Here is a 56,881-nt window from a genome sequence, read left to right as displayed (position 1 = left end):
CACCGTACCGGCCAACGAAACTGGCGCTTGCGTACTGGTCCTTGATGTTCTGCAGGGTCTTCCAGATCGCCTTCGCAGCTTCCGAATGCCACGCCAGCAGCGCTTGCTCGTCCTGCGCGTGGCGGGCGATGAAATTCAGCAGGGTTCTTTTGGCAACGATTCGCATAAACATAACCGTAGTCCCGAATTGGGACCAACCCGATACATCGGCCGCGCTGGTCGGCACGATGCTCGCCGTTCTGATCCTCGCCGACCGCTTCCGGTCGCTGCTCGCGGTGCGCGCGCGGGCTTTTCTGACGTCGGCGCGTGCGATGCGGATCGCGAACCGTCTAACACCCCACTATCCTGCGCCCGCCACCGGGCACAGACCGGTGCCCGTTACACCCCACCAACGCCCGCACCAGCGCCCAGTCATCGTCATCGCAGAAATCGAGCAGCATCGCGCCGCACGGCCCGGGCTGCTCGCGCAACCGTTCGGCGAGCCGCGCGTGTATCCCCACCACCCTGCCGTCGCCGTGCGCAACCACTGACGGATTCGCGCCCATCCCCGTGCCGCTGGAGAAATTGATCGCCCAGCGGCCGCTTTGCGGCGACGGCATCGCGCTCAGCAGCGCATCGATCACCCGCCACTTGTACGCAATTGACCCGGCCACCGGCACCCGGTATTCATCCTGGATCACGAACGCCGCGTCGGGATGATCGATCGAAAACGTCGCGTTATCGGGCCAGGCGGTCAAATCGATACCGAGCGGCCGGCTGCTGCGAAACCGCCGAAACAACACCACCGCGCCGCGCACGTCGCCGAGCGCCGGCAGCGCGCCGCCCGCATGCCAGCGCAGCCGCGGATACCGCCCGCAATGCGCATCGAACGTCGCATCGAAGCTGCGCGTGCACATGTGCGCGGGCCACTCGTCCTTCACCGACATCACGATGCATTCGCGCGGATGCGCATCGAGAAAGCGCGTACAGTCTGCAAGCACGTCGTCGAACGTCATCCCGAGCGGGACCCCGCCGTGATGGATGTCGAACCTATCGCGCCGGTGCCGGCAGCGGATATCGAGCAGCCGCACGCCATGCTCGAGCTGCGCGGCGAGCGGCGCACGCTGGGTGCGCACGAGCGTATCGTCGACGGTATACGCACAGGTGTCATGGCTGCCCGGTAGGGTCAGCGTATGCAGCGGCCGCGTGTCGTCGAGCGCCGACATCCAGTCGGCCAGCGGCGTGTGTGCTTCGTGTCGCGAAGGAATCATGAGTCGATGACGGACAAGGAAAGAAAAACGTGGGTGACCGCGTCGGATGTCGCGGCGCGGGCCGGCGTGTCGCGCTCCGCGGTGTCGCGCGCATTCTCGCCGACGGCGAGCATCGCACCTGAAACGCGCGAACGCGTGATGGTGGCCGCGCGTGCGCTGGGCTATCAGGTCAACCTGATCGCGCGCGACATGATCACGCAGCGCAGCAGCATGATCGGCGTCGTGACGGCAGGCTTCGAGAATCCGTTCCGCGCGCGGCTGCTGTCGGACCTGATGGCCGCGCTCGGGCAGCGCGCGTTCACGCCGCTCGTGACCAATGCGGAAGATCCGCGCCAGGTCCGGCAATCGCTCGAACGGCTGCTGAGCTACCGGATCGCGGGGCTCGTGATGACGTCCGCGTCGCCGCCGCTGTCGGTCGCGCGGCAGTATCTGGAACACCGGATTCCCGTCGTGATGATCAACCGCGCGGCGAACCTGCCGGGCGCGGATGTCGTGGTCAGCGACAACGCGGCCGCCGCGGCCCACGCCGCGCAGCGGCTCGTGCGGGCGGGCGCGCGCCGGCTCGCGTTCGTCGGGCCGCGCACGGCGAGCTACAGCGCACGCTCGCGCGCGCAAGCGTTCGCGCAAGTGCTGAAGCAAGGCGACGCATTCGATGCGACGCTCGTGCGCGTGCTGGACACGCAATCCGACACCCATGCATGCGGGCTTGCCGCCGCACGGCAACTGTTCGCGTCCGGCGAGCGCCCGGACGGCGTGTTCTGCTCGTCCGACCTGCTCGCGCTCGGCGTGATCGACGCCGCGCGCAACGCCTTCGGCTTGCGCGTGCCCGACGACCTGCGCGTGATCGGCTTCGACGACATTCCCGCCGCCGAATACGACGCGTACCGGCTCACGACGCTGCGCCAGGACACGCAGGGCCTCGCGCACGCGGCCGTCGACATGCTCGCCGAGCGGATCCAGACTTTCGACGGCGCGTCGCGCACGCGCGTGGTGCCGGTTACGCAGGTGGTGCGGCATAGCTGCGCATGACGCGCCGCGTCACTTCAGTCCGCCTGCGAACCCGCGCAACAGGTAGCGCTGCACGTAGCCGGCCACCGCGAGCGTCGGCAGCGATGCCAGCAGCCCCGCGCTCATCAGGTCGCCCCAGTCGATGCCGTTCTCCGTCACGTAGCCGGCAATCGCGAGCGGCAGCGTGAAGCGGCTCGGCGTCGACACGAACAGCAGCGCGATCAGGAACTCGTTCCATGCGGCGATGAACACGAAGATCGCGGTTGCGATCAGCCCCGGCGCGCACAGCGGCAGCACGATCTGCACGAGCCGCCGAGCGAGCCCCGCGCCGTCGATGCACGCGGCCTCCTCGTATTCGACCGGCACGTCGCGCACGAACGCAAGCAACATCCAGATCGCCATCGGCAACGCGTAGATCTGATAGGCGAGCATCAGGCCGAACGTCGAATCGAGCAGATGCAGCCGCTTCGCGAGCGCGAACAGCGGCACCGCGATCGTGATCGGCGGCATCAACTTCAATGCCAGCACGAGCATCAGGAACACCAGGTCGAGCCGTGCCGGAAAGCGCAGCCGCACGAGCGCATACGCGGCCGGAAACGCGAGCGCCAGCGCCAGCAGCGTCGTGCCGAACCCGACCAGCAGCGAATTGGCGAGCGGCGCGCCGATGCCGTTCGACCACACCGACGCGAAATGCTCGAATGTCGGCGCGGCCGGCCAGAGCCGCAGCGGATGATCGAGGCGTTCGAGCGTCGGCATGAAGGCCGCGCCGGCCATCCACAGGCACGGCAGCAGCAACAGCGCAAGCGCGACGAAGCGCAGCGCCCACGGCGCCGTGCGACCGAATGCGGCACCCGTCATGCGCGCCGCTTGCGAACCGTCTGCCATACGTATCCCGAGACCAGCAGCGCGGACGCCGCGAGCATCAGCACCGACGCGGCACTCGCCGGCCCGACGTTGAAGAAGCGGAAGCCCGTGTCGTAGATGTAGGTCGACAGGGTCTGCGTCGCGTTGCCGGGGCCGCCGCCCGTCAGCGCATAGACCTTGTCGAACAGCTTGAAGGTGTCGATCGAGCGCAGCAGCATCGCAAGGCCGATCTGGGGCGCCGCGAGCGGCAGCGTGATGTCGCGCAGGCACTGCCACTCGCTCGCGCCGTCGGTGCGCGCGGCTTCGTACAGCTCCTGCGGGATCGACTGCAACCCGGCGAGCACGATCAGGAACGCCATCGGCGTCCACTGCCACACGTCGACGAGCGCGAGCGACCACAGCGCGAGATGCGGATCGGACAGCCAGCGCACGCCTTCGATGCCGAAGGTCGCCAGCAGCGCGTTCAGGAAGCCGTCGAAGTTCAGCCAGTTGCGCCAGATCGCCGAGCACACGAGCGTGGACAGCATCATCGGCAGTATCGCGAGCGGCAGCGCGATGCGCCGCCCCGGGAACGCGCGCACGAACAGCAGCGCGAGGCCGAAGCCGAGCGCGACCTCGACGAGCGACGCGACGATCGTGAAGCGCAGCGTGTTGCCGAAGCCGGCCGTGAACGCGTCGTCGCCGAGCACCGCGCGATAGTTCGCGAGCCCGGCAAACGCACGATGACCGGCCGCATAGTCGACCTGGCAGAACGAATCGATCAGCACCTGCGCGACCGGATACAGCGCGAGCGCGGCCAGCACCAGCAGCGCGGGGCCGAGCAACGCGACGAACGGCAGGCTGCGGCCGAGCGATTTCATGCGCGGATTCCGGACGATGCGTGACGGCGAGCCGTCACTTGCCGGCCGTGGCCATCGCCTGCGCGATCTTCTGCTGCGCCTGACGCAGCGCGGCGTCGGGTGCGGCCTGCCCGGTCAGCGCGAGCTGCAGCTGGTCGCCGAGAATGCTTTCGATCTGCTGCCAGTCCTTCACGCGCGGCCGCGCACGGCCGGCCTCGAGCGCCTTCAGTTGATCGGGATACCAGCGATACAGGCGGACCAGCGCAGGATCGGCAAACACGCTGCGGCGCGTCGGCGGAATGCCGATGGCGGCCAGGCGCGTTTGCGTATCGCGCGCGGTCAGGTACGCGAGGAAGTCCTGCGCGAGCTTCGCGTGCGGCGCGTCCTTCGGGATGCCCATCTGCCAGATGCCGAGCATCGGCGCCGGGCCGGCGGTCTGCCCGGGCGGCGGCTGCAGCGCGATCTGCCCGACCACGCGCGACTGCTTCGGATCGTCGAGCGCAGGAATCCACGCAGGCCACACCTCGATCGATTGCGCGGCCGTGCCGCGCTGCAGCGCATCGCGCACTTCGGCCGCGCCGTACACGTCGACGTCCTTCGGCGCGAACGCCTTCAGCGCCAGGAAAGTCTTCAGCGCGGCCTGCGACTCGCGCGAGTCGATCGTCACATTGCCGGCATGGTCGAACACGTCGCCGCCGTATGCCCACAGGATCGGCAGGAAGCCGGTCACGATCGGGTTGCCCTTCGTGCCGCGGAACACCACGCCCGACATGCCCTTGTCCGCCCCGCCGACGGTCTGCGCGATCTTCAGCACGTCGTCCCAGTTGCGCGGCGGCTGCAGCTTGTATTTCGCGAGCAGGTCCTTGCGGTACGCGAACATCTCGACGTTGCCGACGATCGGCAGCGCGTACAGCGCGCCCGCCGCGTTGCGGCCGAGCGCGACCGTGGACGGCACGAGATCGGCGTCCGCCAGCGACGCCGGCAGCGGCTTCAGCCAGCCGTTGCCGATGAATTCGGGCGCCCACGTGTCGTCCATCATCACGAGGTCGTAGGCGCCGGTGCCTTCGCGCATCGACAGCTTCAGCTTCTGGTACAGGTTCGCGTTCGGCAGCTTGAGCAGCTCGATGTCGGTGCCAGGGTGCAGCTTGTTGAAACCGGCAACGGCGTCGGCAAGCCCCTTGCCGTAGATGTCGTCGCGGCCAGCGATGACGAGATCCGCCGCGAAGGCGTGCGAGGCGGCGAAGGACAGCGCAACGGCGGCGGACAGCGCGCGCAGGCGGCTCAGCAGGGTCATGAGGTCTCTCTCGATCGACGTATGTAGCGGGACGGCCATGCGTTGCACACGTGTGCAACGCCGGCGACACTTCGGGTCGCCTGAAGCGTCGCCATTGTTCACGTAGACCGTGAAGGTATTGTGGCAAGCGACAAGCCGGATGCCACAAGGCACGCGTCCCTTGCGCCCGGTACCGCACCGGGCGCAACGATCCGGTTCCTGATGAAAATGGCGGAAAGACCGTCCCCAATCCTTCGCGCCATTGCTTGCCATATTCAGTTTCTATCCATCAGCCCGTTCAGTTAAGCATACGGACGATTTTTTTCAAGCATGGCTTTCCATCAATTGACCGGGGCCGGCCCTTGCGCATGGGGCGCCGACGGCGACCCGCGACCGGCGTGCCGCCGCCCCGCCGTTCCCGGTCAGAAATTCACACGAATGCCGGCCATCACCGCGAGCTGCCGGCTCGAATTGCTGTTCGCAAGCACCGGAATCTGCGCGTAGTTCGCCGCGTTGCCGTCCGCATCGGTGCCGAGCCCCGTGCCGCTCGCGATCTGGCCGATCGCGACCGCATACAGCGCGGTGCGCTTCGACAGGCTGTAGTTCGTGCCGATGTTCACCTGGTGGAAACGCGTCGTACCGCGTCCGTCGGTGTGCGCGGCGTTGAAGATGTACGCGACGCCGCCCTGCAGCGCCGGCGTGAACATGTACGTGACGTTCAGCTCGCCGATGTCGAACGTGAATGCCTGCGTGCGCGGCTGCGCGTCGGTCGAGAAGTAGCGGCTGTCGCCGAGACGCGTGTGCGTATAGGTCAGCGCGACCGTCGCCGCGCCGAGCGTCACCGAGCCGCCCGCGCCGAACGCGCGCATCGAGCCGGCGTCCTGCAGCAGGCAGTACATCGCGCCGGGGTTGCTGCACGCGAAGTCGCCGATATAGCCGCTCGCGCCGCCGAGCGCCGCGTCGAGCGGCTGGTGCAGGTCGAGATAGCCGACCGAGAACGCGACCGGCGCGCGGTTGTAGGTCGCCGCGACCGAATAGCCGCGCTTCGCGGAAAAGTCGCCCGCCTGCCCGCCGAAGCTGAACGTGCCGCCGACCGTCAGGCCGTTGAAGTCGGCGCTGGTGAACTTCACCGCGTTGTTGAAATTGAAGGCGGCGTTCAGGTTGTCGACATCGCCGAGATGCGAGCCGTACGGCGTCGCCCAGTTGTTGCTCGACGCATATGCGCCGAGCATGTCGGTGTACGAGTCGTATTGCCGGCCGAGGCCGAGCGTGCCGATCGTGTCCTTGCGCAGCCCGACCCACGCCTGCCGGCTGAACGCGGTGCCGCCCTGCAGCGCCTGTCCGTTCGCGGACAGGAACTGCTGCTCGAGCGAGAACACCGCGCTGAGCCCGCCGCCGAGCGGCTCGTCACCCTGGAAGCCGAATCGCGACGGCACGAGGTTGCCGCCGCCCATCTGCCAGGCATGCCCGCCGCTCGTGCTGCCGTCGGCGCGCGTGAACTGCTGGTTCGTCGAATAGATGATGCCGGTGTCCACCGTGCCGTACAGCGTGACGCTGCCGGAGGTCTGTGCGTGTGCGTGCATGCAACCCAGCGTAGCCGCCGCAGCAGCCAGTCGTCGTCCGATCTTCATGTCCCGCCCTCTGTTTTCATCGATTCGCACTGCAAACCGATGGCGTTGTCGATATGGGTGACAGGACTCTATCCAGCGAAAATTCGGGACCTCTATCCCAAATCAGCAAATGGTGAAGCAGACGGGTCGCGACGGCGCTCGACGACGCCGTCGCGAGGTTCGTACGTCACTCGGGCCGCAAGGTTTGCGACGGCAACTCGCCGAACAGGTCGCGATACTCGCGAGCGAAATAGCCGAGATGCGTGAACCCCCAGCTCGCGGCGGCCTCGCCGACGCCGAGCTGCTGCGCGGACGTCGTGCGCAGCAGGCGCCGCACCGCGTTCAGCCGGATGGTGCGCAGATAGCCGACGGGCGTGACGTCGGCGACGCGCTGGAAGCTCGTCTGCAGCGTGCGGCGACTGCAGCGCAGCGCGCGGCACAGCTCGAGCACGGTGACGGGCTCCTCGGGCCGCTCGCGCAGATGCTTCTCGCAGCGGCTGACGATATCGCTGTAGGTGGCATGCGTGATGTCGCGCCGCTCGACGCCGATGCCCTGGTCGAGCGCATCGAGGAACATGCCGAGCATCGCGTCGCGGAACATCTTGCGGGTGGCCGCATAGTCGAGGCAGGCCGGGTTGCGTTGCGCGTCGTCGATCAGCGCCGACAGCCGCGCGCCGAGCGCGACGCCCTGCGCGTCGGACAGCCGTGTGACATGGCGCAGCTTGCGCGCGCCGGCGACGCCGAACTCCGCTTCGCACAGCTCGTCGATCATGTCGGATGCAGCGCTGATCCCGACGAGCCCCATCCCTTCCGGCGTATGGAATTCGAAATCCTCGCCGGCGCGCAGGGCGAGCAGCGCATAGCCATCGACCGGCTGGCCCTGGAACGTGCCGGCGAGCGGCACCGACAGCGGCACCGCGAGCGACGTGCGCCCGTCGGGCGCGACGCCGGTTTGCGCGACGCGGCGATTGGTCGTCTCGCGGAAGAAATGAAAGTCGTCGTACAGCACCTGCGTGACGGTGCCCTTGAACCGGCCCGGCGTCATCTGGCGATAGACCTGATGCCAGCCCGCGATGGCGAGCCCGTGATCGTGCACGTCTTCGTGTGAGCGTGACTGGAACAGCATCGGCATCTCCGGTAAAACCCTGACTCTTCATCGCGCCCGCCGGGTTCTCACGGCACGCAACGTCACAGCTTACCCCCGCAAAATTCCGCGTAGTGCGGTTTCGAATGCAAGACAGGCCGCCGACAGCGCGGCGGCCTGTTCGCCGGTCAGCCGAACGTAGCGGCGAAACGACGGCATCCGGTTCACGACTTCGCTGCCGCCGAACGGCACGATGGAGAGCGTCCAGCGCCCGTCGCGCGCGGTGATCGTGCAGTCGGTCAGGTGCAGCGGGCGCAGCGCGTCGGCGAGCGACGGCCGGGCGACGAGCGCGGCCACCGTCCGCACGAATTCGGGGGCGCATCCCGGCGCGGCTTCGGCCGCGACGCCGGTGCGCCGCAGCCAGCCGGTCTGCAGCACGCGGGCGCTGCCCTCGGCGGCCGGGCCGCGCGCGGCAACCGCGACCGTCACGCTGACCGTATGCATCAGGAACTGCCGGTCGACCCGTTCGCCGACGCTCACGCGCACGCCGTTCGGCAACCGCGCCATCGTATCGCCGGCCGTGCCGTGCGCATCGCGCGCGGCGCCCAGGTCGGCGAGCACGCGGGCGGCGATCGCACCGGGCCGGTGGCCGGGCGGCGGCGTATCGGGCGCCGCGCGCCAGCGGGCGAGCGCGGCCCTCACGATGCGACGTGCTCGTTGCGCAGCACTTCTTCGACCGGCACCGGCTTGAAAGGATGCCGGCGCTGCACGACGATCGTCCAGAACAGCGCATACAGCGCGGTGAGCCCGAGCATCGCGCCGAACGGCACATAGATGTCGCGCGCGTTCATGCCGGGCGGCGTGATGTACCAGATCGCGAGCACGATGCCGACGCTCGACACGATCTGCGGCAGCGGGAACAGCGGCGAACGGTACGGGCGCGGCAGGTCCGGGCGGCGGATGCGCAGCATCACGACCGACGCGGTGACGAGCAGGTACGCGGTGCCCCACGCGCAGGTCGCGGCGAGCACGAGGTGCAGGATGCTGTCGAGATTGCCGTTGATCAGCCACGCATGGAAGATCGGCACGATCGCCGCCGCGACGATGCCGACCACCGGCGTCTTGAAGCGCGGATGCAGATACCCGAAGCAGCGCGGCAGCGCGCCGTCGATCGCCATCCCGTACAGGATGCGCGGCAGCCCGGCCATCAGCGTGTTGATGGTCGCGGCGCCCGCGCACAGGAACGCGATGCCGAACCAGATGCGGCCGAACGGCCCCAGCACCTGCAGCGCGAACGCCGGGATCGCGCCCGGCGTGTCGAGCAGGTGCGTGAGTCCGTCGGGGCTCACCGGCACGTTCGCGACCTGGCGGCGGATCGCCGCGCCGTACAGGAACATGCAGATCGCGACGCCGACGAGGCCGATCGCCATCGCGCGCGGAATCGTGCGGCCCGGCGCCTTCATCTCCGGCGCGAGCGGCGTGACGAACTCGCAGCCGACGAACATGAACATCGCCATCCCGACCAGCGACAGCACGGCCGGGATCGACGTGCCGACCGTCGAGCCGCCGAACCAGCCGTCGAGATGCACGGCCGGCGCGGCCGCGAGCCCGAGGATCCCGAAGATCATCAACGACAGCCACATGCCGGCCGTCAGCACGATCTCGAGCTTGCTGAACACCTTGATGCCGACGATGTTGGTGATCGCGAACGTGACCACGAGGCCGACGCCGACGAGCCACGAGCTGTTGTGCTTCTCGAATGCTGCGTTCAGCGACTCGAAGTTCACGAGCGCCATGATGCCGCTCAGGATCGTCTCCGCCGTGCCGGCGAACACGTGCACGAGGAAATACGCGGAGATCGTGCCGGTGATCGCCCAGAAGCGGCCGAGCCCGCACGACAGGTAATCGTAAACCGAGCCTGCCGTCGGCAGCATCGCGGCGGCTTCGGAGAAGGTGGTCGCCTGCGCCTGCATCATCACGAACGCGATGATCATCGCGACCGCGAACGCCCAGCCGCCCATCCCGAAACCCGACGTCGCGGTGAGGATCACCGGGCTCGCCATGATGAGGCCGACGGCGCTCGCCAGCGCGGTCGGAAAGCCGACCGCGCCCGCCGTCAGCACCGTGCCGCCGCCCGCTTCCACCGGCGCGCCTGCGGGTGTATCGCCCGCGGCGCCAGTCACTCCAGACCATCCCGACATCTTTGTCTCCTTCCCTTATCGAGCGGCGGCGGCGCTTCTGCGCCCGCGCCGGTTCGTTGCTTCGCGGTCGGCCCGGGCCGGCGCTTCAGCGCTTCGGCACCCGGGCCCCTGTCCATTCAAACTCGATCCGATGTCGAAAAAATACGCAGGCAAAATAATCCGGTCATAGCCCAAATCGGCAAACCGGCGGCGGCAGCCTGGCCGCCCGCCGCCGGTTAGTCGTCACGCGAGCGTGCCGTCAGGCGCTCACGCGAACGGCACGGCCTCGAAGCCCGCCGCGAGCGCGTCGACGATCCGGTCGAGCTGCTCGCGCTGGATCACGAGCGGCGGCGACAGGATGATCTTCGTGCCGACCGGACGCACCAGCACGCCATGCTCGCGCGCCACTTCCGCAACGGCGTTCGCATAGCCGGACAGCGGATCGATCGGCTCGCGCGTCGTCTTGTTCGCGACGAGATCGAGCGCGAGCATCAGCCCCTTGCCGCGCACCTCGCCGACCGCCGCGAAACGCTCCGGGAACGACTGCAGCGCTTCGAGCAGATACGCGCCCTGCTTCGCCGCATTCGCGGGCAGGTCTTCCTTCACGACGATGTCGAGGCTCGCGATCGCGGCCGCGCAGGCGACCGGGTGCCCCGCGTACGTGTAGCCGTGCATGATCGCGCCGCCGAAATCCGCGTTCGCGGCAAACGCCTCCTCGATGCGCGCATTCACGGCCGTCGCGCCGAGCGGCACGTAGCCGGACGAGATGCCCTTCGCGAGACACATGATGTCCGGGCGCACCCCCCAGCCGCGGCTGCCGAACAGGCTGCCGCTGCGGCCGAAACCGGTCACGACCTCGTCGGCGATCAGCAGCACGCCGTAGCGGTCGCACACCTCGCGCACGAGCGGCCAGTAGTTGGCCGGCGGCACGATCACGCCGCCCGCGCCCTGCACCGGTTCCGCGATGAACGCGGCGACCGTGTCGGGGCTCTGGAACTGGATCTCGCGCTCGAGCATTTCCGCGCAGATGCGGCCGAGCTCCTCCGGATCCTGCGTGAACGGATTGCGGTACAGCCACGGCGTCTCGACGTGGAAGCAGCCGGGCAGGTTCGGCTCGTAGTTGCGGCGAAACACCGTGTTGCCGTTCACCGACGCGCCGCCGAAGTGCGTGCCGTGATAGCCCTGCTTCAGCGAGATGAACTTCGTGCGATCGGCCTGGCCGCGCACCTTCCAGTACTGGCGCGCGATCTTCAGCGCGGTCTCGATCGAGTCGGAGCCGCCCGAGCTGTACAGCACGCGGCGCATGCCCTCCGGCTCCATCATGTCGATCAGCTTCGTCGACAGTTCTTCCGCGCGCGGATGCGAGATGCCGTCGAACAGCTGGAAGTACTCAAGCTCGTCGAGCTGGCGCACGATCGCGTCCTTCACTTCCTGGCGGTTGTGCCCGACGTTCACGTTCCACAGGCCCGCGACGCCGTCGACGAGCTGCTTGCCGGTTTCGTCGAACACGTAGCAGCCGTCGCCGCGCACGATGCGGATCGGCTTGCGCTGTTTCATTTCGTTCGGGTGCAGCATCGGGTGCCAGAACTTCGCTTCGTTGTAGCTCATTGCAATCTCCACTTTCGGATCGTTTGAACCCCGATCGCTCCGGGTCGAGGTCTTCGGGTGTCAGGTATTCGGAACGGGCGCCGCGCGTCAGTGCGCGATGCAGACGGATTTGGTTTCGGTGAAGCCTTCGATCGCGTACTGGCCGAACTCGCGGCCGATGCCCGATTGCTTGTAGCCGCCGAACGGCATCGACGGATCGAGCGGGATATGGCAGTTCACCCAGACGGTGCCGGCCTCGATCTGCGGGACGAGATTCATCACGCGCTTCAGGTCGTTGCTCCAGATGCTCGCCGCGAGGCCGTACGGCGACGCGTTAGCGAGACGCACCGCGTCGGCCGCATCGTCGAACGGCACGACGACGATCACCGGGCCGAACACTTCGTCGTGCACGATCGCGCTGTCCGGATGCGGATCGGCGATCACCGCCGGCTTCACGTAGTAGCCGGGCAGGTCGTCGGCCGGCGTGCCGCCCGCGAGGAACGTAAGGCCCGCGCGACGCGCGCCTTCGATGTGCTCGACGACCTTGTCGCGATGGTGCGCGGAGACGAGCGGGTTGATCTGCGCGGTCGTGTCGAGGCCCGCGCCGAGCTTCATCGACTGCGCGACGCCCGCGAGACCGTCCGCGAGCTGCGCGAACTTGCTGCGGTGCACGTAGATGCGCGATGCGGCCGCGCACACCTGCCCCTGGTTGAAGAACGCGCCGGCGGCGACGCCGTCGAGCGCCTGCGCGACGTCGACGTCGTCGAGCATCACGATCGGGTTCTTGCCGCCAAGCTCGAGCGAGAAGCGCGTCATGTTCTGCACGGCCGCCGCGCCGACCAGCTTGCCGGTCGCGGTCGAGCCGGTGAACGAGATCTTCGCGATCGACGGGTGGCCCGACAACGCGGCGCCGCAGGTGCGGCCGCCGGTGACGACGTTGAACACGCCGGGCGGCACGCCGGCTTCGCGGGCCAGTTCGGCCAGGCGCAGCGCGGTGAGCGGCGTTTCCGGCGACGGCTTCAGCACGATCGTGCAGCCGGCCGCGAGCGCGGGAATCAGCTTCCACACCGCGATCATCAGCGGGAAATTCCACGGCACGATCGCGGCCACCACGCCGACCGGCTCCTTGCGCGTATAGGCCGTATAGCGCGCGCCGGGCGGGAACGGGATCGACACGTCGAGCGTCTGGCCGGTGATCTTGGTCGCCCAGCCGGCCATGTAGCGCACGTATTCGACGCTCGCGCCGACTTCGACCGCGCGCGACACGTGGATCGACTTGCCCTGGTTCAGCGTTTCGAGCTGTGCGAGCGTTTCGGCGTCGGCTTCGATCAGGTCGGCGAGCTTCAGGAGGATGCGCTCGCGGTCGGCCGGGCGCAGCCCGCGCCATACGCGCGAGTCGAATGCGTGCTTCGCGCTGGCGACCGCGCGATCGACGTCCTGCGCGTCGGCATCGGCGACCGTCGCGAGTCGTTCGCCCGTCGCCGGGTCGTACACGTCGAGCCGGGCCGGCGAGTGCGCGGGCTGCATTTGACCGTCGATGAAAAGGCCGAAGTCGCGCGCGACGAAAGTGCGCACGGTGTCGCTGACAGCGACGAAGTTCGTGTTGCTCATGGGCGTCTCGATAGTTGTCGTGGCTGGCCGCATGCGCTCGGGCAGGCGGGCTTCAGGCCAATGTATCGACGAGGAAGTGCGCCGGGTGAGCGCAAATTGGCAGCGCGTGGAGATCGAAATGCGGGTGATGCCGGAACGTGTAACGGCGACGTGCGAACGCCGCCCTATCGTCAGACCAATGGCGCGGCGTGAACGCGAATACGGAAAAAATTACAGGAACAACGCGCCGACCAGCTCCGTGCGGTTGGACACGCCGAGCTTCCGGTACATGCGCATCAGGTGCGTCTTGACGGTCGGCTGCCCGAGCGCGAGGTCGCGTGCGATCTCCTTGTTCGAGCGGCCGTCGCGCACGAGCCGCGCGATCTGCTCCTCGCGGTAGGTCAGCCGCTCCTCGCAGCCGATCCGGTGAATCCCGCGACGCGCGCGCAACAGCGGGCCCAGCGCGGCTTCGGCCACCGGCTGCAGCCGCGCCAGCGCGTCGATCTCGCCCGGCGCAAACCGTCCGGCCATGCCGTCGCCGCGAGCATCGCCGCTCCCGAAGCGCAGCAGCGAAAACGCGCCGACGGTCCGCCGGGCTTCGTCGCGCAACCAGATTTCGACGACGTCGGCCACATCGTGCCGCCGCAGGAAACGGGTCCAGTACGCGGACGCATCGCGTCTTTCGTCAGGCAATTGGGACGCGAGCGTCACGACCGCGCGTTCGCCTGCCGCGCAGCGCGACGGATGCAGCGGATCGAGCATCCGGTAGCGCGCGATGTAGGTGCGATGCATCGGCTCCGGCATGCCGAACAGCTCGAAATCGGCCGGTTCGCCGCTCTGGTCGAGCCGATAGAACACGATCGCGGACGGGCTCGCGAATGCGTCGAACGCATCCACGCACGCGCGCAGCGCGCGCTGCCAGTCGGCGGCTTCGTGGTCGGCGGAAACGGATGAGGTCGGCATGATGGGGGCGGCCGGCGGCCGAACGCGTCGAAGTTCGGGCCAGCCTACCGGCGCCGAAATGCGCCGGTGAGCACAAATCGGCAATTCGGCTTCGGGCGGCGCAGGGAAGACCGCCCGCCGTGTCGCGACGCGAGCATCTGCGACGGAAACCGCGCATGGGGCGTTGCGCCTTCGGCGATGAACGCCGAACGGGGCGCGCAACATCGTGCGCGTCGATCGCACCGGGTTGGAACGATCAGGCCAACCTCAACCGAAACGCGCGTACCGGCTTGGGACACCGGCGCAGCGCCACATCAATGCGCGTTCGCGGCGAACGTATCGCAGGCGCTCACCTCGCCCGACTCCATCCCGCGCCGCAGCCAGTACACGCGCTGCTCGCTGGTGCCGTGCGTGAAGCTCTCCGGCACGACGTAGCCCTGCCCTTGCTGCTGCAGCCGATCGTCGCCGATCGCGGCAGCCGCCTTCAGCCCCTGTTCGAAATCGCCCGGCTCCATGAGCCGCTGGTTCGCACGCTGCGCATTGTTCGCCCACACGCCGGCGAAACAGTCGGCCTGCAGTTCCATCCGCACCGACAGTGCGTTCGAGCGTGCCTCGCTCGAGCGCCGGCGCGCGGCGTCGACCTTGTCGGAAATGCCGAGCAGGTTCTGCACATGGTGGCCGACTTCATGCGCGATCACGTAGGCTTGCGCGAAATCGCCGCCCGCACCGAACCGCTTGCGCAGCTCGTCGTAGAAGCCGAGATCGATATACACCTTGCGGTCGGCCGGGCAGTAGAACGGCCCCATCGCGGTCTGGCCGGTGCCGCACGCGGTCGGCGTCGAGTTCGTGAACATCACGAGCTTCGGCGGCTCGTATTGCGCGTGCAACTGGGTATTGAAGACGCTCGTCCACGTGCGCTCGATATTACCGAGCACCTTGCGCGTGAACACCGCACCTGGATCGTTCGCCGGCGCGCCCTGACGCTGCGCTGGCGCGGGCTGCGCCTGCTGCTGCGCACCTTGCAGCGCCGATGCGCCCTCCAGAATCACGCGCGGGTCGATCCCGAGAAAATACGAGGCGGCAAACGCGACCACGATCGTACCGATGCCGATCGTCGCGCCGCGCCCGCCGACGAAACCGCCGCCGCGGCGATCCTCCACGTTCACGCTCTCTCTTTCGTCGTCCAGCCTCATTGCCGGCCCCTCCCTTTCTTGTCGTTGCGCTGACGGGACAGCCCCCGCCAGGCGATTGATTCTTCCGGTCCGCCGACCCGCGCTCGCACGGCGTCGCCCGGTCGGCCCCGCGATACCGCGGTATCGCGCGGACCGGTCGACACATGTCGGGCGCAGCCTCCGGATGACACGCAGGCACGCGCACCGCTTTGCCGACGCGGACGTCATATCGTAAAAATTATGAAGCATGGAGCGGGCAATCAGGCCGGCGACATCGTCATTCTTTGCAAAATGACGATTCGTGCGACCCGGGAGGACGGGAAGTCGCCGAAGAACCTGGTTGTCCGCGCGGTCAGCTGCCTGCCGAGACTGACTTCGCGCGACTCCGGCGGACGTCGCTCACCGCATCGAGCAGGCGATACTTGCGGATCTTTTCGTAGAGCGTGCTCTTCGCGATGCCGAGCTGACTTGCCGCCTGCGTCAGATTGCCGGCATGACGCGCAAGCGCGCGCCGGATGGATTCCGCCTCGGCCTTCCGCAACGACTCGTCGGCATCCGGCACAAGCGTGTCGACGGGCCGCGCGGCGTACGCATCGATCGAGGCCGCCATGCCGATCTCGGCGGGCAGCTTGTCGGCCGTGATCACGGGGCCATCCGACAGCAGCAGCGCCCCCTCGATCGCGTTCCGCAGTTCACGCACGTTGCCGGGCCACGCGTAGCGCAACAGCCGCTCGTACGCGTCATCGTCGAACGAGCGCGGGGAAAGGCCATAGGACTCGCACAGGTGTCCGAGCCAATGCGCGATCAGCGCCGGCAGATCCTCGCCGCGCTCGCGCAAGCTCGGAATCGACACGGTCGTGACCGCGATCCGGTAGTACAGATCCATCCGGAACCGGCCGTTCGCGACGGCATCCTTCAGATCCCGGTGCGTCGCCGCGACCAGCCGGAAATTCACCCTGCGCGGCGTGTTCTCGCCGAGGCGGTAGATTTCGCTCTCCTCCAGCACCCGCAGCAGATGCGGCTGGATGTCGAGCGGCATTTCCCCTATCTCGTCGAGAAACAGCGTGCCGCCGTCGGCCGCTTCGATCTTGCCCGCGGCGCCGGACTTGCGCGCGCCGGTAAAGGCCCCTTCCGCGTAGCCGAACAACTCGCTGGCGAGGAGGTCCCTCGACAACCCGCCGCAGTTGAGCGCGACGAACGGGGCGTCGGCGCGATCGCTCGCCTGGTGGATACCCTGCGCGAACAGTTCCTTGCCGACGCCGGTGTCGCCGAGCAACAGCACCGGCACCCTGGACGGCGCGAGCTGGCGCGCACGATTCACGGCCTCCCGCAGCGCGGCGCTGTCGCCGACGATGCGCTCGAACCCGCGCGGCTCGCCGCCGCGCCGCTCCCGTCCGCGCGCGATCGGGACAGCCCCGCGAGGATTCGCGATGCCCGGCGTCACGATCATGTAGCCCAGCACGTCCGCCCCGTCGCGCACGGTTTCGACGTGGCTGCTCGACAGCCATGCCGGCGCACTCGCCGGCAGGCGGCCGTCGTCCGCATAGCGCTCGAGTTCGGGCAACGCGAAGGCCGCATCGCACCGGATGTCGAATCCGAGCCGGCGCAGCACCGCAACGACCTGCGCATTGGCCTTGACGAGCCGGCCGCGTTCGTCGACGACGATCACCGCATCGGCGGACGATGCGCCGAAGCGGGACGCGCAACGATCGAGCAGGCTCAGGCGGCGCGCCATGCCCTCCTTCGCGAGCCGGCTTTCGATCCGGCCCGCGAGCGATACCGCGAGCGCAAGGCTGTACGGGTTGTAGGTCTGCGCGAGCCCCGAAATGTCGATCACGCCCAGGACGTGCCCGTCGCGGGGATCCTGGATGACGGTCGCCGAGCAGGTCCAGCGCTTGATGCCTGCGCAGAAGTGCTCCGCGCCATGGATCTGGACCGGCTCCCGGAGCGCGAGCGCGGTGCCGATCGCATTGGTGCCGCAATTCAGCTCGGTCCACTCGCAGCCGGGAATGAGGCCGACCTCGCGCGCCGGCTCGACGATCCGCATGTCGCCTTCGTGCTGGAGGATCATTCCGCTCGGATCGGCCAGCAGCATCACCGTGCCCGTCTGCGCCAGGAAATCCCGGGTCTGCTGCATCAGCGGCAGACTGGCATCGACGAGGCGGCCGTTCGACCTGCGCCGCTGCACGAGCCCGTCTTCATCGAGCGGCGGCGGCGCGCGATCGACGCCGGGATCGACGTGGCTGACGAGACAGCGCTGCCACGAATCGTCGACCACGCCGCGTACGTCGGGCGAACGCCAGTCGCTGCCGGTCAGCAGATGCTCCCATGCGGCCATGATGCTCGCGTCGTGGTGTGGACTGGGAAACCAGTCCATCGGCGTGCCTCTCTGTTGCATGTCTGTCTCCTGTCGGTTTCGTGACGACACGAACCGCAAGGCCGTCATAGCGGCCTTTTTTGTCGACTTTGCGGGGTGCCTGGCCGCAACCGGCGGCGGGCGTGGCGACTATCGTACTCCGTTACGGCGCCTGGGCGGCCGTCCGGATACGAGCCACTGCAAGCAATGCGCGCGCCAGCTGGTGGTGACCCGCAAGCTGGCGCGCGGTGCGGTGCGCCGCCGGAAACCGGTGACCGAAAAGAAACCGGCCGTTCGAAAATCGAACGGCCGGAAATAGAACGCCTGGCGCGAGCCGGGCCGACGGGGCCGGCGAATGCCGGGCCCCGCGAACGGACTCGCATGTCAGATCATTGCGCACGCTCCGGAACCGGCAGATGCACCCATTCCGCGTAGAACGCATCGATGTCGGGCTCGAAGTCGTGAATGACCGGATACCACGGCGTAGGCGCCTCGACGTCGTGCATCGCTGCGCAGGTCGGACAGTAGTATTCGCGATAGACCTGCCATTGCGTATCCGGCGCCATCAGGCGGGGATAGACCTCGTCCATCGCCTCGTCGGATTCGCGCACGAAGACGTTCGCGTGCAGCTTCCAGTTGTCGCGGTAATCGCAGAACACGTGGCCGCAGTCGCACTGCGTGACCCAGTGCTTGGTCGCCCATTGCTGCACGATGTACAGGTGCGGGCCGAGCGGCAACACGATGCGGTCCTTCCAGCCGAGCTTCTGCTGCAGCGCCTCGACATACATCCGGAAACGCTCGCCGTCCTTCGGCATCGACAGCATGCGCAACGTCGTGTCCCAGTCGAGCTTGCCGTCGACCATGTTCCTGATCTGTTCCTTGGTGTAGGTAGACATTTCCAGTCCTCCATGTGGGTGATGGTGCGTAGGGGAATCCGGGTCACTCCTCGACCAGCACCACCGTATTGACGTCGGGCATCTTCGACAGGTCCATGCGGAATTTCGAACCGTAGGTCGGCACGTCGAGCTCGTCCTCGGTGAGCGTCCACGTGTCCGGCAGTTCCCAGAACGTGCGGAACTGCTGCTCGAATTTCTCCGACAGGCCGAAGCTCGTCGCGAACATATGCTGCACCTGCGTCGACGCGTGCTTGAGCAGGATCCGTTCGCGCTCGCCCTTCATCCATTCGCGGGTCGGTTGCGAGCGTGCGAGACGCGCGTTGCGGATCTCGATGCGCTGCAGCGCGCTCGCCTGCGGGTCGACCGTCCAGATGCCGTTGGCATTCCGTGTCGCGACCGCCCCGTAGACCTTCTGCGCGTATTCGGGCAGCAGCACCGCATTGTTGAGATCGCGTTCGATCGCGTCGATTTCCCGGTCGAGCGGATCGCCGAAGCCGGGGCCGCCGCGCAGGTAGTTCAGGTAGAGATCGTAGTTGCTGTAGCAGTCCTCCGTGGTCATGCACTGCTGGTCGCGCTTGACGATCGCACCGGCGTTCAGGTGGCTTTCGTAGTCCGGCAGGTCCGGATTCGTGTCGCCGCCGAGCGGCAGGCTCTCGCCCCGCGCGATGCGTTCCTCGAGGCCCGTGCGATGCGCTTCGAAGCGATAGCCGGTGGCAGGCGGGTAGCCGCCCATCAGCCCCCAGTCGCTGTTCATGTAGCCGTTGCCCATGAAGAACATCGTCCAGTCCTGCGCCTTCCAGACCATGCGCAGCGTCTCGAATCCGCAGCCGCCGCGGTATTTGCCGTAGCCGCCGGAATTCGACTTCACGTTGCGGCCGAGGTACAGCAGCGGCTCGGCCATCTCCCAGATCTCGATGTCGCCCATGTCGCCTTCGGGGTTCCAGATCGCGGCCGCATGATTCAGGCCGTCCTTGATCGCGCATGCGCCGGTGCCGCACGACGAAGCCTCGAAGCTGTTCACCGCATGGATGTCGCCGTCCTGGTTGATCCCGCCGCCCTGCAGCCAGTTCGACGTGTTCGCGTTCCCCGCGTTGACTTCCTCGAGATAGCCGCGGCTGAAATACGCCTGCGACAGGCCGCGCCACATCGCGCTCCAGCCCGACACCAGGAAGTGCCACGCGTAGGCGTGCCCGGTGCGGCGGTCGTCCGGATTCATCCATGCGCCCTTGGGCAGATGGAATTCGGTGCCGAAATACGCACCGTCGTTGATGCGCTGCGTCGGCACCAGCGTCTGCGTCATCATCACCCAGATGCCGCTCGTGAACGCGACCTGGTGCGCGTTGTACGAGTGCCAGCCCCAACGGCTCGCGCCCTCGAAATCGAGCCGCCACGAGCCGTCCTTGCGGATCTCCATCTCGACCGGCGAATGCATGATCGAGTCGAGCTTCGCGAACGCCGACGACGTCTGCACGTCCGGATGGTTGTACGGCACGTCAACGAACGCGACCTTGCGATACTTGCCGGGCAGCGTCATCGCCTTGATGCGCGTCTGCAGGCCGCGACGCCCTTCCTCGATCACCTCGTAGCTGAATTCCTCGTATGCGTCGAGGCCCTCCTCGGCGATCACTTCCTCGATCAGGTCGCGGATCATGTGGCAGCCGGCGATGCGCGTGCGCTCGTCGAGAATCCAGTACTTCGGCGTGCGAACCGAGCGCTGGCTCTCGTGCAGCCAGTCGCGCAGCGGCGTATCGTTCACGCCCGTCTTGCGGCACGTGATCATGTAGCCGTCGCCGAAGCGCTGCACCTGGCCCGTCGACATCGATCCCGGCGTCACCGCGCCCGTATCGATCACGTGCGTGACGCCGCCGACCCAGCCGACCAGCTTGCCGTGCGCGAAAATCGGCACGATCGTCGCGATGTCGCACGGGTGGACGTTGCCGATTGAGCAGTCGTTGTTGGTGAACATGTCGCCGGGCTGAATGCCCGGGTTGGCTTCCCAGTTGTTCTCGATCATGTACTTGATCGCCGCGCCCATCGTGCCGACGTGGATGATGATCCCGGTCGACGTGAGCACGCAGTCGCCCGCCGCGTTGTAGAGCGTGAAGCACAGCTCGCCTTCCTGCTCGACGATCGGGCTCGCGGCGATCTTCTTGGCCGTTTCGCGCGCATGCACGAGGCCGCCGCGCAGCTTCGAGAACATCTTCTCGTAGCGGATCGGATCGCGCTCGCGCAGCTCGAGCCGCTCGAGCCCGTTGTAATGGCCGGTTCGCTCGGTGCGCTCGAGAATGCCGTCGCGAAACTGCTTGAGCGTCTGGCCGTTCTTCAGCAGATCGGCGAAACCGACTTCCTGGCTGGACATCATGTTCATCGCATGTCTCCTTACTTGACTTCCCTGAGGTGGAAGAGGCGGTGCTTGTCGAGCGTGGTGGCGAAGCCCTCGGGGACGACGAACGTCGTCGCGTCGGATTCGATGATCGCGGGGCCCGCGATCTCGTTGCCCGGCTTGAGCGACTCCATCCGCCAGATCACCGCGTCGTGCCACTGCTTGTTCCGATACAGACGCCGCGTGCCGATGCGCGCGTCCGCCGGCGGCGCCGGCTCGGCGACCGGGTCTTCCGGCAAGACCGGCTTCTGCGTGACGACCATGCCGCGCATGATCGCGCCCGTGACCGAGAAACCCAGCTCCGGCGAGCGCGCGGAACTCGCATACACGCGGCCGTAGGTGTCTTCGAACGCGGTCACGATCTTGTCCCAGTCGTGCGCACCGGACGCGCTCGCGATCGGCGACTCGATTTCGAGGTCGTTGAGCTGGCCCATGTACTGCATCCGGAAGCCCGGCCGCAGGATCACGTCCCGCTCGCTGAAGCCGTTGATGCGAAACTCGTCGATCACCTTGGCCGTCAGTTCGGACCAGGCCTTCTGGATCGTCTGCGCGGCCCCCGCCTTTTCGTCGTCGGATGCGAGTTGCGGCAACGCGAGATCGACGCTCTTGTCGTAGCGATACTCGAAATCCGCGCACGCGCAGCCGAATGCCGAGAAGCCCGCCGCCCACGCCGGCACGACGACGTCCTTGAAGCCCAGCCCTTCGGTGTAGCCATAGGTATGAACCGGCCCCGCGCCGCCGTACGAGAAGCACACGAATTCGGTCGGGCTGTAGCCTTTCGCGCTGACGTTCGAGCGCAGGTATTCGCGCAGCTGCAGGTCGAGCAGTTCGATCACGCCGGCCGCCGCATCCTCCACGGAGAGCCCGAGCGGCTCGGCGATCTGCGCGCGGATGTGCTCGCGGGCGCGATTCACGTCGAGCTTGATCTGGCCGCCGAGGAAGTTGTCGGGATTCAGGTAGCCGAGCACGACGTGGCAATCGGACACGGACACCGTCGTCAGGCCGCTGTCGGGCCAGCACGTGCCGACGCGATAGCCTGCGCTGTCCGGCCCGAGCTTGATGGCGCCGCTGTACGGATCGAGCCGCACGAAGCTGCCGGCGCCCGCGCCGACCGAGTCCATCGTGACGAGCGGCAGCGACAGCACGAGGCGCGCCATGTCCGGGTCGGACGCGATCGCGAATTTGCCCTTGGTGATGAGCGCCATGTCGAACGACGTGCCGCCGATGTCCGAGCACGCGATGTTGTCGTAGCCGAGCGCCTCGCCGAGCAGCTTCGAGCCGATCACGCCGCCGATCGGCCCCGACACGATGGTGCGTGCCAGTTCCTTCGCTTTCCAGCTGATCGTGCCACCGTGCGTCGCCATCACCCGCAGGTCGAATTTCGCGCCGTGCTTGCGAAAGCGGTCGCTCACCTTCCTGAGTGTCTGCCGCGACGGTTCGGCCGCATACGCCTCGAGCACCGTCGTGTTCATCCGGTGGCTTTCCTTGCGCTGCGGGTAGTAGTCGACCGACGCGAAAACCGGGAGATCGACGCCGTGCCCGGCCAGCTCGTCGCGCACGATGTCGCGTGCCTGGCGCTCGCTCGTCGCGTTCTTGTGCGACTGGAGAAAGCAGATGACGATCGCCTTGGCGCCGGCGGCGACCAGCTCCCGCGTGGCCTGCCGCACTTCGCTTTCCCGCAGCGGAATGACGATTTCGCCCTGGACGTCGGTACGCTCGGTGACGCCGCGCGTGCGCGACAACGGCACGAGCGGCTCGTCGTAGCGGTGCGTATTCAGGTGGATGCGCTCTTCGAGCGCGTACCCGAGGTAGCTCTGGATCGCGCGCCCCATCAGGTGCACGTGCTCGAAGCCCTTGTTGACGAGCAGCCCGACGTCGAGCCCCTTGCGTTGCACGACGCGGTTGAGCATCGCCGTGCCGGAATACACGCAGGTGACGAGTTCCGGATAGACGTCGTCGACGTCGCGTTGCCAGTGGGCGAGCGCATCCTGCGACGAGTTGAAAATCGCTAGCGACTCGTCCTCCGGATTGCTTTGCGCCTTGCCGACGACGAACCGTCCGTCCTCGCGCACGAAGAAGGTGTCGGTCATCGTGCCGCCCGCGTCGATGCCCAAGACCTGGACTTGCGAAAGTCCTTCCATGGTTGATGTCTCCAATGATTGAAGTCGTGATGAGCCGTGTCCCGGTTCGAGCGAGGTCATCGTTCGAACCCGGGCGCCGGCTCGTCTGCAAGGAGGCAACAACCGTGCCATTCGGCGGATCGGGCGACTCGAAGCGCGCCAGGCCATGCCTGGCGTGGGGTCGTCGAACCGGGCGCATTGGCGCAGGTGGACGACGCCGCGACGGACGTCCGGATTCCGGACTGGTCCGGCGTCCGGATATCAGTCGGCGTCGCCGGCTGCGCGCCGTCGTTCGCGTTCAGCCATTCGGCTGATAGCCGCGCGGCCGGCCGGCCTCTAAAGTGGCCGGAATCCACACCTTTCCGGAGAACGACATGACGCACCCGCAACCCCGTACGATCGCGATCACCGGCGCAGGCACCGGCATCGGCGCTGCGTGCGCGCGCCGCTTCGCGGCCCGCGGCGACCGCGTCGTGCTGATCGGGCGGCGTCGCGCACCGCTCGACGCGCTGGCCGCCGAAACGGGCGGCCTCGCGCTCGCGGGCGACGCGGCGAGCACGCCGGATTGGGCCGGCTTCCTGCCCGCAATCGCCGAACGATTCGGCCGCGTCGACACACTCGTGGCCTGCGCGGGCGGCCACGGTCTCGGCCGCGCGGACGAAACCGACGACGCCCGGTGGCGCGATGCGATGCACGCGAACCTCGACACAGCGTTCGTCAGCGCCCGCGCGTGCCTGCCCGACCTGATCGCGCAGCGCGGCAGCATCGTGCTGGTCGCGTCGATCGCCGCGCTCGCGGCCGGCCCCGGCGTCTGCGGCTACACGGTCGGCAAGCATGCGCTGCTCGGGCTCGCGCGGTCGCTCGCCCGCGACTACGGGCCGCACGGCGTGCGCGCGAATGCGGTATGCCCGGGCTGGGTCCGCACGCCGATGGCCGATGCGGAAATGGAACCGCTGATGTCCGCATACGGCGACACGCTCGACGGCGCGTATGGGCGCGTGAGCGCCGACGTGCCGCTGCGGCGCGCGGCCGATCCGGACGAAATCGCGGCCGTGTGCGCGTTCCTCGCGTCGCCGGACGCGTCGTTCGTGACCGGCGCGACGCTCGTCGCGGACGGCGGCGCGATGGTCGTCGACGTACCGACGCTCGCATTCGACAAGCTGTAACGACGGGGAAGGCCATACCGCTGCGCGCGACGCGCCGCCGAATGCGGCCGCGCGACGTTTCCCGCTCGTCTTCCGGCACGCCGCACGGCCGGCGCGTTCGCCCGCCCGAAAATCCGCTAACATCGACCGATCCGCCGCCGCACGCGGCACCGCCTCACCGTTCGGGATTCGATGAACATCCGGTTTCTTGAAACCTTCGTCTGGCTCGCGAAGCTGGAAAACTTCCGGCTCACGGCCGAAAAGCTGCATACGACGCAGGCCGCCGTGTCGAGCCGCATCGCGTCGCTGGAAGAGGCGTTCGACGTGCGCCTGTTCGACCGCAACACGCGTTCGGCCACGCTCACGCCCGCGGGCCGGCGCATGCTCGCGTATGCCGAGCGGATCGTGCGGCTCGACAGCGAGATGCGACGCGACATCGATGCGGCGAGCGACGCCGGCCTGATCCGGATCGGCGTGATCGAGTCGATCGTGCACAGCTGGTTTCCGGCGCTGATGGCGCAACTGCGCGAGCGCTATCCGCGCCTCGACGTCGAGATCACGAGCGACACGACGCTGCACCTGATCCGGCTGCTGAGCACCGACGGCGTCGACCTGATCCTGCAGACCGACCCGGTGCCCGGCCCCGACTTCACGAACCTGCCGCTGTGCGAATTCCCGGTGCACTGGGCGGCAAGCCCGCGTCTCGGGCTCGGCGGCGAACGGCTCGACGTCGCGCGGCTCGCTGCATATCCGATCATCAGCTTCTCGCGCCACTCGGGTCCGCACGCGACGATCGAGCGGCTGTTCGCGGCCGTCGAACGGCCGGCCAGCATCAACTGCATCACGTCGGTCGCCGCGATGATCCGGCTCGTCGCGAACGGCTTCGGCGTGGCCGCGCTGCCGCCCGCGATCATCGGCCGCGAACTGCAGGAAGGTGCGCTCGAACTGCTCGACGTCGAACCCGAATTCCCCGCGCTGCCGCTGGTCGCGTCGTATCGCACGCAGGGCCAGCCGGTGGCCGCGCGCATCGCGGAGCTGGCGAGCGAAGTCGCGCGTGCGATGTCGGCGGCCGCGAGTCATGCGAAGCCGGGCGCGTCGGCGAAGGCCGATGCGGATACCGGCACCGTCGACAACGCGCCTGCCCGGGCGCCGGCCAAGACCAAAACCGCGGCGGTAAAACGCACGCCGAAATCCGCCCCGCCCGCGAAGCGCCGCCCGCGCCGCTCATAAGAAAACCTGTTCACCGCGAATTTGTTTTCTTGTTGGACGGGTGCGGCCCGTCTTCGGGACACTGCAGTTCCTGACACACCCCGTCTCAAGGAACCTCGCGATGACCCGCCTTTCCCTTCCTCACGGCCAGCTCTGCGTCTGGACGGATATCGACCCGGCCTACGAAGCCGATTTCAACGCGTGGTACGACCGCGAGCACATGCAGGAGCGCGTCGCGATTCCGGGCTTCACGCATGCCCGGCGGTTTCGCGCGACCGATAACGGCCCGCGCAAATACCTCGCGCTATACGTGACCGATACGCTCGACGTGTTTCGCAGCGACGCGTACCGGCGCGCGTTCACGGATCAAACGGCCTGGTCGCTCGCGAATTTCGAGCGGATGACGGGCACGCAGCGACGGGTCGGCGACCTGACGATCGAAGCCGGCGATGGCGAAGGCGTGCATCTCGCGCTGTTCGTGCTGCCGCCGGAACGCATCGACGTGCCGGGCCTGCGCGAACGCTTCGACGACGCACTGCGCGAACCCGGCATCCATGCGGCACGGCTGTTCCGCACCGCGCCCGATCTTTCCGCGCCGATCGGCGCCGATGCGGCCGCGCGTCCGGCCGCCGACGCGCTCGTGCTGATCGAGGGCAGCGACGCGGCCGCCACGCGCCGTGTCGCCGCCGCGCTCGCCGGGCACGACGACGTGCGCACGTTCGACCTGCTGTGGCGCGCGGCCGCGCCGCTCGGGCTCGCCCGCCACGATGCAGAAACGAAGCCTGCAGCCGCCGCGCTGCCCGCCTGAACCCCGACACCGATGCCGGCACGGCCGCGCCGCGCACGCGCAGCACGCGGCCGGCCCGTCGGCCACGCGCGCCATCCCGTCATCCGTCACGACATGCCCGACACCATGAGCACTCTCGCCCAGCCCGCCGCCCACGCGCCCCGCCGCGTCCGCAACAGCCGACTCGCGACCGCGAGCATGATCGGTACGTCGCTCGAGTGGTACGACTTCACGATCTACAACACGCTCGCCGCGCTCGTCTTCAATCACCTGTTCTTTCCGTCGGTCGATCCGCTCGCCGGCACGATCCTCGCGTTCTCGACCTATGCGGTCGGCTACGTGTCGCGTCCGCTCGGCGGCTTCGTGTTCGGCAACCTCGGCGACCGGATCGGCCGCCGCGCGGTGCTGATGCTCACACTCGTGCTGATGGGGCTGACGACCGCGCTGATGGGCGCCCTGCCGACCTATGCGCAGGCGGGCATCCTGAGCCCGATCCTGCTCGTCGCGCTGCGCTTCGTGCAGGGCGTCGCGCTCGGCGGCGAATGGGCCGGCGCGGTGCTGCTGTCGGTCGAGCACGGCGACCAGAAACGCCGCGGACTGTCCGCGTCGTGGACGCAGATCGGCCCGTCGTTCGGCACGCTGCTCGGCACCGGCTGCATCGCGCTCGTCACGCTGTCGACCACGTCCGGCGACTTCCTGTCGTGGGGCTGGCGCGTGCCGTTCGCGGCCAGTGCGCTGCTCGTCGTGTTCGGTTTCTGGCTGCGCCGCGGCGTCGACGAAACGCCGCAGTTCGAGCAGCTCGCCGAATCGCACGCGACCGCCGAAGTGCCCGTCGCCGAAGTGCTGAAGTGCCACTGGCGGCGCCTGCTGATCGCCGGCGGTTCGCGGATCGGCTCGGACGTGCTGTACGCGCTGATCGTCGTGTTCACGCTGACCTACGTGACGACCGTGCTGCATCTGTCGCGCCCGGTCGCACTGACGGCCGTGATGGTCGGCACGGCCTGCAACGCGCTCGCGGTGCCGTTCTTCGGCGCGCTGTCGGACCGCTTCGGGCGCCGTCCGGTGTATCTCGCCGGCGCGATCGCCGGCATCGTGTGGGCGTTCGTGTTCTTCACGATGCTCGATTCGGCACGGCCCGCCGCGATCGTCGCGGCCGTCGCGATCGGCCTCGTGATCCATGCGGTGATGTACGGCCCGCAAGGCGCGTTCGTCACCGAGCAATTTCCGACTCGCGTGCGTTACGCAGGCTCGTCGCTGGCGTACACGCTCGCGGGCATCGTCGGCGGCGGCTTCGCGCCGCTCGTGATCGCCACGCTGTTCCGCGAGACGGGAACGACGACGGCCGTGTCGCTGTATGTCGCGGCGGCGCTCGTCGTCACGTCGGTCGCACTGCTCGCCGCGCGCGAAACCGCTCATCGGCCGCTCGCCGACTGAGCATCCCACGTCGATCGCCTCATTCATTCGTACTTCCAACGGATATCCGCATGCAAGCCCTGTCGTTCAACGTGATTTCCCCGCAAGGCGCACCGGCCGCCGTCGACGTCGAGATCGAGCGCGTCGTGATCGCCGGCTGGGCCGGACGCGATCCCGCCGCGATCCGTGCGCACATCGACGAACTCGCGGCACTCGGCGTCGCGCCGCCGTCGACCACGCCGTGCTTCTATCGCGTGGCGCCCACACTGCTCACGCAGGCGCCGTCGATCGGCGTGCTCGGCGCGCGCTCGGGCGGCGAGATCGAGTGCGTGCTGATCGACAGCCCGGCCGGCACGCTGGTCACGCTCGGGTCGGATCACACCGATCGGGAAGTCGAAGCGTATGGCGTCGCGGTGTCGAAACAGGTATGCGCGAAGCCGCTTGGCCGCGACGCGTGGCGCTACGCCGACATCGCCGATCACTGGGATGCGATCGAGATGCGTTCGTGGTGGATCAAACGCGACGGCGAACGCGTCGCGTATCAGCATGGCGCGGTCAGCGGGGTGCTCGCGCCCGATGCGCTGTGGCAGCGCTTCGACGACCGTCGCACGATGCCCGCGCGCTGCGCGATGTTCGGCGGCACCGTCGTCGTGCATGGCGCCATCGCGGCAATGGACGACGGCGATGCGTTCGAGATGGAACTGCACGATCCGGTGCTCGGGCGCAGCCTGCGGCACCGGTATGCGGTCGAGATGCTGCCGGTGGTGGCGTAACGACGGGCGGCGGTGAGGATCAGCCCCGTGCCGGCTTACCCCATTTCCGCCGCCGTCGCGCCCGCTCGCCGCAAGCACCCCAACCCCGCCAGCGCTTCCTCCACCGCCGTATCGAGCGGCGTCACCGGCTCGCGGCCGAGCGCCGCCGTCACGCGCGCGTTGTCCATCCGCAGCGGCTCGCGCCACAGATAGCGCATCTCGAGCATCTCGCGCATCGTCGTGACGAACGGCGCGGCCACCCACACGAGCCACCACGGGAAACGCCGCACCGTCGGCCGCATTCCGTGCCGCTGCGCGACGCGGCGCACGGCCTGCGCCATCTGCATGCCGTCCGCGTCCCAGTGACCGCCGAGATGAAAGCGCGCGAACGGCTCCAGCGTGTCGCGCCGCTCGATCAGTTCGACCATCGTGCGCGCGACGTCCGGCAGGTAGGCCCATTGATGGCCGACGCCCGGCCGGCCCGGCACGCTGATGGCGGCCACGGGCCGCCCGGCCTTGACGAGCCCTTGCCCGAACCAGTTGTTGCCCGCGTGCGCGCCGAAGAAATCGCCGGCCCGCACGATGATCGTCCGCACGCCCTGCGCGGTCGCCGCCTGCAGCCGCCGCTCCAGCTCGACGCGGATCGCGCCCTTGCGGGTCGTCGGATGCTGCGGCGCCTCTTCACGCAGCACCGGAAACGCGTCGGGGCCGTAGTTGTAAACCGTCCCGGGCAGCACGACAGTCGCCTGCGCCACCGTCGCCGCCGCGATCGTGTTGTCGATCATCGGCAGCACCTGCTCGTTCCAGTTCCGGTAGCCGGGCGGGTTCACCGCATGCACGATCACGCTGCAGCCGCGCGCCGCGCGGACCACCGCTTCGCGATCGAGCGCGTCGCCGCGCATCCACGCGATGCCGTCGCGCTCCACCGTCTCGGCGTCGAGCCCGCGCTTGAGCGCGCGCACCTGCCAGCCGGCATCGCGCAACTGACGTGCGACCTCGCCGCCGATTCCTCCGCTCGCGCCGAGCACGAGTGCCCGTCGTTGCGTCCCGCCTGCGTTCGTCGTCATTGCCGCCCTCCATGAATGAACCGTCGATGAGCGCATTCTGGCGCGCGGCCGGCTAACAAGGAATTGCCGAACCTAATGGATCGGCTATACATTTATGCATGACCCCCGATCTGAACTGGGAACGCTACCGGACCTTCCTCGCCGTGCTAACGGAGGGCTCGCTGTCGGGTGCCGCGCGCGCGCTCGGCATCACGCAGCCGACGGTCGGCCGCCACGTCGCGGCGCTCGAAGCCGCGTTCGGCCAGACCCTGTTCACGCGCTCGCCGTCGGGGCTGCTGCCGACCGAGGCCGCCCTCGCGCTGCGCGGCCATGCGGAAGCGCTGCGCAGCGCGGCAGCCGCGTTCGAGCGCGCCGCCGCGAGCCATGGCGCGGGGGTGCGCGGCACGGTACGCATTTCGGCCAGCGACGTGATCGCGGTCGAGGTGCTGCCGCCGATGCTCGCGCAGTTGCGGCGCGACCATCCGGGGCTTGTGATCGAACTGGTGCCGACGGACCGCATCCAGGACGTGCTGAACCGCGAAGCCGACATTGCGGTGCGGATGACGCCGCCTGCGCAGGACGCGCTCGTGGCACGTCGCGTCGGCGAGATCGAAGTGGGGTTGTATGCACGCGACGACTATCTGGCGCGCAACGGCGCACCTTCGACGATCGACGATCTCGCGCACCACGCACTGATCGGCTTCGATACGGTCACGCCGTTCATCCGCGCGGCGAGCCGCGGGATGCCGATGTGGAAGCGCGACGCGTTCGCGTTGCGCACCGACAGCAATCTCGCGCAGCTCGCGATGATCCGCGCCGGCTACGGGATCGGCTTCTGCCAGGGCGGGCTCGCGAAACGCGATGCACGGCTCGCCCGCGTGCTGCCGGACAGGCTCGCGATGACGCTGGAAACCTGGGTGGTCATGCACGAGGATCTGCGCACGAGCCCGCGCTGCCGGGCCGTGTTCGATGCGCTGGCGAACGGGCTGCGCGCGTATGCTGAAGGGACGGCCGACTAGGGCGTTCGCCCCTGCCGCACCGGCGATTCGCCGCGCCGCGCGCTACTCGTGGATCTTGCCGGCGAACAGGATGTCCGCGATGCGCCGCCACGGATTGTCGGGCAGGTCGTGGCGACGCAGCCCTTCCTCGGACGCCTCGGCCCAGTCAACCATCGCCTCCAGGTACTCGCCGATCGAGCGGTTCTCCCAGCCGAGCACCGCGGCCGCATACGGCGCCGGCGGCACGTCGGCCTCGAGCTGACGCTCCTTGCGCCAGTCATTGCCGAGCACGCGCAGGAAATGGATCAACGAGCGCTCGTCGACCACCCGCTCCAGCGCGTGCTGCAACCGCTCGGCCATCTGGCGCTTCAGTTCGTCGTTCATGCGTAGCCCCCCTTGCCTGTCCCCCGAATACATGCCGACGCCCCGCGCGCGGCATGATTTCACATCAGCAACTGCCGCGACAGCACCTCGCGCGCCTGCGTGACGGTCTCGCGTTCGCCGGGCATCGGCGGCGTCAGCGAGAACACGGCATCGGGCAGCGCCGGCAGCCGGTATTTCGCGCCCAGCCGCACAAGCCCCTCGCCGATCGCCGACGCGCACAGGCACCCCACGCCCAGCCCCGCCGCGAGCATCGACTGCAGCCCCGCGACGCCCGATGCGCTGTGCACGAGCACATACGGCGCGTGCTGCTCGTCGAGCGAGCGCACCGCGATCTGATGCATCATGCAGTCGTCCGGCAGCAGCACGAGCGGCAACGGCTCGGGCAACTGCTCGGCCAGCGCCGGCGACGCGACCCACGACAGCGGTTCGCGCCGCAGCACCCAGCGCGTATCGGCCGACGCGGGCCGGAACGGGCCGCTCGACAGGTTCATCACGACGCCGAGATCGATCTGCCCGCGCGCATGCGCGGTTTCGATCTCGGCACTCTTCATCGCGCTCACGTGCAGGCTCAGCTGCGGGTAGCACTCCCGCAGCCGCGCGAGCAGCCCCGCGACTTCATGCGTCCGGTAGTAATCGGTGATCGCGACGCGCAATTCGCCCTTGATCGCCTGCCCGCGCAACTCGTCGAACGCCGCCTCGTTCAGCGCGACGATGCGCCGTGCGTGCTGCAGCAAGCGCGCGCCGGCCGGCGTCGGCTCGACGCCGCGCTTGCTGCGCACGAACAGCGGCACGCCGGCGCGCGATTCGAGCTTGCGCACCTGCTCGCTGACCGTCGACTGTGACAAATGCAGCAGCGGTGCGGCCGCCGTAAGGCTGCCCGCATCCGCCACCGCCGCGAAAGTGCGCAACTGATCCAGATCGAAACCGCGCATCGCCCTTCTCCATCCATCGAATAACACGATGGATGCTACCACCTATTCCCGCTTTTCCGAATCATTGGCGATCCGCAGAATGTCGCTTCAACGGCATGCCGCCGAACCCGGCTCGCCCGGCTCGGCATGCAGCCCTCATTCTTTCGGACCTCCGTACATGACCGACAACACCCTCGCCCGTTGCGCGCCGGCCGGCACAGCCGCCGCGGCACCGGCGCGCAGCCATCATGGCTGGGCGCTCGTGGTCCTGCTGGTCGGCGCCATTCTGCCGCCGCTCGACTACTTCATCGTGAATCTCGCGCTGCCCGCCATTCGCGACGGCATCGGCGCCCGCCCGGCTCAGCTGGAGCTCGTCGTGTCGGCCTATGCGTGCGCCAACGCAGTCGTGCAGATCACCGGCGGCCGCCTCGGCGACCTGTACGGTCGCAGGCGCATGTTCATGATCGGCATGGCCGGCTTCGTGGTCGCGTCGACCCTGTGCGGGCTCGCCGGCAGCGGCGCGGTGCTCGTCGGCGGCCGTGTGCTGCAGGGCCTGTTCGCCGCGATCCTCGCGCCCCAGGTGCTCGCGACGATCCGCAGCGTGTTCGGCCCGCAGGAGCAGGTGCGCGTGATGGGCTTCTACGGTTTCGTGTTCGGGCTTGCTGCCGTGATCGGCCAGCTCGGCGGCGGTGCGCTGATCAGCCTGCATCCGTTCGGACTCGGCTGGCGCGCGATCTTCCTCGTCAACCTGCCGATCGGCATTCTCGCGCTGATCGGCAGCTGGCGCTTCATCCCGGAAAGCCGGCCGCCGCGCGGCCAGCGCATCGACGTGCCCGGCACGGTGCTGCTGTCGCTGTTCCTTCTGATGCTCGTCTATCCGCTCACGCACGGGCGCGAAGCCGGCTGGCCGCTGTGGATGGTCGCGTGCCTCGTCGGCGCGCTGCCGATGCTCGGCGCGCTGCTGACGGTCGAAGCGCGCCGGCTCGCCGGCGGCCGCGATCCGCTGCTGGACGTGCGCTTGCTGCGCAATCCCGTCGTCGCACTCGGGCTCACGCTCGCGTTCCTGTTCTACATGCTGAGCGCGTTCTTCCTGAGCTACGGGATCTACCTGCAGGGCTGCCTGAACTGGTCGCCGCTCGCGTCCGGGCTCGCGATCCTGCCGCTCGGCATCGGCTTTCTGGCGAGCCCGCTGCTGATGCCGCGGCTCGTCGACCGGTTCGGCGGCTATCGCGTACTCACGCTCGGCTTCGCGATGCTGGCAGCCGGCGTCGCGACCGCCGCCGCGCTGGCCGGCGACCATGCGCCCGGCGCCGGCTTCTATGCCGGCATCACGGCGATCGGAGTCGGACAAGGGCTCGTGCTGCCGTCGGTCGTGCGGATCGTGCTCGCCGAAGTGGACGCGGCCCGCGCGGGGGTCACGTCCGGCATGGTCACCGCGATGTTGCAGATCGGCGCGGCCGTCGGCGCGGCGACGCTCGGCGGGCTGTTCTTCGCGCGGCTCGGCGCGCATCCGGCCGCAACCGATTACGTCGCGGGTTTCCGGACGGCGATGCGGGCGCTGACAGCCCTGTTGCTCGTGTGTATCGCATTGTCGGCCGCGTTGGGGCCGATGCATCGGCGGGCGCGGGCTCACGCGTGACGCTGCCGGGCCTGGAACGCCTTGGCTGCGGCGCACCGGTAACGGCGCATGCACGGCCGCTCGCCGGCATCGGGACCGGCATCACTTCACTGCTGATGCTTCTGTTGCGAATGCCGCGCTTCCCATTCGGCCAGCTCGACGCGGTAGCGCGCGAGTGCTTCGTCGTACAGGTCGAAAACGCACGGCGAACAACCGCTGTTGCAGCAGTCTTCCAGTTCGGGTTGTACGGGCGGGGTCGGACGCGGATCGTCTGCGGGGGATTCGAGGGCGGGAGACTTTGGCACGGCGAAAATCGGATGAAAAGACGTGCTCAGTATACGCGGATGCCGCGTCACATCCGTTCGTGATCAATGTGCCGCCGCATTGCCGCGCGTTCGTCCATAATGGCCCGATTATCGGCGGCCCGGACGGCCATGTCGACGACACGCTCTCGTTGCGCGCATGTCCAGCGCCGTCGCCGTCCGGATCGCCGACCCTCTACCCCCGGGAGTCGCGTCATGGCCGAAGCCGTGAATCCGCCGGAAGTCTGGGCGCCGTTCGGCGCGTTCTCGATGGCCGTGATTCAGGGCGACGGCCGGATCGTGCATCTGAAGGGGCAGGTCGCGCTCGACCGGGACGGGCACGTCGTCGGTGCCGGCGACATGCGGGAGCAAGTCCTGCAGACGCTCGGCAACGTCCGGGACGTACTCGCCGCCCTCGGCGGACAGATGCAGGACGTGATCTCGCTGGTTCACTACGCAACCGACATCGACGCGTTCATGCAGGCCGGCGACGTTCGCAAGACGTTCTTCGCCGAACCCTATCCCGTGACGACGACCGTCCAGGTCGAACGTCTGTACCATCCCGATCTGCTGATCGAAATCGCGGCGATCGCGGAAATTCCGTCGACGCGGTTCCGCAGGCCGCCCCCCCAGGCATGAATCGACGACACGGTGGCAGTTGGCGCGACGGCCGGGGTGCTGCCGGCCGGCCGCGTCGTCACCGCCATCGCGCCTACTTCGCCGGCGCCTCGGGCTTCGCCTTGTCGGCGAGCGGTTGCCACGCGGCACCCAGCGCATACCAGTCGATGCGCCGCGTGAGCGTCATGATCCCGGCGAGGATCGCGAACAGCAGCAGCGAGCCGAGCATCAGCGCGTTGTCCTCCGACAGCAGCAAGCCGTAGAGCGCCGCGTACAGGATCGCGAGCAGCCCGGCGAAGGCGGCGCCGCGCTTCACGCTGTGCAGCACGAACGACAGATAGAAGCCGAGCAGCCCGATGCATGCGCCGCTTGCCGCGAGATACGCGTAACCGAACGCGATGTGCTCGGACAGGCTCAGCAACAACAGGAAGAACAACGCGAGCGACAGGCCGACCAGCAGGTACTGGATCGGGTGAATGCGCAACCGCTTCACGAGTTCGTACATGAAGAAACTCGCAAACGTCAGGACGACGAACAGTGCGCCATATTTCGTCGCACGTTCGGTTTGCAGATAGACGTTCACCGGTTCGATCACCGACACCGACGCCGTCTCCAGCGCGCCCTCCCCGTTGCCGGCTGCGATCTGCTCGCGCACCTTCGTATTGAACGACGTCACGCGCCAGTTGCCGGTGAACCCGTGTGCGTCGACGGTGCGGCGATACGGCAGGAATGTGCCGCCGAAACTCGGATGCGGCCACGTCGACCTCAGCGAAAAATCGTTCTGGTCGGCCACCGGCGCGAACGAAACGGATTCCGCGCCGCGCAGCGGCAACGCGATGCTGAACGGCACGACCGTCCCCGGACTCGCGTCCGCCAGCGCCGCGAGATCGAGGTTCGCGTGCACGCCCTGGCGCAGGCCGTCGAGCCGCGTGCCCTGCTCCAGGCCGAGCGCCCGGCCGGCGAGGTTCAGCACCGGCTGCGACGTCAGCCCGCGAATATCGCCGATGCCGATCGCGACGTATGCGCTGTCGATCGTGAAGCTCACGTGAGCGTCGGCCTGCGGCAGCTTCTTCAGGTCCGGCAGCGCCAGCGTACCCGACAGCCGGCTCTGCAGGTCGTACACCAGCGCCTTGTGAATGCCCCGATAGCGCATGCTCGTCTCCAGCGTGCCTTCGACATTCAGCGTCTTCGGAAACACGAACAGGCGCCGGCTCTCGCGATGCAGGCTCGTCTTCGTCGCGCCGCCGGCCGGTGTGTCGTCGCGCACGCGCGTGACTTCCGTGTACCGCACGACCAGCACCGGGCCCGTCACCGTTTGCGGCCCCGCATAGCTGGACCAGACGCTCTGCAACGCGCTGTCGCGATACGCCGCGCGTTCCTGCACGATGCCGCCGACCATCTGTAACGGGATCAGGATCAGTAGCGCGAGGCACGCGGTGATCAGGGACTTGAACAACAGGACTCGATTCATGCTGACGGGTACCGGAGTGAAGGTACGGTCAGCATGAGCCGGCCCGGTGAAGGCCGATTGAAGCCGGTGTGAAGCGAAGGTGTGGCGAGTGTGTGGCGGGCGTGAGGCGCGCTCAGCCCGGCGACGGCAGCGTGAGCGTCGCGCACGCGCCGCCTTCGTCGCGATTCGCGAGCGAGATCTGGCCGCGATGCAGCATCGCGACTTCGCGGACGAAGCACAGGCCGAGCCCCGTGCTGCGGTCCTGCCCGTCGGGACGCGGCAGCGAATAGAAGCGCTCGAACACGCGTGCCAGCGCGTAGTCGGGCACGCCGGGGCCGGCGTCGGCGACGCGTACGACCGCGACCTGCCCGCGCCCCGCCGCGTGCCGTTCGAGTGTGACCCGGATCGCGCTGCCGCGCGGCGCGAAATCCAGTGCGTTGTCGAGCAGGTTGCCGAGCGCCTGGCGCAGCAGGAACGGATCGCCGTCGACGACCGCCGCGCCGGCCGCGCGATCGGCATCGATTCGCACGCTCACGCCGCGCTGACGCGCGCGCGGCTCGAGGTCCTCGACGAGCTGGTCGAGCACCGGCAGCAGCGCAACCGGTTCGTGTACCGACAGCCGCTGCTTCTGCTCCACTTCGGCGAGCGCGAGCAGCTTGCGGATCATCTGCTCGAGGCGGCCAGCCTGGCGGCGGATGTTCTCGGTGAAACGCCGGCGGTTCGCAACCGGCATCTCTTCGTGCAGCAGTTCGGCCGCACCGCTGATCGCTGCAAGCGGGCTCTTCATTTCATGCGTGAGCGTGTGGATGTAGGTCTCGACGTATTGCCGGTCCTCCAGACGCTGGTGCATGGTTTCCACCGCGCGGCCGAGCTCGGCCAGTTCGTTCGCGCCCTGCAGCGGCATCGTCGCGCGCTCGCCGGCCGCGATCGCACGCGCATAGCGCTGCAGGCGCCGCAGCCCGAGCACGAGCCACCACGTGCATGCGACGCCGATCAGGATCGCGCCGCCCATCAGCAGCGCGCCATACAACATGATCTTGCGCTGGCTGCGCGCGATGAACGGCGCGACCGTCTGGTTCGGCTTCGCGATCGTCAGCACGCCGATGATCGCGTCGCCGTGCCGGATCGGCGCCGCGACGTGCATCACGGTGCTGCTGTCGTCGTTCGGATCGGCGCGCGTGCTGCGGGCGCCATACTCGCCGCGCAACGTCCGGTACACGTCGTTCCAGCGCGAATAGTCCTGGCCGACCGCGACACCGGCCGAATCGTAGCGGACGATGCCGCGTGCATCGGTGACGTAGATCCGGTAGCTGATCGCGTCCTTGTGCATGCCCCAGACGTTCGCGCTGACCGGACGTGCGTGCAGCGTGTCGAGCTGGCGCGCGAACGCGCCGTCGGCGATGTGTCCGCTCGCCATGTCGTCGGATGCGAGCGTCGCGAGCACCTGGGCGGTGTCGACCAGCGTGTCCTCCATCGCTTCGCGTACGCCGGGCTTCACTTCCTGCACGAACACCCGCAGCGTGATCAGCGCGGCGAGGCCGACGATCAGGAAGAAACCGAAGAAGATGCGCAGGCCGATATGCATGGTGCGGTTCCGCTCGTCACGGTTGCAGCGAATAACCCATGCCGCGATGCGTGCGGATCGGGTCGCGTTCGGGGTCGATCGCGCGCAGTTTCGCGCGCAGCGTCTTGATATGCGTGTCGACCGTGCGATCGGCCGAGTCGAATGCCTCATGCCACACGAGGTCCATCAGTTGCTCGCGCGAGTAGATGCGCCCCGGATGCCGGACGAACAGCGCGAGCAGGCCGAATTCGTAGCGCGTCAGGTTCAACGGGTGGCCGAGCCATGCCACGCGCGCCCCGTCGGTATCGAGTTCGAAGCCCGGTGCGACGGACGCAACGGGCGCAGCGGGCGCGGGCGCTGCCGTTGCCGGCTGTGGATGCGGCATCGCCGGCCGGTAGAAGCGCCGCAGGATCACGCGCACCCGCGCGGCCAGTTCGCGCGGCGAGAACGGCTTGACCACGTAATCGTCCGCGCCGATTTCGAGCCCGACGATCCGGTCGATCTCGTCGTGCCGCGCGGTGAGGAAGATCACCGGTACGTCCGAGAAGGTCCGCAACCGGCGGCACACCTCGAAGCCGCTCAGGTCGGGCAGGCCGACGTCGAGCACCACGAGGTCGAAGCGCGTGTCGCTCAAGCGGTCGAGCGCCGCCTGCCCGAGCGTGCAGTGCACGGTCTGCATGCCTTCCGTGCCGAGGGCGTAGACGATCGTGTCCGCGATCGCCAGTTCATCTTCGACGATCAGGATATGTGGCTGATTCATGGTCTCGGGTTCTGTCGCGCAATCCGGTGCGACATTGTACGCACGGCCGGATGCGGCACGCGCCCCCCGCCGCGAGCCCCCGTCCGTTACACCACGCGACCGCTCACCGGAATCGATGCGCCGGTGATCGCCTGCGCGCCGGCCGACAGTAGAAACCCGATCGTCGCCGCGAGCTGTTCGGGCCGGACCCAGCGCGAGAAGTCCGCGTCGGGCATGTCCTTGCGGTTCGGCGGCGTGTCGATGATGCTCGGCAACAACGCGTTCACGGTCACGCCGCGATCGAGCAGTTCCGCCGCCAGCGCCTCGGTGAGCCGCGCGACGCCCGCCTTCGCGGCCGCATACGCGCCCATCCCTGCGCCGGCCTTGAACGCCGCGCCCGCGCCGATGTTGACGATGCGGCCGGCCTGGCTCGCCCCCAGATACGGCAACGCGGCCTTCGACGCATTCAGCGCCGTCTTCACATTCAGTTCGTACATGCGGTCCCACGTGGCCGCATCGCCATCGGCGATCGTCTGCCACACGAATGCACCCGCGATGTTCAGCAGCGCGTCGACCCGGCCGAGTTCGCGATTCACGGTGTCGAGCGCCTGCACGGCCGCCTGCGGATCGACGAGATCGATCCCGCCGATGCGCAGCGCGTCGGCCGGCACGCCGGATAGCGTCTCGTCGGGCGCCGCGCCGCGGCCGATCAGCGCGACGCGCGCGCCGTGCCGGCCGAGCCAGGCTGCCGTGGCGACGCCGAGATGGCCGAATCCGCCGGTGATCGCGACTGCCTTGCCTTTCAGTTCGTGTTCCATCGATGCGTTCTCCAATGTCGAGGGTGTTCGATTATGCACGCTGCGAGGCCGATGCCGGCCGCCGCCCGAGTGTGCCGCGCCGGCGTTTCGACGGCGTAGCGCCGTTCACGCATCCGTGCGCACGACGACGAGACTGCGGCGGCGCAGTTCCTCCGTCGTCTCGCCCCGGTTGTCCGGACGCCAGCCCGGCGGCAGCATCACGAAGCGCAGCGCGGTCCAGACGTCGCGGGCGGCGGCGACGTCGCGAGCCAGGCTCGCCCAGTGCTCGAGTTCGACGACGAACGGGTTGCGCGACCGGGTCGGCGTGACGAGGCCGTAGCGGCACGGTTCGTCCGCGCGTTCCGCGACGTAGGTACCGAACAGCCGGTCGAACACGATCAGCACACCACCGTAGTTCGCGTCGAGGTAGTCGAGGTTCGACGCATGGTGTACACGGTGCGCGGACGGCGTGTTGAACACGTATTCGAACCAGCCGAGTTTCGGCATCCACGTGTTGTGCAGCCAGAACTGGTACAGCAGGTTGAACGACAGGATCGCGAGCACGGCTTCCGGACGCACGCCGAGCCACACGAGCGGCGTGAAGAACATCGCGGCGCCAGCGATCTTGCCGGTCCAGCCGAGCCGGAACGCGGACGACAGCGTCAGCTGGTTCGGCGAATGATGCACGGCATGCGTCGACCAGAAGAAGCGGACCCGGTGCGACGCGCGGTGATACCAGTAGTAGCAGAACTCCTGGCCCACGAACACGAGCAGCGCGAGCGCGACGCTGTGCAGCGGGATCGTGAACAGCCGGTGCGTCCACGCGAAGTCGAAGATCGGCGTGGCGAGCGACAGCGGCACCAGCGCGAGCAGCTTGCGGCCCGCGAGATCGGCAAGCGACAGCCAGACCTCGTTCCAGTCGAACGGTTCGGACCGGCGGCTGCGGCGCCAGGTGAGCACGGCCGCTTCGACGAGCGACACGGCGACGATGAAGAGTGTGGCGAAGTACGCAAGCTTGCCGGTGGTCATGAGCATGATGAGTCTCTCCTTCGGTTGAATCGGACGCGTCATGTGCAGCACGTGCCGCGGTCGCGTCGAATGAGACGCACTGTAGTGGGCGGGGTGCGGTAACGCCACGAATCAAATGTGTCGCGGTATGTCGCGGGGAGAAGGGGTTGGGCGTTTGCTGCGGCCGCGGCCCTGCGTGTGCGGGGGCCGGGAGTGGCTGCGGTTACACGTCGCGTTTGGCCGGCGGGAAATATGTCGGCGCATGTCGCCGAGCGGCATGAACGGCGGCAGTGGTCGCCACCGCTGCCGCTGTGTCGGAAGAATGCGGGCATGGCATTTGTTACGGGAGATGCTGGTTCGCGATGCACGCGACGACAGGATGATGTTGCTGGTTCCGGCCGGGCTCGTCCGGTGCATTCGTCGGACGGTAATGGGCGGCATCTCTCGGCGAATCGCGTTCGGATCACGGCCCGGTGGCAACGAACCTGTCCGCATTTTTGTGGGCGAGGCGATTGAACAACGCGTTATCCGCGCATGCATAAACCGGCCGGCAAATATGTCGCCGTATGTCATGGCGACATGAATCCGGACGGCACGCGGCGCGTCCCTGCGAATCGCGCTGCAAGTCGAGCACACGCGACAGCTTCCGCCGAAGCCTCGCCAGGCTTGAAACACCCGCGATCCGCACCGTCCGGCCGCCGATTCGTCGTACCTGACGACCTACCCGACGCGTAACACCGCGACATCTTTTATGACGCGACTGGCGCGCGTCGTCGTCCTAAAGTTCGTCCCGTCGCCACGCCACCGCGTGCACCGAAACGAACCGCAAGGACACCCGATGAAAACCCGCTTCCTCGTCACCGCCACCGCCCTCTTCACGCTTGCCAGCGCACCGGCCTTCGCCGGCTGGGCCGGCCACGGCACCGCCTACACGCCGCACGGCACCTACAGCGGCGCGCACGCCGGTTCCTGCGGCGGCGGCAATTGCTCGCACGCAGGCGGCGTGATCGGTCCCGGCGGCGGCATCGCGACCAACACGGGCACCGTCACGCGCACCGCGCCCGGTCAGTTCTCGAACGGCGGCACCGCGGTCGGCCCGAACGGCCGTTCCGTCCAGCACAGCGGCGACACGAGCTGCGCGGACGGCACCTGCTCGCATACCGGTTCGCTGACGGGCTCGGACGGCCGCAGCGCATCGACGTCGGGCAGCGTGACGCGCGACGGCCCGGGCCAGTACTCGTCGAGCGGCACGATCACCGGGTCGGGCGGCAACACGGCGAGCCACAGCGCATCGACGAATTGCGCGGGTTCCACCTGCTCGCGCTCGGGCACCGTGACCGGCGCGGACGGCCAGAGCGTCACGCATTCCGGCAGCGCGACGCGTGTCGCGCCGGGCGTCGTCACGACGTCGGGCGGCTCGACCGTCGTGCACGGCGGCACGGTGTCGACCGGCGGGACGGCCGTGATCCATGGCAGCACGACGGCCGGCGGCACGGTGGTCGTCGCGGCCGGCGCGGTGCCAGTGCCGGTGCCAGTGCCGGTCGTCGTCCCGGTTGCCCCGCCCCCGCCCGCCGCCGTGGTCGTGAGCACGCCGCCTCCGGCAACCACGACGGTCGCTGTCGTGCCGCCTGCGACGGCAACCGCGGTCGTCGCCGCACCGCCGTCCGCGCCAGCCGCCGCCGTCGTCGCACCGGTGCCGCCCGAGCCCGTCGTCGTGACGCCGCCGCCGAAAGTCGTGCGTGTCGCGGCAGCACCGAAGACAGTCATCGTCACGCCTGCTCCGCGCGTCGTCTACGTCGCACCGCCCCCGCCGAAGGTCCTGTACCTCGCGCCGCCGCTGCCGCGTTCCGTGTACGTCGCGCCGCGCGCCGTGTATGTCGCGCACCCGCCGCGTGCGGTCGTCTGGGTGCCCGGCCACTGGGTCGGCCGCGTATGGGTGCCCGCGCACTGGGCGTGACCTGTACCGGGCCTGTTCGATCGAACCGTCTCGTCTGCCATCCTTTTCGTTTGCCATCCGTTTCATCAACCACCCGGTCGGCGCAGCGCGCCGGCCACGCAAGGAGAAACCCCATGAAGTCCATCCAGAAGATGATTGCCATCGCCGTTTTGTGTATCGTCTCAGCAGCAGCGTCGGCGCAGCAGATGCCGGCCGGCGCCGCGAACGGCGGCGCACGCGTCGAACGTGCGCTCTCGCAGTTGCAGACCCGCTTCGCGAACGCGAACACGACGCGCGACGGCAAGCTCACCCGCGAGCAGGCCGCCGCCGGCATGCCGATGGTCGCGCAGCACTTCGACGAGATCGATACGCAGCGCAACGGCTACGTCACGCTCGAGCAGCTCGCCGGCTTCATGCGTCAGCGCATGGCGGCCCGCTGAGCGCGGACCACGCCCGGTCGCGCCACGCACGGAGGCAGCCGATGGAACAGTCCTGCAGGATCGTCGTGCTCGACGACGAGGCGGAGCTGCGCAACATGCTGCAACGCTTCCTCACCGGCCACGGCTTCCAGGTCCGTGCGGTCGCCGACGGCAAGCGGCTCGACCGCCTGCTGCAGCGCGAACCGTACGACCTGCTGGTGCTCGACCTGATGATGGAGCCGGAGGACGGCCTGAGCGTGTGCCGCCGGCTGCGCGCCGAAGGCCACACGCTGCCGATCCTGATGCTCACCGCGAAAGGCGATGCGGCGGACAAGGTTGTCGGCCTCGAAACGGGCGCCGACGACTACCTCGCCAAGCCGTTTCTTCCCGACGAACTCGTCGCGCGCGTGCGCGCGCTGCTGCGGCGCCAGAAGATGGCGGCCGGCGAGCCGACCGTGACGTCGCAGCGGCTGCGCTTCGGTGCCTTCACGTTCGACGTCGGCCAGCAGACGCTGATGCGCAACGACATGCCCGTCGAGATTCATTCGGCGCAGATGCTGCTGTTGCACGCGCTGGGTTCGTCGCCGAACCGCGCCGTGAGCCGCGAAAACCTGCTCGCCCGCGCGCGCGGACGCGATCACGCCGCGCTCGATCGCAGCGTCGACGTGCAGATCCTGCGGCTGCGCCAGATCGTCGAGGACGATCCGGCCAAACCGCGCTTCATCAAGACGGTCTGGGGCATCGGCTACATGCTGGTGGCCGGCGTCGAATCGTGATGCGGCTCCCGCTGCCGCGCTCGCTGCTCGCGCGCAACATCGCGCTGCTGGTCGCGCTCGTCGCGCTGTCGCTCGCCTGTTCGCTCGTCGTGCTGCTGCACTACGTGCAGCGGCCGCGCATCGAACGGGCGTCGATCATTTTCTCGGATTACGTGCAGTTGCTCGACCGCACGCTCGCCAGCCTGCCGCCCGACACCGGCCGCGCGGTGGTCGCGCAGCTCGGCGGCCGGACTCAGCCGCCGCCCGCAGGGCCGCCGCAACCGCCGAATCTGGCCGCCTTCTTCCGCACCTGGCAGCGCGACGTGTTCATGCAGGCGCTCGGGCGCCGTCTGCCGGCCGAGTTGCCCGCGCGCTGGCAGTCGGGCGACGACGAGCGGCTGTGGATCCGCCTGCATGCTGCCGGCGCGCCGGTCTGGATCTCGTTGCCGATGGCCGCCGATGCGCAGGCGAGCGGCATCACGACCGCCCTCGTGCTGTCGGTCGGGCTCGCGCTGCTCGCCGCGCTGACCGGCTACCTGATCCAGCTCCACCTGAACCGTCCGCTCGGCGCGCTGGCACGCGCCGCGCAACGCGTGACGGCGGGCGAGCGTCCGCCACCGCTGCCGACCGACGGGCCGACCGAAATCGCCGACGTGAGCCGCGCATTCAACCGGATGGCCGATGCGCTGCAACAGGCGGAAACGACCCGCTCGCTGATGCTGGCCGGCGTGTCGCACGACATCCGCACGCCGCTCACCAAGCTGCGGCTCGCGATCGCGATGGCGTTGCCGCGCGGCACCCACGATGCGCTCACCGAATCCGCCGAGCACTACCTGGACCAGATCGACACGATCCTCCAGCAGTTCATGGACTACGCGGGCAGCGGCGAGCGAGAAAGCCCGCAGACCGGCGACCTGAATGCGCTGATCGGACAGCTCGTCGCGGATTTCGCGGGGCTCGGGCACGAATTCGAATTCGACGAGGGCGACGTGCCGCCGTTCGCGTTCCGCCCGATCAGCGTGATGCGATTGCTGATGAACCTGATGCAGAACGCGGTCGTCTACGGACATACCGGCCTCGGTGTGCGAACCTGGACCGAACACGGGATCGCGTATGCGGTGGTGGGCGATCGCGGCACCGGCATCCGTGCCGAGGAACTCGAACGACTCAAGGCGCCGTTCAGCCGCGGCGCGAACGCGCGCGGTCACTCCGGCGGCACCGGTCTCGGCCTCGCGATCGTCGACCGGATCGCGCGGCTGCACGGCGGCTCGCTGACGTTCCGCGACCGCGACGGCGGCGGCCTGGAGGCCGTCGTCGCGCTGCCGCTCGACGGATCACATCCGGCCCCCGCACCGCTTTGCGCGTGATGCGCGCCGGCGCATGACATGCGCCGACATAATTCCTGCGTGGCGCGTGGCGCCCGATCTCCGCATACTTCGCCTGCGTGTTGCGCAACGGCATGAAACCGCTCCCCCGCCAGCGTCCACGCCCAGCTTCCGATCGTTCGCGTTCCTGAATGCCGCGACAGTATCGGCACCTTCATCCAGGCCACGGAGATCGACATGTCCCTTTCCCTTCACGCACTCGCCGCCCAAGCCAAACGTCTGACCAGTGCCGCGCTGATCGCCGGCTCGCTCGTCATGACCGGCTGCGCATCGACTGCAACCTCGGCCACGGCGCCGGTGGCGCGCGCGCTGCCGCAGGTCCATGCAACCGTCGTCTACGTGTCGGCGTTCGATGCGGACGCGAACGACGTGAAGATCGACGGCGGGATGATCAGCAAGCTCGCGATCGTCATGAGCGGTTCGTCCGCCGACGCGCAACGCGAGCAGACCGCGCTGAAGGCGCGCCAGCAACTCGCCGACGCGCTCGTGCGCGAACTCAGCTCGCAGGGCATTCCGGCGCTGCGTGCAGACGGCCCCGTGCCGAACGATCGCGACGCGCTGGTCGTCCAGGGCCGGTTCGACGGGATCGACGCCGGCAATCGCCGCCGACGCACCCTGATCGGGCTCGGCGCGGGCAAGAGCGAGGTGGGTGCATCGATCGCCGTGCTGTTCCAGCCGGCCCACGGTGCTCCGCAACCGCTCGACACGTTCTCCGCCAGCGCGAACAGCGGCCATATGCCGGGCGTGGTCGAGACCGCGGGCGTCGGCGCGGTGGCCGGGCGCGTCGCAACGTCGATCGCAGTCGGTGCCGGGCTGCATGGCGTATCGGAAGCGAAGCACGATACCGTCGCATCGGATACGGACCGTCTCGCCCGTTCGATCGCCAGGCAGTTCGCGACGAAGAACACGGCGAATGCGTGGGTGCCGACGACGTCGGCTAGCTAATACGCCGACGCTACGCCTGTGCGGCACGACTGCACGCGCCGGCGGGCGGCCGGGCATAATGCGCGATCACGGTACACCGCGCGGTGCATCGTGATCGCGCCGGACCCTTGAGCGGCCCGTGCCGCTTCCGTACCGAAACCCGAACCGCAACCCGTCAATCCCATGCAAGTACTCGTCGTTGGCACCGGCAAGCTGGCAACCGAACTGCTCCGCTCGCATCAACTCGATCCCGCAATCTGTCACGTGATGCCCTGGTCGGATGGTGCGCGAGCCGATGCCCGACGTAGCGCCGCCCGATCGATCGTCGTCCATGCCGGTTCCGGCCGCGAGCTGCCCGACGCAATCGCGTTCTGCCACGCAACGGGTTCGACGCTCATCGAGCTGTCGACCGGCTCCGACCTCGAAACCGGATCGTACGATTTCCCCGTCGTGCTCTGTCCGAACACGAACATCCTGATGCTCAAGTTCATGAGCATGCTGGAAACCAGCGGCCATCTGTTTCGCGACTGCAACATCAGCGTGACCGAGTCGCATCAGGCCAGCAAGACGTCCGTGCCCGGCACCGCGGTCGACATCGGTCGGTCGCTCGGCGTGCCGGCGCAGGACATCCGCTCCGTGCGCGACCTCGCGGAGCAGCGCGACGCCCTGCAGATTCCCGACGACCAGCTCGGCCGCCATGCATTCCACCGGATCCGCATCGAGGACGGCGCGTGCAGCCTGCAGTTCGAATCCCGCGTGTATGGCGCATCGCCTTACGCAGACGGCGTGTCGCGCATCGTCGACGCCGTGCGCCAGCGAGATCTCGAGCGTCGCCGTTATTCGATCGTCGAGTTCATTCGCAACGGCTGGCTGTAATCGCGCGTGCGCACGCCCCGGCCGTCGACAGCGCTGACGATGCGCCCGCCGGCCGCCACCGCGCAGCCCTCCTTGCCCGCGTTATCCGTCGCCCAGCACGGCCCCGCTCTCCGGCAACGTCGCGCCGCCGTCGACGACGATCGTCTGCCCAGTGATGTACGCCGCATCGGCCGACGCGAGAAACAGCATCGCGTTCGCGATGTCCTCCGGCTCGCCCATCCGCGCGAGCGGGATGTCGCGCGCGATCTGCGCGGCGACCGACGCGTCGCCGAGATTGCCGGCGGCAGGCGTGCGAATCATCCCCGGCTCGACGCCGTTGACCGTCACGTTGCGGCGCGCGAGTTCGAGCGCCGCCGCGCGGATGAAACCGTTGACGCCGGCCTTCGATGCCGCGTAATGCGCGAGACCCGGATACACGACGCGCGGCCCCGTCACCGAGGACGTGACGAGCAGCCGCCCGGCCCCCGCGCGCTCGAATGCGGGCAACGCGGCCTGCGCGAGCCAGAACAGCGCCGACAGGTTGACCGACAACGTCCGCTCGAGCACCGGCACATCGATCTGCACAAACGGGGTCAGCGGGAAATATGCGGCGTTGTGCACGACGACATCGAGCCGCCCGCCGTCGCGCTCGACCGCCGCGACGAGCGCGCAGAGTTCTTCGCGGCTCGCGGCGTCGACGCGATAGGCGCGCGCATCGGCGCCCGCGCTGGCAAGCGCCTCGGCCTGCGCGGCGGCCGCGTCGCCATTGAGATCGGCGAGCGCGACGAACGCGTCGGATTCCGCGAACCGGCGCGCGATCGCCGCGCCGATCCCCTGCGCGGCGCCGGTCACGAGCACGACCCGCCCGCTGAAATCCGCACGCAGGCGGCCGCTGCCCGGCATGGCGTTCATTGCGCCGCCTCGCCGCCGAGCGGATGCACGGTTTCGTTCAGCACCTGCGCATGCGCGCCGATCGGGAAATTCGACAGCGAGCCGAAATCGCCGCCCTGATAACCGAAGATCTTGCCGTCGGTCTTGCGTTGCGCGAGATCGATCAGCACGACGCCGAGCGTCGGCACCACTTTCTCGCGCCAGACGAACAGATACAGTTGCTCCGCGATCTTGAAGTAATGGCAGCGGTCGACGTCGGCCAGCCCGCCTTCGACGCCCAGCAGGCACTGCCATGCATAGAAGTTCTCGTTCAGGTAGATGTGCTCGTAGCATTCGGTCGGGCTGTAGCGGTACATCGTCCGCTTGCCGATCAGCTCGCGCGTGGGCCCGTGCAGCGGTCCCGGCTGCGCATGGCCGCCGAGCGTGCCGTGCCGGAACGCGGCATCGACGCCCGTCAGCGGCAACCCGCGCGCGACGCGCGTGAACGCATCGATGTGCGTGTCCGCTTCGGTCGGCAGCGTGCCGACCACCGACGTCCACACGCCGTTGCCGAGATCGATCACGAGGCTGACCGACGTCGCACGCGCCGCCGGATCGATGTAGTCGACGAAATACAGCTCGTCGCGCAGCCGCGTGACCCGGCACGGCGCGCGCCCGCCCGTGTCGGTCGCCGCATCGCGCCATTGCAGCGCACCCGCCTCGAACGTATAGACGCGCCACGCGCCCGCTGCGTCGTCAAGGGTGAGCGACCGCCCCGCGAGTGCGTTCACGGGCGTGAGGATGTTCGCGTCCGGCGCGAAACCGTCCGCCAGTGCGCCCACCTGAATGAATACTGGATCCTGTTGTTCCACCTGCCGCCTCCTGCGCAACTTCAGGCCCGGCGGGCCATGTACGCTGCTCATGTGCACATGGTGGCGGCTGCGCGCGCGGCGCGGTATCGGCCAAAAGGATGAAGGGCGCGCGCGGCGGGAACGCGCTAAAGTGCACGGAATTCGCGTCGCCGACGACGCCAGGAGTACCCATGCACCGTGTCACCCACTACCGACGGACCGACGAAGGCATCGAGGCGATCAGCCTCGAGTCCGATCGCGCGTTTCCGCGGCATGCGCACGATGAATTCGGGGTCGGCGTGATCGTCAGCGGCGCGCATCGATCATGGAGCGGCCGCGGGCAGGTCGACGCGCTGGCCGGCGACGCGATCATGGTCAATCCCGGCGAAATGCACGACGGCATGCCGATCGACGCGGGTGCGGGCCGGCGCTGGCGGATGCTGTACCTCGCGCCCGCGCTGGTTGCGGGCGTCGCGGCGGAAGAAGGCCTCGGCGGCGTCGAACTCGCGCATCCGGCCGTGCGCGACGCGCGGCTCGCCGCCGCGTTCGGCAGGCTGCATGCGCGGATAGTCGAAGGCGAAACGCTGGCGCTCGCGCGCGACGAAGCGCTCGTGATGCTGGTCGCCGGGCTGCTGGCACGGCATTCGAACCGCGCACTGCCGCCCGCCCGCGTCGCACCGGCGATCCGCGTTGCCCGCGAACGGCTCGATGCAGCGCCCGCGGCACCCGTTTCGCTTGCGGAACTGGCCGGCTTGAGCGGCGTGAGCCGCTTCCAGTTGCTGCGCGGCTTCACACGTGAGCTCGGCATCACGCCACATGCGTATCTGGTGCAGTCGCGCACGCGGCTCGCTCGCGCCCTGCTCGCGAGCGGCACGCCGATCGCGGATGCCGCGGCCGAAGCCGGTTTTGCCGATCAGAGCCACCTGACGCGTGCCTTTGCGCGCCAGTTCGGGATCACGCCGGGAAGGTTCACGCAGGCCGGGTGACGGGGCTTCGTTACGCGACACGCCTCTATCGCGGCGCCATGGGCCGTTGTCGTGACGTAGCGATGCCGGTCGATGCAGAACGACGCGGTGCCCCGTGCGGAAGCACCGAGCGCCGCACCGGTCGACACGCCCGCCACGCCACGCACACCGCTGCAATTTCGTTCAAGACGCCCCCGCCGCCGCACGCGATGATGCGGCGCATGAAAACACGACTGATCGGCTATCTCTACCTCGCCGCCGCGATGACCGGCGTCGGCAGCACTGTCATCGCGAGCCGCTTCGCGGCCAGCGGCCTGCCGCCATTCACGGCCACCGTGCTGCGCTTCCTGATCGCGACCCCGCTGCTGTTCGCGCTGATGCGTGCGCAACGAATGCGCTGGCCGCGCATTGGCACCCGTGACGCGGTGCTGCTCGTCGTCCAGGCGGCAGCGGGCGGCGTCGGCTATACGGTGCTGCTGATCAGCGGCACGAAGCTGTCGTCGCCGGTCGATGCGGGCGTGATGCTCGGCACGCTGCCGGCGATGTCGACGCTGATCGCGGCCGTCGTGCTGCGTGAGCGGCAGACGCTTCGCGACTGGGGCGCAGCCGCACTCGCCACCGCGGGCGTCCTGTTCGTCACGTTCGCGCCCGGTCAGGCCATGCCGTCGCTGCAAACGCTCGCCGGGGATGCGCTGGTGCTCGCCGCCGTGGCATGCGAGGCCGTGTTCATCCTGCTGAACCGGCGGTTGTCAGCGCCGTTGCCGCCGCTCGCGCTGTCGACAGCGATGTCGGGCCTTGGCTTCGTGCTCGCGCTGGTCCCGGCCGCATTCGAATGGCACGCGGCGGCGGCCGGCTGGACGATCGGCGCCGTTTCGGCGATCGCGTACTACGCGCTGGTGCCGACCGTGCTCGGTTATGTGTGCTGGTATGCGGGTTCCGCGCGGACGAGCGGCACCGAAGCCGCGCTGTTCACGGCGGTCGCGCCCGTCTCGGCCGTGCTGTTCGCCGTCGCGCTGTTCGGCGAGACGCTGGGAGGCACGCGGCTTCTGGGCATCGCGCTCGTCATCGCCGGGATGCTGGCAGGCGCAACGCGGCGACGTGACCCGCCGGCGCGCGAAACCCAAACACGGTCGGCGCTGCCGGCCCGCCCGGCGGCATCCTCGCCGACCGCCGACTGATCCGCTTCCCGCGCGCTGCATGCGCGGCGCCGAGTTTTCCGGTCCGCTCGGCGTCAGCCCGAGCCATGCCGGGCGATGGATGCGGTGCACGACATCACGCGACCGCGATCGCCGCGGCCCGGGCCGGCCAGGTCGCCAAACTCCGACACACGCGTCGAGTCCGACAGCCAGTCCGACAGCGCCCCCCCACCATCGACCGATGACCCGCCCCCCCCATCGGCGGCGATTGTAGGAATGTGTCCATCCGCGGCAAAACCGTTGCGCCCCATCGCACAAGATGCAATATTCGCGTGGCCGGGCCTTTTGACAACCATCGAACAATAATTCGCCACGCCATGAACAAGAAGGAAGCCAAAACAAGAATCGCGGCGCTGCTGTCCGCGGGTGCGAGAAAAGCCGACGTGCTGGCTGAACTGGCCGGACACGGCCTCAAGGATCGCGTGCTCGCGCGCCTGATCGCGTCGCGCCCCGACCCCGAGCTGTGCAGAAAGAACAAGGTGCACACATGGATCCTGGTCGGCCTCGGCATCGCGCAACTCGTGATCAGCCTCGCGCTCGCCTACCTGTTCTCCGCCGCCGCGGACCACCTCGGCGCGGCGGGCGTACTCGGCAAAGGCCTCGCTGTGCTGTTCGTCGTGCTGACCGTGCCGCTGTCGCTGCTGTTCATCTGGGGCTTCGCGACCCATCGCGTCGGCGCGTATCACGCGTTCATCATCCTGTCGCTGCTGCAACTGCCGAAGACCATCGCCGATCTCGGACAGGATCCGTCGAGCGCACTGCCGAGCCTCGCGGTGACGGTCGTGCTGGTGGGTTACGTCTGGTTCGTCCGCAACCGGATGTTCCCGGACTTCGGCTGGTTCACGCCGCGCAAGGTCGACGGCCGTTACGCGTTCGTGGAAACCGCCTGACGCGGGCTGCAGCCGCACCGCGAACAGTAAAAAAGGCGCCGGGCCGCCCCGCACTCGCGGGACGGCCCGGCGCCTTCTGCATTCCGGAACCCGGCAGCTTACTTGGCCTTGTCGGCCGTATCGCTGATCGCCTGGCCACCCTTCGAAATATCCTGACCCATGCCTGCAACGGTATTGCAACCGGCTAGCGCGGCGGTCACCACCAGCAGCATTGCAGCAATCGTACGCGTCATTCTCATTCTCCTTCGAATCAACAAGCCCGACCGGGCGAATCGTCTGCGGCATCGCGCCCTGCCACATGCAGGACACGGGGCCTGACCTGATTATACGGAGACGGCTGCCGTGCGCCAGTGCGAGCCGGCAGGTGTGACACCGATCACACAGGCGCTTTGCACAGATTTTCCTTGACTTCGCCGGCCTTCGAACTAATATACGCATCGCGTATATTTTCTGCGAGGTGCCACCGATGACCGTTCCCCAGCAAGCCTTCCTGCGCGACGCGATGCGCCGCCTCAACATGACCCGCGAAGCGTTCGCGAACCGCATCGGCGTTAGCCGCCGCGCGCTGGATACGTGGCTGTTGCCCGACGATTCGCAGGAATCGCGCGGCATGCCCGAGATCGTCGAGCGCTTCGTGTCGGAAATCGTCGAGCGCTCGGAACCGGATGGCGCGAACCATACGCAAAGCGTAGATAAACAGGGGCTCGCGAATCAGTTCCTGTTCGAAGGCAAGCCGCAACTGATCTCGGTGGACCAGTTCTCGCGGGATTCGGTCGAGGCGCTGTTCCGCGTCGCCGACGTGATGCAGCCGATCGCGCGCCGCCACAAGATTTCGCGCGTGCTCGAAGGCGCCGTGCTCGGCAACCTGTTCTTCGAAGCCAGCACGCGCACACGCGTGTCGTTCGGCGCGGCGTTCTGCCGGCTCGGCGGCTCGGTGTGCGACACGACCGGCTTCACGTTCTCGTCGATGGCCAAGGGTGAATCGATCTACGACACGAGCCGCGTGATGGCCGGCTATGTCGACGCGCTCGTGATCCGCCATCCGGAGAAGGGCTCGGTCGCCGAGTTCGCGCGCGCGACCAACCTGCCGGTAATCAACGGCGGCGACGGCCCCGGCGAACACCCGAGCCAGGCGCTACTCGATCTCTATACGATCCAGCGCGAGTTCTCGCGACTCGGCAAGATCGTCGACGGCGCGCATATCGCGCTCGTCGGCGATCTGAAGTACGGCCGCACCGTGCATTCGCTCGTCAAGCTGCTCGCGCTGTACCGCGGGCTCAAGTTCACGCTCGTGTCGCCGCCGACGCTCGAAATGCCGACCTACATCATCGACCAGATCGCGACGAACGGCCACGTGATCGAGCAGACGAACGACCTCGCGGCCGGGCTGCGCGGCGCGGACGTCGTCTATGCGACGCGGATCCAGAAGGAGCGCTTCACCGACGAGTCGTTCGAAGGCTACACGCCGGATTTCCAGATCAACCAGGCGCTCGTCGATTCCGTCTGCAAATCCGACACGCTGATCATGCACCCGCTGCCGCGCGACAGCCGGCCCGGCGCGAACGACCTGTCGGTCGACCTGAACCGCGATCCGCGCCTTGCGATCTTCCGCCAGACCGACAACGGCATCCCGGTGCGCATGGCGATCTTCGCGGTGCTGCTCGGCGTCGAGAACCTCGTCCAGCATTCCATGCGCGACGCGACGTGGCGCCCGCCGGCATACCTCGGGCCCGAGGATGCGGTGTTTCACGGGATCGATTGATCCGCATCCGGCGCGGCGCGGCCGGGCTTGAGACTGCTTCATCTCGAGGGCCGCGCGCCGACGTAGTGCACACGACGCGCCTCCTTGCACGGCGCGTTTTTCATTTTCGATGCAGGTAACGTGGGGGCGGCCAACCCGGCGTCAGCCGACCCACGGGGCGATCACACGCAGACCGGTTGCTTCGAACGGCCCGACGTCGCGCGTGGCAACGATCAGCCCGTTCGCTCCGGCAATTGCAGCGACCAAGCCATCGGCAGACGCCTTCGCGCGAAGGCTCACATACGCCTACGCCTGGCTCGCCGCATCGTCGAACGGCAGGATCCGGCCGCGACACAACGGCACGACGCGTTGCTCGATGCTTTGGCGCAGCCAGTCTCGCCTGCGCCCCTCCGGCAACACGGCCACGGTAAAACGCCCGCCACGCCTTTCACACTCGGCCATTCAGCCATCTCTCCCCCGCCCCGCGAGCCTTCGCGCCCTCCGCCACATTCGTCAACAATTTCCTTACAAATGAGAACACGAACGCTTCTCATTTAACCAAAAATTACATAGAATGCCGCCTGAAAACAAATCGTAATAATTCCCGGCGGCATGCACCTTTCCGCACCACGCCGTTTCCGGGCCACGCAGCGAGGTCGAAGCGCACCATGAAGTCCCGTCCCGAAGAGCTGAAGCTCGGCAAATTCACCACCCTGTGCAGCGTGCTCGCCGCGAGCCCTGCGTTCGCCGACGGCACGCCGTCGCCCGCCCCGGTCGGCACGGAAGGCCATCTCGCGCCGATCGAGGTCCAGGGCAAGACCGAGCACAGCTACAAGGCCGACTTTTCCGCGTCCGTGAAATTCACCGCACCGCTCGTCGACACGCCGAAGTCGGTCACCGTGATTCCGCAGGCGCTGATCCAGAGCAGCGGCGCGGCCACCCTGACCGAGGCGCTGCGCACCGTGCCCGGCATCACGTTCGGCGCCGGCGAAGGCGGCAACCCGCTCGGCGATCGCCCGTTCATTCGCGGCTACGATACGCAAGGCAGCATGTTCGTCGACGGGATGCGCGACACGGGCGCGACCACGCGCGAAATCTTCAACACCGAGCGCGTCGAGATCACCAAGGGTTCCGACGGTGCGTACGGCGGCCGCGGCGGCGCGGGCGGCAGCATCAACCTGATCACGAAGGCGCCGCACCTCGGCACGACCGCCGCCGCGAGCGCGGGCCTCGGCACCGACCGTTATCGCCGCTTCACCGCCGACGGCAACTGGCAGTTCGCCGATCACGCCGCGTTCCGCCTGAACCTGATGAGCCACAACAACGACGTCGCCGGCCGCGACGCCGTCAACAACGAGCGCTGGGGCGTCGCGCCGTCGATCGCGTTCGGCCTCGGCACGCCGACGCGCGTGACCGCCAGCTACTACCACCTGTCGACCGACGATCTGCCCGACAGCGGCATTCCGTACTTCTACACGACGTCGAACAAGCCCGCGAACGTCGATACGATCTATCCGGCACCCGTCGACCGCCACAATTTCTACGGGCTGATCGACCGCGACTTCCGCAAGACCACGTCCGACATCAGCACGATCAAGATCGAGCACGACATCACGCCGGGGCTGACGGTGCGCAATACCACGCGCTACACGGAATCGACGCAGGACTACATCTGGACGCAGCCCGACGACAGCCAGGGCAACGTGGTCAACGGCAAGGTCTGGCGCCGCAACAACAACCGCAACAGCGCGGTCAACAGCCTCGCGAACCTGACCGAGCTGTTCGGCGAATTCCGCACCGGCCCGTTCAGGCACAGCTTCACGACCGGCGTCGAACTGTCGCGCGAATGGGGCAAGCGCGATTCGTACACGGTCGCGACCGACAAGGGCACGATCTGCCAGAAAGGCATCGGCGCGCCGTCTGGCTACAACTGCACAAGCCTGTGGTCGCCGAATCCGAACGACCCGTGGGCCGGCTCGATCACGCGCAACAACGATTACGCGCACGCGCGCACCACGACGAAGTCGATCTACGGCTTCGACACGATCGAGCTCACGCCGCGCTGGCAGGTCAACGCCGGCGTGCGCGTCGACGACTACTCGACCCGCTTCACCGACACCAGGGCGAACGGCGGCAAGACCTACACCCGCGACGACACGCTCTTCAACTGGCAGCTCGGTGCCGTGTTCAAGCCCGCGCAGAACGGCAGCATCTACGCGTCGTATGCAACGTCGTCGACGCCGGCCGGCATGCTGCTCGGCGAAGGCAGCGAGACGCAGTCGCTCACGCCGGGCCGCGGCGGCGTCGGCCCGAACGCGGACCAGATGGCTCCCGAGAAGAACCGCAGCATCGAGCTCGGCACGAAGTGGAACGTGCTGAACGACAAGCTGTCGCTGACCGCCGCGCTGTTCCAGATCGACACGACGAATGCGCGCGTGACGCTGCCGAACAACGAGTACGCGATGGTCGGCAACAAGCGCGTGCAGGGTCTCGAGCTCGGCGTCGCCGGCCAGATCACGAAGCAGTGGCAGGTGTTCGGCGGCTACACGTACATGAAGAGCGAACTGCGCGACAACGGCAAGGATGCCGCGAACGACGGCCACCGCTTCCCGAACACGCCAAAGCACAGCCTGACGATGTGGTCGAACTACGACGTGACGCCGAAGTTCACCGTTGGCGGCGGCGCGTTCTACATGTCGGAAGTATTCGGCGATCCGGCGAACCTGCGCGCCGTGCCGTCGTACTGGCGCTTCGATGCGATGGCGCAGTACCGGATCAACAAGAAGCTCGACCTGCAACTGAACGTGAACAACCTGTTCAACCGCACGTACTTCGATCAGGCGTATCCGGCGCACTACGCGTCGATCGCACCGGGCCGCTCGGCGTTCGTCACGCTGAACGCGCGCTACTGATCGATGGAACCGGTATCGCTGAGGGCGCTCGCGTCGGTGTCGCCGGGCGCGTTCGCCGAGATCCTCGCCGGGCCGCCCGAGCGCGCCGCCGCGTGGGTGGCGGCGGCCGCCGAAAACGGCATCGTCGACGCGCAGGCCGTCTACGGACAGTATCTGCTCGACGGGCACGGCGTCGCGCGCGATCCGGCCGCCGCGTTCGGCTGGTTCCGGCACGCGGCGCGCGCCGGTCATCCGATGGCGATGAACATGCTCGGCCGCTGCTACGAGTTCGGCTGGGGCACGGCCGCATGCACGCCGGTGGCCGTGTACTGGTATCGGCTCGCCGCGCAGGCCGGGCTCGACTGGGGGATGTACAACTATGCGACGGCGCTCGCGCTCGGCAATGGCATCGACGAGAACCGCGCCGACGCGCTCGACTGGTTTCGCCGCGCGGCCGCGCTCGGTCATGCGAAATCGATCAACCTGATCGGCGGTTTCCACGAGGACGGCTGGGTCGTACCCGTCGACGCCGATGCCGCGTTCGACCACTATCGTCGCGCAGCCGAGGCCGGCGACTTCCGCGGCCAGTTCAACTACGCACGACTGCTCGCGGCGCGCGGGCGCATCGATGACGCGCTCGAGTGGCTTGCGCGCGTGCCGGCCACCGCTACCCCGGCCTTCGTCGCGAAGATGCGCGCGTATCTCGCGTCGTCGCCGCTCGAGGCGTTCCGCGCGGCCGCGATGCGGCTGCCGTCTCACGAGAGGGAATTCGAATCATGATGCTTCATGTTCCTGGCGTGCTGACGCACGCGCAGGTCGCGCAATGCCGCGAATTGCTCGATGCCGCCGACTGGGTCGACGGCAACGCGACGTCCGGCGCGCAGTCTGCGCTGGCGAAACGAAACCGGCAGTTGCCGGAAGATTCGCCCGTCGCGCGCGCGGTCGGCGATGCGATCCAGGATGCGCTGGCGCGTCATGCGTTGTTCTTTTCGGCGGCGCTGCCGCTGAAGGTGTTTCCGCCGCTGTTCAATCGCTATGAAGGCGGCGAGACGTTCGGCACGCATGTCGACAACGCGATCCGGCTGCTGCGCGGCACGGATTTTCGCGTGCGCAGCGATCTGTCGGCGACGCTGTTTCTCGCGGAGCCGGATGCGTACGACGGTGGCGAACTGTGTGTGGAAGATACGTACGGCGTGCATCGCGCGAAGCTGCCCGCGGGCGATCTCGTGCTGTATCCGGCATCCAGCCTGCATCACGTGACGCCCGTGACACGCGGCGAGCGCATCGCGTCGTTCTTCTGGATCCAGA

Annotated in this window: 51 protein-coding genes and 2 pseudogenes (1 of these 53 cut by a window edge); 23 read left to right on the top strand and 30 right to left on the bottom strand. The window is 68.2% G+C overall.

Annotated features, from left to right (window positions below):
* Positions 1-166 carry the 5' portion of a type II toxin-antitoxin system HigB family toxin gene (locus DIE13_RS26140; protein WP_124829983.1) on the bottom strand. The gene continues 137 nt to the left of window position 1, outside the view, so only the first 166 of its 303 coding nucleotides appear in the window; it begins with the start codon at positions 164-166; its stop codon lies off the left edge, out of view.
* A gap of 43 nt (positions 167-209) precedes the next feature.
* Here DIE13_RS26140 and DIE13_RS33720 point away from each other — a divergent pair.
* Positions 210-329: pseudogene (locus tag DIE13_RS33720) on the top strand (LysE family translocator); the annotation flags it as partial.
* On the opposite strand, the gene DIE13_RS26130 reads toward DIE13_RS33720, so the two are convergent.
* Positions 330-1,250, bottom strand: coding sequence for a phosphatidylinositol-specific phospholipase C (locus DIE13_RS26130; RefSeq protein ID WP_175761723.1), 921 nt, complete (start codon positions 1,248-1,250; stop codon positions 330-332).
* A gap of 6 nt (positions 1,251-1,256) precedes the next feature.
* On the opposite strand from DIE13_RS26130, the gene DIE13_RS26125 reads away from it, so the two are divergent.
* Complete coding sequence (locus tag DIE13_RS26125) at positions 1,257-2,279, top strand: LacI family DNA-binding transcriptional regulator (RefSeq protein WP_124829982.1); 1,023 nt, start codon at positions 1,257-1,259, stop codon at positions 2,277-2,279.
* A gap of 9 nt (positions 2,280-2,288) precedes the next feature.
* Here DIE13_RS26125 and DIE13_RS26120 read toward each other — a convergent pair whose 3' ends face one another.
* The 15 genes from DIE13_RS26120 to DIE13_RS26050 all read right to left on the bottom strand — a co-directional run bounded on the left by DIE13_RS26120 (position 2,289) and on the right by DIE13_RS26050 (position 23,175).
* Entirely contained in the window at positions 2,289-3,143 is an 855-nt protein-coding gene (locus DIE13_RS26120; protein WP_124829981.1) for a carbohydrate ABC transporter permease, read from the bottom strand.
* Positions 3,113-3,982, bottom strand: coding sequence for a carbohydrate ABC transporter permease (locus DIE13_RS26115; RefSeq protein WP_098551608.1), 870 nt, complete (start codon positions 3,980-3,982; stop codon positions 3,113-3,115). The genes DIE13_RS26120 and DIE13_RS26115 overlap by 31 nt, the downstream gene beginning before the upstream one ends.
* A 34-nt stretch (positions 3,983-4,016) precedes the next feature.
* Positions 4,017-5,255: an ABC transporter substrate-binding protein gene (locus tag DIE13_RS26110; protein ID WP_124829980.1), complete on the bottom strand. Its 1,239-nt coding sequence runs from the start codon at positions 5,253-5,255 to the stop codon at positions 4,017-4,019.
* A 401-nt stretch (positions 5,256-5,656) separates the two neighbouring features.
* Entirely contained in the window at positions 5,657-6,865 is a 1,209-nt protein-coding gene (locus tag DIE13_RS26105) for a porin (RefSeq protein ID WP_124829979.1), read from the bottom strand.
* A 166-nt stretch (positions 6,866-7,031) separates the two neighbouring features.
* Positions 7,032-7,970, bottom strand: coding sequence for a helix-turn-helix domain-containing protein (locus DIE13_RS26100; RefSeq protein ID WP_124829978.1), 939 nt, complete (start codon positions 7,968-7,970; stop codon positions 7,032-7,034).
* Between the two features lie 69 nt (positions 7,971-8,039).
* Positions 8,040-8,630, bottom strand: a complete 591-nt coding sequence (locus tag DIE13_RS26095) for a DUF3156 family protein (RefSeq protein WP_124829977.1) — start codon at positions 8,628-8,630, stop codon at positions 8,040-8,042.
* Positions 8,627-10,129 (bottom strand): APC family permease, encoded by a 1,503-nt coding sequence (locus DIE13_RS26090; protein WP_124829976.1) that lies wholly within the window; start codon positions 10,127-10,129, stop codon positions 8,627-8,629. Before DIE13_RS26090 ends, DIE13_RS26095 begins: the two co-directional genes overlap by 4 nt.
* 246 nt (positions 10,130-10,375) lie before the next feature.
* Positions 10,376-11,716 (bottom strand): aspartate aminotransferase family protein, encoded by a 1,341-nt coding sequence (locus tag DIE13_RS26085; RefSeq protein WP_124829975.1) that lies wholly within the window; start codon positions 11,714-11,716, stop codon positions 10,376-10,378.
* Positions 11,717-11,803: 87 nt separating this feature from the next.
* Positions 11,804-13,306 (bottom strand): aldehyde dehydrogenase family protein, encoded by a 1,503-nt coding sequence (locus DIE13_RS26080; protein ID WP_124829974.1) that lies wholly within the window; start codon positions 13,304-13,306, stop codon positions 11,804-11,806.
* A 210-nt stretch (positions 13,307-13,516) separates the two neighbouring features.
* Complete coding sequence (locus DIE13_RS26075) at positions 13,517-14,248, bottom strand: helix-turn-helix transcriptional regulator (protein WP_124829973.1); 732 nt, start codon at positions 14,246-14,248, stop codon at positions 13,517-13,519.
* A 293-nt stretch (positions 14,249-14,541) separates the two neighbouring features.
* Positions 14,542-15,420 carry a neutral zinc metallopeptidase gene (locus DIE13_RS26070; protein ID WP_124829972.1) on the bottom strand — a complete coding sequence of 293 codons (879 nt, stop codon included), beginning with the start codon at positions 15,418-15,420 and terminating at the stop codon, positions 14,542-14,544.
* 331 nt (positions 15,421-15,751) lie between these two features.
* A complete protein-coding gene (locus DIE13_RS26065) occupies positions 15,752-17,797 on the bottom strand; it encodes a sigma-54-dependent Fis family transcriptional regulator (RefSeq protein ID WP_234745432.1) in 2,046 nt (681 codons plus the stop codon).
* Between the two features lie 347 nt (positions 17,798-18,144).
* Complete coding sequence (locus DIE13_RS26060) at positions 18,145-18,651, bottom strand: acetone carboxylase subunit gamma (protein ID WP_124829971.1); 507 nt, start codon at positions 18,649-18,651, stop codon at positions 18,145-18,147.
* A gap of 43 nt (positions 18,652-18,694) precedes the next feature.
* On the bottom strand, positions 18,695-21,019 hold the full coding sequence (locus DIE13_RS26055) for a hydantoinase B/oxoprolinase family protein (protein ID WP_124829970.1): 2,325 nt from the start codon (positions 21,017-21,019) through the stop codon (positions 18,695-18,697).
* A gap of 11 nt (positions 21,020-21,030) precedes the next feature.
* A complete protein-coding gene (locus DIE13_RS26050) occupies positions 21,031-23,175 on the bottom strand; it encodes a hydantoinase/oxoprolinase family protein (RefSeq protein WP_124829969.1) in 2,145 nt (714 codons plus the stop codon).
* Positions 23,176-23,528: 353 nt separating this feature from the next.
* On the opposite strand from DIE13_RS26050, the gene DIE13_RS26045 reads away from it, so the two are divergent.
* The 5 genes from DIE13_RS26045 (at position 23,529) to DIE13_RS26025 (ending at position 28,481) form a co-directional block, all read left to right on the top strand.
* Positions 23,529-24,320 (top strand): SDR family NAD(P)-dependent oxidoreductase, encoded by a 792-nt coding sequence (locus DIE13_RS26045; RefSeq protein WP_124829968.1) that lies wholly within the window; start codon positions 23,529-23,531, stop codon positions 24,318-24,320.
* 171 nt (positions 24,321-24,491) lie between these two features.
* Complete coding sequence (locus DIE13_RS26040) at positions 24,492-25,529, top strand: LysR family transcriptional regulator (protein ID WP_124829967.1); 1,038 nt, start codon at positions 24,492-24,494, stop codon at positions 25,527-25,529.
* Between the two features lie 100 nt (positions 25,530-25,629).
* The gene (locus tag DIE13_RS26035; protein ID WP_124829966.1) at positions 25,630-26,316 is read left to right on the top strand and encodes a DUF4286 family protein; all 687 of its coding nucleotides are present in this window, start codon (positions 25,630-25,632) and stop codon (positions 26,314-26,316) included.
* A gap of 93 nt (positions 26,317-26,409) precedes the next feature.
* On the top strand, positions 26,410-27,729 hold the full coding sequence (locus DIE13_RS26030) for an MFS transporter (RefSeq protein ID WP_124829965.1): 1,320 nt from the start codon (positions 26,410-26,412) through the stop codon (positions 27,727-27,729).
* 50 nt (positions 27,730-27,779) lie between these two features.
* Positions 27,780-28,481, top strand: a complete 702-nt coding sequence (locus tag DIE13_RS26025) for a DUF2848 domain-containing protein (RefSeq protein ID WP_124829964.1) — start codon at positions 27,780-27,782, stop codon at positions 28,479-28,481.
* A gap of 35 nt (positions 28,482-28,516) precedes the next feature.
* Here DIE13_RS26025 and DIE13_RS26020 read toward each other — a convergent pair whose 3' ends face one another.
* Complete coding sequence (locus tag DIE13_RS26020; protein ID WP_124829963.1) at positions 28,517-29,527, bottom strand: NAD-dependent epimerase/dehydratase family protein; 1,011 nt, start codon at positions 29,525-29,527, stop codon at positions 28,517-28,519.
* Between the two features lie 98 nt (positions 29,528-29,625).
* Between DIE13_RS26020 and DIE13_RS26015 the strand changes: the two genes are divergently transcribed.
* Positions 29,626-30,525, top strand: a complete 900-nt coding sequence (locus tag DIE13_RS26015) for a LysR family transcriptional regulator (RefSeq protein WP_124829962.1) — start codon at positions 29,626-29,628, stop codon at positions 30,523-30,525.
* 42 nt (positions 30,526-30,567) lie between these two features.
* Here DIE13_RS26015 and DIE13_RS26010 read toward each other — a convergent pair whose 3' ends face one another.
* Positions 30,568-30,888, bottom strand: coding sequence for a hypothetical protein (locus DIE13_RS26010; RefSeq protein ID WP_124829961.1), 321 nt, complete (start codon positions 30,886-30,888; stop codon positions 30,568-30,570).
* 59 nt (positions 30,889-30,947) lie between these two features.
* A complete protein-coding gene (locus tag DIE13_RS26005; protein WP_124829960.1) occupies positions 30,948-31,820 on the bottom strand; it encodes a LysR family transcriptional regulator in 873 nt (290 codons plus the stop codon).
* 157 nt (positions 31,821-31,977) lie between these two features.
* Between DIE13_RS26005 and DIE13_RS26000 the strand changes: the two genes are divergently transcribed.
* Entirely contained in the window at positions 31,978-33,438 is a 1,461-nt protein-coding gene (locus DIE13_RS26000; protein WP_124829959.1) for an MFS transporter, read from the top strand.
* A gap of 86 nt (positions 33,439-33,524) precedes the next feature.
* Here DIE13_RS26000 and DIE13_RS25995 read toward each other — a convergent pair whose 3' ends face one another.
* The gene (locus DIE13_RS25995) at positions 33,525-33,722 is read right to left on the bottom strand and encodes an oxidoreductase-like domain-containing protein (protein WP_124829958.1); all 198 of its coding nucleotides are present in this window, start codon (positions 33,720-33,722) and stop codon (positions 33,525-33,527) included.
* A 213-nt stretch (positions 33,723-33,935) separates the two neighbouring features.
* Between DIE13_RS25995 and DIE13_RS25990 the strand changes: the two genes are divergently transcribed.
* Positions 33,936-34,358 (top strand): RidA family protein, encoded by a 423-nt coding sequence (locus DIE13_RS25990; RefSeq protein ID WP_124829957.1) that lies wholly within the window; start codon positions 33,936-33,938, stop codon positions 34,356-34,358.
* 73 nt (positions 34,359-34,431) lie between these two features.
* On the opposite strand, the gene creD is transcribed toward DIE13_RS25990, so the two are convergent.
* The 5 genes from creD to DIE13_RS25965 form a co-directional block, all read right to left on the bottom strand.
* Complete coding sequence (gene creD / locus DIE13_RS25985) at positions 34,432-35,808, bottom strand: cell envelope integrity protein CreD (protein ID WP_124829956.1); 1,377 nt, start codon at positions 35,806-35,808, stop codon at positions 34,432-34,434.
* A gap of 112 nt (positions 35,809-35,920) precedes the next feature.
* A complete protein-coding gene (gene creC / locus DIE13_RS25980) occupies positions 35,921-37,372 on the bottom strand; it encodes a two-component system sensor histidine kinase CreC (protein ID WP_124829955.1) in 1,452 nt (483 codons plus the stop codon).
* Positions 37,373-37,388: 16 nt separating this feature from the next.
* Positions 37,389-38,111 carry a two-component system response regulator CreB gene (creB, locus tag DIE13_RS25975; RefSeq protein WP_124829954.1) on the bottom strand — a complete coding sequence of 241 codons (723 nt, stop codon included), beginning with the start codon at positions 38,109-38,111 and terminating at the stop codon, positions 37,389-37,391.
* 86 nt (positions 38,112-38,197) lie between these two features.
* The gene (locus DIE13_RS25970) at positions 38,198-38,908 is read right to left on the bottom strand and encodes an SDR family NAD(P)-dependent oxidoreductase (RefSeq protein ID WP_124829953.1); all 711 of its coding nucleotides are present in this window, start codon (positions 38,906-38,908) and stop codon (positions 38,198-38,200) included.
* A gap of 105 nt (positions 38,909-39,013) precedes the next feature.
* Positions 39,014-39,922 carry a sterol desaturase family protein gene (locus DIE13_RS25965; protein ID WP_124829952.1) on the bottom strand — a complete coding sequence of 303 codons (909 nt, stop codon included), beginning with the start codon at positions 39,920-39,922 and terminating at the stop codon, positions 39,014-39,016.
* 811 nt (positions 39,923-40,733) lie between these two features.
* Here DIE13_RS25965 and DIE13_RS25960 point away from each other — a divergent pair.
* From DIE13_RS25960 to DIE13_RS25935, 6 genes are all read left to right on the top strand, one after another.
* Positions 40,734-41,852, top strand: a complete 1,119-nt coding sequence (locus DIE13_RS25960; protein ID WP_124829951.1) for a hypothetical protein — start codon at positions 40,734-40,736, stop codon at positions 41,850-41,852.
* Between the two features lie 113 nt (positions 41,853-41,965).
* Positions 41,966-42,271: an EF-hand domain-containing protein gene (locus DIE13_RS25955; RefSeq protein ID WP_124829950.1), complete on the top strand. Its 306-nt coding sequence runs from the start codon at positions 41,966-41,968 to the stop codon at positions 42,269-42,271.
* A 41-nt stretch (positions 42,272-42,312) separates the two neighbouring features.
* A complete protein-coding gene (locus DIE13_RS25950; RefSeq protein WP_124829949.1) occupies positions 42,313-43,026 on the top strand; it encodes a response regulator in 714 nt (237 codons plus the stop codon).
* Entirely contained in the window at positions 43,026-44,372 is a 1,347-nt protein-coding gene (locus DIE13_RS25945; protein WP_124829948.1) for an ATP-binding protein, read from the top strand. The genes DIE13_RS25950 and DIE13_RS25945 overlap by 1 nt, the downstream gene beginning before the upstream one ends.
* 195 nt (positions 44,373-44,567) lie before the next feature.
* On the top strand, positions 44,568-45,335 hold the full coding sequence (locus DIE13_RS25940) for a DUF4410 domain-containing protein (protein ID WP_124829947.1): 768 nt from the start codon (positions 44,568-44,570) through the stop codon (positions 45,333-45,335).
* 162 nt (positions 45,336-45,497) lie between these two features.
* Positions 45,498-46,190, top strand: coding sequence for a dihydrodipicolinate reductase C-terminal domain-containing protein (locus DIE13_RS25935; protein ID WP_124829946.1), 693 nt, complete (start codon positions 45,498-45,500; stop codon positions 46,188-46,190).
* A gap of 81 nt (positions 46,191-46,271) precedes the next feature.
* On the opposite strand, the gene DIE13_RS25930 is transcribed toward DIE13_RS25935, so the two are convergent.
* Both DIE13_RS25930 and DIE13_RS25925 read right to left on the bottom strand, forming a co-directional pair.
* Positions 46,272-47,081 (bottom strand): SDR family oxidoreductase, encoded by an 810-nt coding sequence (locus DIE13_RS25930; RefSeq protein ID WP_124829945.1) that lies wholly within the window; start codon positions 47,079-47,081, stop codon positions 46,272-46,274.
* Positions 47,078-47,911: a molybdenum cofactor biosynthesis F family protein gene (locus DIE13_RS25925; RefSeq protein ID WP_124829944.1), complete on the bottom strand. Its 834-nt coding sequence runs from the start codon at positions 47,909-47,911 to the stop codon at positions 47,078-47,080. Before DIE13_RS25925 ends, DIE13_RS25930 begins: the two co-directional genes overlap by 4 nt.
* A 170-nt stretch (positions 47,912-48,081) precedes the next feature.
* On the opposite strand from DIE13_RS25925, the gene DIE13_RS25915 reads away from it, so the two are divergent.
* From DIE13_RS25915 to DIE13_RS25905, 3 genes are all read left to right on the top strand, one after another.
* Positions 48,082-48,876, top strand: coding sequence for an AraC family transcriptional regulator (locus DIE13_RS25915; protein ID WP_124829942.1), 795 nt, complete (start codon positions 48,082-48,084; stop codon positions 48,874-48,876).
* A 200-nt stretch (positions 48,877-49,076) separates the two neighbouring features.
* Positions 49,077-50,033 carry a DMT family transporter gene (locus DIE13_RS25910; protein WP_124829941.1) on the top strand — a complete coding sequence of 319 codons (957 nt, stop codon included), beginning with the start codon at positions 49,077-49,079 and terminating at the stop codon, positions 50,031-50,033.
* A gap of 335 nt (positions 50,034-50,368) precedes the next feature.
* Positions 50,369-50,941 (top strand): permease, encoded by a 573-nt coding sequence (locus DIE13_RS25905; RefSeq protein ID WP_124829940.1) that lies wholly within the window; start codon positions 50,369-50,371, stop codon positions 50,939-50,941.
* A gap of 98 nt (positions 50,942-51,039) precedes the next feature.
* Here DIE13_RS25905 and DIE13_RS25900 read toward each other — a convergent pair whose 3' ends face one another.
* On the bottom strand, positions 51,040-51,174 hold the full coding sequence (locus tag DIE13_RS25900) for an entericidin A/B family lipoprotein (protein ID WP_096501446.1): 135 nt from the start codon (positions 51,172-51,174) through the stop codon (positions 51,040-51,042).
* 233 nt (positions 51,175-51,407) lie between these two features.
* On the opposite strand from DIE13_RS25900, the gene DIE13_RS25895 reads away from it, so the two are divergent.
* Positions 51,408-52,703: an aspartate carbamoyltransferase gene (locus DIE13_RS25895; protein ID WP_124829939.1), complete on the top strand. Its 1,296-nt coding sequence runs from the start codon at positions 51,408-51,410 to the stop codon at positions 52,701-52,703.
* 141 nt (positions 52,704-52,844) lie between these two features.
* Here the strand turns inward: DIE13_RS25895 and DIE13_RS33555 are convergent.
* Positions 52,845-53,144 (bottom strand): annotated as a pseudogene (locus DIE13_RS33555) (hypothetical protein).
* Positions 53,145-53,350: 206 nt separating this feature from the next.
* On the opposite strand from DIE13_RS33555, the gene DIE13_RS25885 reads away from it, so the two are divergent.
* From DIE13_RS25885 to DIE13_RS25875, 3 genes are all read left to right on the top strand, one after another.
* Positions 53,351-55,594, top strand: a complete 2,244-nt coding sequence (locus DIE13_RS25885) for a TonB-dependent siderophore receptor (RefSeq protein ID WP_124829938.1) — start codon at positions 53,351-53,353, stop codon at positions 55,592-55,594.
* A 3-nt stretch (positions 55,595-55,597) separates the two neighbouring features.
* A complete protein-coding gene (locus DIE13_RS25880) occupies positions 55,598-56,353 on the top strand; it encodes a tetratricopeptide repeat protein (protein ID WP_124829937.1) in 756 nt (251 codons plus the stop codon).
* On the top strand, positions 56,350-56,881 hold a 532-nt coding region (locus DIE13_RS25875; RefSeq protein ID WP_124829936.1), incomplete at its 3' end, for a Fe2+-dependent dioxygenase. The genes DIE13_RS25880 and DIE13_RS25875, both read left to right, overlap by 4 nt.

This window comes from Burkholderia sp. Bp9016 (genome assembly GCF_003857765.1).
In the GTDB taxonomy this organism is placed as follows: Bacteria; Pseudomonadota; Gammaproteobacteria; order Burkholderiales; family Burkholderiaceae; genus Burkholderia.
Note: the sequence above shows the minus strand (reverse complement) of the source record. Positions and strands in the feature narration are given on the sequence as shown.

Bases quoted from the DNA above. Each gene is read 5' to 3' on its own strand.
- DIE13_RS26080 (WP_124829974.1), bottom strand. From the start codon at position 13,306: ATGAGCAACACGAACTTCGTCGCTGTCAGCGACACCGTGCGCACTTTC.
- DIE13_RS25895 (WP_124829939.1), top strand. From the start codon at position 51,408: ATGACCGTTCCCCAGCAAGCCTTCCTGCGCGACGCGATGCGCCGCCTC.
- creB (WP_124829954.1), bottom strand. From the start codon at position 38,111: ATGAATCAGCCACATATCCTGATCGTCGAAGATGAACTGGCGATCGCG.
- DIE13_RS26050 (WP_124829969.1), bottom strand. From the start codon at position 23,175: ATGGAAGGACTTTCGCAAGTCCAGGTCTTGGGCATCGACGCGGGCGGC.
- DIE13_RS25910 (WP_124829941.1), top strand. From the start codon at position 49,077: ATGAAAACACGACTGATCGGCTATCTCTACCTCGCCGCCGCGATGACC.
- DIE13_RS25965 (WP_124829952.1), bottom strand. From the start codon at position 39,922: ATGCTCATGACCACCGGCAAGCTTGCGTACTTCGCCACACTCTTCATC.
- DIE13_RS26090 (WP_124829976.1), bottom strand. From the start codon at position 10,129: ATGTCGGGATGGTCTGGAGTGACTGGCGCCGCGGGCGATACACCCGCA.
- DIE13_RS26075 (WP_124829973.1), bottom strand. From the start codon at position 14,248: ATGCCGACCTCATCCGTTTCCGCCGACCACGAAGCCGCCGACTGGCAG.
- DIE13_RS26120 (WP_124829981.1), bottom strand. From the start codon at position 3,143: ATGGCAGACGGTTCGCAAGCGGCGCGCATGACGGGTGCCGCATTCGGT.
- DIE13_RS25885 (WP_124829938.1), top strand. From the start codon at position 53,351: ATGAAGTCCCGTCCCGAAGAGCTGAAGCTCGGCAAATTCACCACCCTG.
- creC (WP_124829955.1), bottom strand. From the start codon at position 37,372: ATGCATATCGGCCTGCGCATCTTCTTCGGTTTCTTCCTGATCGTCGGC.
- DIE13_RS26115 (WP_098551608.1), bottom strand. From the start codon at position 3,982: ATGAAATCGCTCGGCCGCAGCCTGCCGTTCGTCGCGTTGCTCGGCCCC.
- DIE13_RS25930 (WP_124829945.1), bottom strand. From the start codon at position 47,081: ATGAACGCCATGCCGGGCAGCGGCCGCCTGCGTGCGGATTTCAGCGGG.
- DIE13_RS25880 (WP_124829937.1), top strand. From the start codon at position 55,598: ATGGAACCGGTATCGCTGAGGGCGCTCGCGTCGGTGTCGCCGGGCGCG.
- DIE13_RS25945 (WP_124829948.1), top strand. From the start codon at position 43,026: ATGCGGCTCCCGCTGCCGCGCTCGCTGCTCGCGCGCAACATCGCGCTG.
- DIE13_RS25970 (WP_124829953.1), bottom strand. From the start codon at position 38,908: ATGGAACACGAACTGAAAGGCAAGGCAGTCGCGATCACCGGCGGATTC.
- DIE13_RS26040 (WP_124829967.1), top strand. From the start codon at position 24,492: ATGAACATCCGGTTTCTTGAAACCTTCGTCTGGCTCGCGAAGCTGGAA.
- DIE13_RS26060 (WP_124829971.1), bottom strand. From the start codon at position 18,651: ATGTCTACCTACACCAAGGAACAGATCAGGAACATGGTCGACGGCAAG.
- DIE13_RS26025 (WP_124829964.1), top strand. From the start codon at position 27,780: ATGCAAGCCCTGTCGTTCAACGTGATTTCCCCGCAAGGCGCACCGGCC.
- DIE13_RS26055 (WP_124829970.1), bottom strand. From the start codon at position 21,019: ATGAACATGATGTCCAGCCAGGAAGTCGGTTTCGCCGATCTGCTGAAG.
- DIE13_RS25935 (WP_124829946.1), top strand. From the start codon at position 45,498: ATGCAAGTACTCGTCGTTGGCACCGGCAAGCTGGCAACCGAACTGCTC.
- DIE13_RS26020 (WP_124829963.1), bottom strand. From the start codon at position 29,527: ATGACGACGAACGCAGGCGGGACGCAACGACGGGCACTCGTGCTCGGC.
- creD (WP_124829956.1), bottom strand. From the start codon at position 35,808: ATGAATCGAGTCCTGTTGTTCAAGTCCCTGATCACCGCGTGCCTCGCG.
- DIE13_RS26035 (WP_124829966.1), top strand. From the start codon at position 25,630: ATGACCCGCCTTTCCCTTCCTCACGGCCAGCTCTGCGTCTGGACGGAT.
- DIE13_RS26110 (WP_124829980.1), bottom strand. From the start codon at position 5,255: ATGACCCTGCTGAGCCGCCTGCGCGCGCTGTCCGCCGCCGTTGCGCTG.
- DIE13_RS25990 (WP_124829957.1), top strand. From the start codon at position 33,936: ATGGCCGAAGCCGTGAATCCGCCGGAAGTCTGGGCGCCGTTCGGCGCG.
- DIE13_RS25940 (WP_124829947.1), top strand. From the start codon at position 44,568: ATGTCCCTTTCCCTTCACGCACTCGCCGCCCAAGCCAAACGTCTGACC.
- DIE13_RS26100 (WP_124829978.1), bottom strand. From the start codon at position 7,970: ATGCTGTTCCAGTCACGCTCACACGAAGACGTGCACGATCACGGGCTC.
- DIE13_RS26015 (WP_124829962.1), top strand. From the start codon at position 29,626: ATGACCCCCGATCTGAACTGGGAACGCTACCGGACCTTCCTCGCCGTG.
- DIE13_RS25905 (WP_124829940.1), top strand. From the start codon at position 50,369: ATGAACAAGAAGGAAGCCAAAACAAGAATCGCGGCGCTGCTGTCCGCG.
- DIE13_RS26125 (WP_124829982.1), top strand. From the start codon at position 1,257: ATGACGGACAAGGAAAGAAAAACGTGGGTGACCGCGTCGGATGTCGCG.
- DIE13_RS26005 (WP_124829960.1), bottom strand. From the start codon at position 31,820: ATGCGCGGTTTCGATCTGGATCAGTTGCGCACTTTCGCGGCGGTGGCG.
- DIE13_RS26085 (WP_124829975.1), bottom strand. From the start codon at position 11,716: ATGAGCTACAACGAAGCGAAGTTCTGGCACCCGATGCTGCACCCGAAC.
- DIE13_RS26065 (WP_234745432.1), bottom strand. From the start codon at position 17,797: ATGCAACAGAGAGGCACGCCGATGGACTGGTTTCCCAGTCCACACCAC.
- DIE13_RS25955 (WP_124829950.1), top strand. From the start codon at position 41,966: ATGAAGTCCATCCAGAAGATGATTGCCATCGCCGTTTTGTGTATCGTC.
- DIE13_RS26130 (WP_175761723.1), bottom strand. From the start codon at position 1,250: ATGATTCCTTCGCGACACGAAGCACACACGCCGCTGGCCGACTGGATG.
- DIE13_RS26030 (WP_124829965.1), top strand. From the start codon at position 26,410: ATGCCCGACACCATGAGCACTCTCGCCCAGCCCGCCGCCCACGCGCCC.
- DIE13_RS25960 (WP_124829951.1), top strand. From the start codon at position 40,734: ATGAAAACCCGCTTCCTCGTCACCGCCACCGCCCTCTTCACGCTTGCC.
- DIE13_RS25915 (WP_124829942.1), top strand. From the start codon at position 48,082: ATGCACCGTGTCACCCACTACCGACGGACCGACGAAGGCATCGAGGCG.
- DIE13_RS26010 (WP_124829961.1), bottom strand. From the start codon at position 30,888: ATGAACGACGAACTGAAGCGCCAGATGGCCGAGCGGTTGCAGCACGCG.
- DIE13_RS26070 (WP_124829972.1), bottom strand. From the start codon at position 15,420: ATGAGGCTGGACGACGAAAGAGAGAGCGTGAACGTGGAGGATCGCCGC.
- DIE13_RS25900 (WP_096501446.1), bottom strand. From the start codon at position 51,174: ATGACGCGTACGATTGCTGCAATGCTGCTGGTGGTGACCGCCGCGCTA.
- DIE13_RS26105 (WP_124829979.1), bottom strand. From the start codon at position 6,865: ATGAAGATCGGACGACGACTGGCTGCTGCGGCGGCTACGCTGGGTTGC.
- DIE13_RS26045 (WP_124829968.1), top strand. From the start codon at position 23,529: ATGACGCACCCGCAACCCCGTACGATCGCGATCACCGGCGCAGGCACC.
- DIE13_RS25950 (WP_124829949.1), top strand. From the start codon at position 42,313: ATGGAACAGTCCTGCAGGATCGTCGTGCTCGACGACGAGGCGGAGCTG.
- DIE13_RS26000 (WP_124829959.1), top strand. From the start codon at position 31,978: ATGACCGACAACACCCTCGCCCGTTGCGCGCCGGCCGGCACAGCCGCC.